Origin of the sequence: Corynebacterium sp. HMSC14H10 (genome assembly GCF_001807105.1) — a bacterium.
GTDB lineage: Bacteria > Actinomycetota > Actinomycetes > Mycobacteriales > Mycobacteriaceae > Corynebacterium > Corynebacterium jeikeium_D.
The window spans coordinates 1-57,671 of the sequence record NZ_KV787408.1; the positions used below are offsets into that span (position 1 = coordinate 1).

The following is a 57,671-nucleotide window of genomic DNA, read 5'->3' on the forward strand; positions in this document are numbered from 1 at the left end:
ATCAGACACACTTTTTGTCACTTAACCCGTCGTTGTGGTATTCACTCATCGATGCGCTGTAGCGTGGCCACAAGTGAATACCTCATCGACAGGTGGAGGGGCTGATCGAAAGCGTGCGCATAAGTGCCGGGGCACCATCGATAAGACACGGTAATTCGTCGATAAGACACGGTAAACCATCGATGAGTCAAGAAAAGTCATCGATAAGTGCCCCCCGCCCCGCAAACTCCTAGAACCCCGCGTAGGTGCAAGAACCCAGATGCAGTGAGAGATCTCCGATCCGTCCAATACGAGAACTTTCCGCGTTAGCTGGTAGAATGCGTGACGCAAACGAAGTTCATTCGATCTTTTACAGGCGACATCGATGATCGCCGCTATTTCTAGGAGTAAGAAACCTATGGCCAACAGCAAGGCTGTTGAATTTTTCTTTGATGAGGATTTCGGTATTACCGAGGCCGTTGCCACCATCGACAATGGTGATTTCGGCACCCGCACCATTCGCTTTGAAACGGGCCAGCTGGCTCGTCAGGCCGATGGTTCGGTGACCACCTACTTGGACGAGGAGACCATGCTCCTGTCCACCGTCACCGCTTCCAACCAGCCCCGCGAGGGCTTTGATTTCTTCCCGCTGACCGTCGACGTTGAAGAGCGTATGTACGCTGCGGGCAAGATTCCGGGTTCGTTCTTCCGCCGTGAGGGCCGCCCGTCTACCGATGCCATCCTGGCATGTCGTCTGATTGACCGTCCGCTGCGTCCGACCTTCGTCAAGGGCCTGCGCAACGAGGTACAGGTTGTTGTCACCGTCATGTCCTGGGATCCGAAGGACCGTTACGACGTTGTCGCAATCAACGGCGCGTCAGCTGCAACTCAGCTTTCCGGGCTGCCGGTCTCCGGCGCTGTCGGTGGCGTCCGCATCGCGCTTGTTGCTGATGACAAGCACCCAGAGGGTGCATGGGTCGCTTTCCCGACCGAGGAGCAGCACGAGCAGGCTCTGTTCGAGATGGTCGTCGCTGGCCGTATCGTCACCCGCAAGCGTCGCGGCAAGAACGTCGAAGATGTCGCCATCATGATGGTGGAGGCCGGAGCAGGGGAGACCGTCGTCAAGCGTATTGCTGACGGTGCACCGGCGCCGACCGAGGACATCGTCGCCGCTGGCCTCGAGGCAGCAAAGCCGCACATCAAGGTTCTGTGTGAGGCACAGAAGGGTCTGGCTGAGCGCGCAGCGAAGGAAACGCAGGAGTTCCCGCTGTTCCCGGCATACAGCGATGAGATTTTTAACGCAGTCGAGAAGAAGTCCGCTAAGAAGCTGGCCAAGCTGCTCACCATTCCGGGTAAGCAGGAACGAGATGACGCCACCAATGAGTACATGGAGGACGTCGAGGGGCAGCTGCTGGAGCGCTTCGTATCCGATGATGTCGACGAGCAAGCTGCATCTAAGCAGATTCGCGCTGCATACAACGCAGTGATGAAGCAGATTGTCCGTGAGAAGATTCTGGCTGAGGGCTTCCGCATCGATGGTCGCGGTGTCACCGACATTCGTGACCTGGGCGTTGAGGTCGGTCTGATTCCGCGTGCCCACGGCTCTTCGCTGTTTGAGCGCGGCGAGACCCAGATTCTGGGTGTCACCACTTTGGATATGCTGAAGATGGAGCAGCAGATTGACTCGCTGACTCCTGTTACCTCCAAGCGCTACATCCACCACTACAACTTCCCGCCGTACTCCACCGGCGAGACCGGTCGTGTTGGCTCTCCGAAGCGCCGCGAGATTGGTCACGGGGCACTGGCTGAGCGCGCTCTGCTGCCGGTCGTGCCGTCCCGCGAGGAATTCCCGTACACCATTCGCCAGGTCTCCGAGGCTCTTGGATCCAATGGTTCGACCTCCATGGGCTCGGTCTGTGCTTCGACTCTGTCGCTGTACAACGCCGGTGTGCCGCTGAAGGCTCCGGTTGCCGGTATCGCCATGGGCCTGGTTTCCGGCGAGGTTGACGGTGAGAACCGCTTCGTCGCACTGACCGATATTCTCGGTGCCGAAGACGCATTCGGTGACATGGACTTCAAGGTCGCTGGTACTGCGGACTTCATTACCGCACTGCAGCTGGACACCAAGCTCGACGGTATTCCGTCGAAGGTTCTGGCCGATGCTCTGTCCCAGGCTCGTGATGCACGTCTGGCCATCCTGTCCACCATGGCTGAGGTCATCGAGTCTCCGGACGAGATGAGTGGTCTCGCTCCGAAGATCACCACCGTTAAGGTTCCGGCTTCGAAGATCGGTGAGCTCATCGGTCCGAAGGGCAAGACCATCAACGGCATCACCGAGGAAACCGGTGCTGATATCTCTATCGAGGACGACGGCACCGTATTTGTCTCGGCAACTTCCGGTAAGGCCGCGGACGCTGCAATCGAGCAGATTAATGCCATTGCTAACCCGCAGCTGCCGAAGGTCGGCGAACGCTACCTGGGCACTGTCGTGAAGACTGTCGCTTTCGGTGCTTTTGTCTCCCTGACTCCGGGCCGTGACGGTCTGATCCACATCTCCAAGCTCGGTGGCGACAAGCGCATCGAGAAGGTCGAGGATGTCATCAATGTCGGCGACAAGATTCAGGTCGAAATCGCTGATATCGACAACCGCGGCAAGATCTCGCTGGTTCCGGTCGAAGACGATTAATGCTTGGCGACGGAGGATGTGCTTTAGGTAGCCTCCAACAACGCGTGTAGCGATGGCGCGGTTAGGTCACAAATTGACCTAACCGCGCTTTTGTTTTGGGTTAATCTCGGGTTTCGAAGGGATTAATTTTCGAACCCACGTGGAAGGTAATTTGCGCATGCAACTTGTCGCGCACGATCATGAATTCATCGACATTGCGGCCGGTGGCTATGTCGCAAGTATTTCCCAGTTCGGTGGTGGACCGAGATCACTGGAGTACTGTGGCCTGCCACTGCTGACTGACTATCCCAAAGGGTTCAATCCACCGTTGTCCGCAGGTACGCTCCTGGCTCCGTGGCCGAACAGGGTCGCTGACGGAGTATTCATCTTTGATGGGGAAGTCCATCGACTAGATATTTCGGAGCCGTCCCGGGCGAATGCTATTCACGGATTTGTTGCAGATCGCGTTTGGTCTGTGGTCGATTCTGATGACAGCAGCGTCACCTTGGGCGTGGAAGTTGAGCCGCAACCGGGCTGGCCTTGGGAACTCGGTATGACCGTGCGCTGGCAAGTCACGTCTGCAGATGGCCTATCGGCGGAGTTCACAGTGCATAATCGCAGCGATAGGGAGTGCCCGTTTGGTCTGGGCTGGCATCCCTATTTAAGCGCGTTGGGCGCTGACTTCGGCAGTTGCACACTACGGTTGCCCGTTGATAACAACCTGCCACTGGAGCCAATTCGAAACTTGCCCGCCGGCCCAGCGGTGCCAGCGGAGACAGTGGTTCCCAGCCTTCGAGAGGGGGTATCCCTGGATGGACTGTGGCTGGATCACTGCTTCTTTGCTGCCGCGGAGGCAGCGGGGAGTCACTCACCGTGCCGTCGTGAAGCACATTTGGTTGGACCAAATGGCAAGGGTGCTGTGCTCTGGGCCGATGATGAATTCCGCTTCTTCCAGGTCTATGTTGCCGACGCTGGACGACGAGAAGGATTTCCTGGGCACGGGAATGCGATTGCGGTGGAGCCAATGACATGTCCGCCGGATGCGCTACGCTCCGGTACCGGTTTGCTGCGAGTTCAGGCTGGAGAGACAACAACTCTTGCCATGGGACTGCGCGCGGAAACGGGCGGAAAATAGTTTTCCCAGCGCAGAAGAGTGCAGCCCCCTCAATCGGGTTAAAACCTTCTTAATTAATTCACCTGGAATTAAGAATGGAAAATACACTTGGGGACGAATGTAAAAGAATAGGTCTTCCTTTTGTTCCGGATAGTGGCTATCTGGCCCCACACTTCGGGGTAGGTCGAGCCACTTTCACGGCCTTGATGGGCGTGCACCAGCCAGGTGCCGAGAAAAAGAAATCCAAATTCGTGCATTTCCTGAATACGTTTTGACTCCCTAATTGTGAGGAGGCCGTCGTGATAGTGGCGCAATCAGCCCTACGGCTCGAGGCATCATGGGTGGATTACTCCATTGTTGCCCTATACTTCCTATTCGTCCTAGGCATTGGCTGGGCTGCACGAGCCAAAGTGTCCAGCTCCATTGACTTCTTCCTCTCTGGGCGCTCACTGCCGGCTTGGGTGACAGGGTTGGCGTTCGTCTCAGCCAACCTAGGCGCAGTGGAAATCGTCGGTATGTCCGCAAATGGTGTGGAATACGGTTTCCAGACCATGCACTACTTCTGGATTGGTGCGGTTCCCGCCATGGTGTTCCTGGGCATTGTCATGATGCCCTTTTACTATGGCTCCAAGGTTCGCTCAGTACCAGAATTCATGCTGCGTCGTTTTGGTCCCGGAGCGCACCTTGTCAACGCGATTTCATTCGCCGTCGCGCAGCTGCTCATCGCGGGTATCAACCTTTTGCTGCTGGCCAAAGTGGTCAATGCGCTACTCGGCTGGCCACTGTGGCTGACATTGGTCGTCGCTGCAGTCATTGTGCTGTCCTACATCACGTTGGGCGGACTGTCCGCAGCGATTTACAACGAGGTACTTCAGTTCTTCGTGATTGTCGCAGCTCTAATGCCACTGACTCTAATCGGTCTGCACAGCGTCGGCGGCTGGTCGGGGCTTAAGGAAAAAGTTGCCACTGAATCGCACTTCCACACCTGGCCGGGCACGGATATTTCTGGTTTTGACAACCCGGTAGTTTCAGTCATCGGATTGGTATTCGGTTTGGGATTCGTGCTGTCCTTTGGCTATTGGACAACGAACTTCGTGGAGGTTCAGCGATCCATGGCAGCCGATTCGCTGTCGGCCGCACGCAAGACTCCAATTATCGGCGCGTTTCCAAAGATGTTCATTCCGTTCATCGTGGTGCTGCCGGGCATGATCGCCGGCGCGACTGTCGCACCCATCATGGATCAGACTGCCAAGCCTAACGACGCAATTCTGTACCTAATGAGAGATTTGCTTCCCAACGGCCTGCTGGGCATCGCTATTGCAGGGCTACTAGCAGCCTTTATGGCAGGTATGGCGGCGAATATCTCCGCGTTCAACACAGTCTTTAGCTACGACATTTGGCAGACCTACGTCGTCAAAAATCGAGCAGATGATTACTACCTCAAGGTTGGTCGTATCGCTACCATTGGCGCGACCGGCATCGCAGTGTTCACCGCATTGATTGCCGATAATTTCGGCAACGTCATGGACTACCTGCAGACGCTATTCGGCTTCTTCAACGCACCGTTGTTCGCTACCTTCCTTATCGGTATGTTCTGGAAGCGCATGACGCCGACAGCAGGTTGGACGTCTCTGCTCGCAGGAACGGGTGCTGCGATTTTGTACTGGTACATCTCCGAGTTCACGTCGGCAAGCGCAACCATCTTTGAGCTGCCGGGGCAAGGCACTGCGTTCGCTGCCGCCTCCGTGGCATTCGTCGTCGATATTGTGGTGGCTGTGGTCGTTTCGCTCATGACAACGCCGAAACCCGATGAGGAGCTGGTGGGCTTCGTCAAGTCCGTCACGCCGAAGGCTCACTTCACAGACGCTGCTGAGGCAGAGCTGCCATTGTTACAGCGAACTGTTCCGCTGGGTATTTTGTGCCTGGTGATGGCCGTAGTTCTTAACATCGTTTTCGCATAGGAGCTAGTGAGAAATCATGTCACGGACACACAACAATTCAACTGTAGAAGCGACTATCAGCACCGGTAATAAGAAAGCAGGTGCCTTTGACATTCGCAATGTCATTGGGGCGCTGCTTGGTCTTTACGGCATCATTTTGCTGCTGTCGTGGCTGTTCCTCGATCCTGGAGTTAACCCGGAGACCAGTGTTGCCAAAGAGCCGATGTATAACCTGTACAGCGGCATAGCCCTGCTTCTCTTTGCAATCGTTTTCTATGCCTGGGCAAAACTGCGCCCAACGGTTGTCGAAGAATCATAAGGAGTAAAAATGACAACCGATGACCAGCCTTCTCACGCTTTTTCGGTAACGCGCACTACGCTTGCCGACGGTCGCGAGCTAATCTACTTCGACGATGAACCGGACTATGTCTCGGGCAAAAAGACTCGAAAGTTAACCGACGAACGTGATTTGCCACAGGCGATTACGGAGTCGGAGCTGCGCCAAGATCCGCTGACAGGTGATTGGTACTGCTACGCGGCGCACCGCATGAACCGCACCTTTATGCCTCCTGCTGGTGAGAACCCACTAGCTCCGACGCTGCCGGAACAACTTCCCACAGAGGTGCCTGCCAGTGACTACGACGTGGTGGTTTTTGAAAACCGCTTCCCTTCGCTTTCCATGCACATGGAAGTTCCGGATGACTTTGCCCAAACTGTCGACGGCGCCGAGATTTTCCCGCGGAAGCCGGCCTTGGCTCGGTGCGAGGTTGTCTGCTTTACCCCGAATGTTTCGGACTCCTTCCGGGATCTGACCTTTACTCGTGCTCGCACCGTTATTGAAGCGTGGGCGCACCGCACTGCGGAACTCAGCAAGCTCGAAGGTGTGAGGTTGGTGTTCCCCTTTGAAAACAGGGGCAAGGAAATTGGGGTAACGCTGCAGCATCCTCATGGGCAGATTTACTCGTACCCGTATCTGCCCCCACGTGCGGCAGCCATTGTTTCACGCGCGAAAGCCCACTTCGAAACCACCGGTCGTGACCTCTTTGAGGATGTCCTGGAGGCCGAAAAGGCTTCAGGTCGACGGATCATCGCAGAAGGGGAGTACTTCACCGCATTCGTCCCAGCTGCAGCTAAGTGGCCAGTCGAAGTCATGATTATGGCTAACCGCGCTGTCGGTAGTTTTCAGGAGCTGACCGATGCGGAGAAGGACGAACTGACAGCAATGTACCTTGACCTGCTGCGACGTATTGACCGATTCTTCCCCGGCATCGACAAAACGCCGTACATCGCAGCATGGAACCAAGCTCCGGTAGGCGAGGATCACCAGTTTGGCCGCCTCCACCTGCAGCTCTATTCCATGATGCGCTCTGCAGGACGCATGAAGTTCCTCGCGGGTTCAGAGTCCGGGCAAGGAGCCTGGATTTCGGACACGACCCCGGAGGCAATCGCTGACCGCTTCCGGGAAGTTGGCCAGACTCGCTGGCTTCCCACTCGCTCCCATAAACAGGCGGTATCTGACGTAACTGAGCAATTCCGCCGCAGTTTCGGTTCGGAACCACAGGGCGTCTTCCGCGCCCCAGGCAGAGTCAACCTGATTGGCGAGCATGTCGATTATGCCGGTGGTATCTGTCTGCCATTCGCGTTGGCACAGAGTACTTTCGCAGCGGTGGGTGCCCAGGCTGCTGGTGACTCGTGGACAGTGCGAGTTGTTTCGGACTTGATGGACAAGGACGACGCCGCAGACGGTGACAAGCCGGTTGCTATCGCAATGTCCGATGTCGGTCCGAACTCTCCTGCAAATTGGACGGGATACGCAGTTGGCACTATCTGGGCTATGCGTGAGGCAGGGCTGTTGCCCGCGGATTGTCCAAGCCTTGACATTGCGATTTCCTCCGATGTTCCGATCGGTTCCGGGCTCTCCAGCTCCGCCGCTCTGGAGTGTTCTGTCGGCGTTGCAGCCTTTGAGCTCGTCCACGGGCGCGCACCAAACGATGAAGAGCAGCAGGGAATTGTTGAGGCGGCTATCCGCGCAGAAAATGAGGTCATTGGTGCCTCTACCGGCGGTCTGGATCAGCGTATTTCCATCAAGGGCAAGGAAAACCACGCACTGGTCATTGATTTTGCGAAGAGTTCTGACCAGCTTGTAAAGGCTGCTTTCGCAGACGAGGACCTAGAGGTTTTGGTAATCAACACCAACGTTCGGCATAGTCTCTCGGATGGTCAGTATGCGACGCGTCGCGGAATCATCGATGCCGTGACAAATGGTCTTGGGGTATCTGATTTCCGCGGTCTGGATGATGCAGTTGGTGCTGCTATCAATTGGGCGAAGGAGAACGTCCCAGCTGAGGCAGATAGGGATCAATGGGTTGATACCGTGGCGCGCCGAGTACGTCACGTTGTTACCGAAATTGACCGGACGGCACAGGCGATTGAAAAGCTTTCCGAGGGGGACTTCGAGGCCTTTGGCACGTTGATGGTGGCAAGCCATCTTTCGCTGAGGAATGACTACGAAGTTTCCTGTCCAGAGCTGGATCTTGCTGTGGACGTAGCGCTTGAGCAGGGGGCGCTTGGTGCCCGAATGACTGGCGGTGGCTTTGGCGGCAGTGCCATTGCGCTGCTGCCACACGACCGTGTCAGTGCTGCAGCGAATGCAGTTGCGTCGGCCTTCCGTGACAGAGGAATGCCGGAACCGGAGTTTTTCGTTGGAAATCCCGGGCCGGGAGCAAGCCGCCTAGTTTAGGCGGTATTCCCCCCGGTCTTGGGGGGGGCTACTGTAATGCAATCTTCTTCCGCTGCGGCTTGAGCAGCGTGGTGAGGAAGATTAGCACCACGGCAAATCCCGCGGCGGTAAACATCGCAATGCTATAGCCACGAATCAAGTCGTCGGCGGCAGGAGCTGCTGCACCAGTGCCGGACAGGCCAGTGGCAATAACAGCTGACAGCGCCACAAACAGTGCGGTACCGACAGCGCCGGCAACCTGCTGTAGCGTGTTCATGATTGCTGAGCCATCCGGGTAGAGGCGCTTCGGAAGATCACCAAGACCGAATGTGAACAGCGGAGTAAACAGCAGCCCCAGGCCAATCTCAAGGACGATGTGGCAGGCGACAATCCACCATAGCGGAGTCGATGCTGAGATGAAGCCGAGCCCGAAAAGACCGAGGGCAAGGACAATGGAGCCGGGAATTGCCAGTGGGCGCGGACCATAGCTGTCAAAGAGCCGGCCGACAGCCGGTCCCATCAGACCCATAACCAGTGGACCAGGCATCACAATCAAACCAATAGTCTTGACATCGACACCTCGCAGATTGAGGTAGAGCGGCAAAATGATGATCACACCGAACATCAGCATGAAACCAATGGTCAGAATGATTGTGGACAGCCTAAAGCTCTTTGTGCGGAAGGTTCGAAGATCCAGCAGAGCTCGGTTGTGCGGTGCCAAACGGCGCTGGCGCATGATGAAGAACACCAACAGCACGATGCCGACTGCGCACAGGATTCCGTCGATAAGCGAAAACTCTGCGCCTACGCGGCTCAGCGCGTACACCAGCGGGCCGAATGCGCCGGCACTGAGGAACACCGAGAGGATATCGATGGGCTTCGCGGAGTTTTCCTCAATATTGGGAACGAGGATGACGCCCACTACCAGCACAATTAGGCCGAGCGGCAACATCGTGTCGAAAAGCGCATGCCAATTGTTATTGGCAATCTCCAGAATGAGACCGGAGATGGTCGGTCCGATAGCAGGCGCGACAGCGATGACCACGCTCATTCGTCCCATCATGCGCCCGCGCTCATGCTCCGGTACTACGTTGAGCACCGTGGTCATCAGCAGCGGCAGCAGCACTGCGGTACCGGACGCTTGGACAATGCGTGCGAGCAGAACGATCGCGAAGTTTGGCGCGAAAGCACCGATGAGAGTGCCCACGACGAATAGTCCTTGACTGACCGCGAAAAGAATGCGGAACGGCACTGCCGAAATGAGAAATCCAGTGACCGGAATGACAACTGCCATGGTCAGTAGGAACGATGTTGTCAGCCAGCCTGCGGTAGCTGCGCTGATTCCGAGGTCCGCCTTGACGACGGGAATTGCGACGCTCATGACCGTCTCGTTCAAGATAGCCATGAATGCCGCAGCTAGTAGCACGTAAATGGCCATATAAGCACTTTTGGGCGCATCGGCCTGTGGTGCCTCCGAACTTGGGCTGAGTTCGGAATCTTCAGATTCAGAAACCAATTGAAGTCTCTTTCTATATATCGGTACAGAAATAGGTAATTGTCGAAGATATGGAATCTTAGCGCAACAAAAACCCCGTCGTAAGTCGACAAAAAGGCAAAGCGGACGGGGGCATTGGCACACAAGTTGGCCAACACATTCTAAGGTAAGGGAGAAAGATAAACCCGTTGGGAAAGGACAATAGCTGTGAGCAATATCAAGGTCGGCGTACTTGGCGCCAAGGGCAAGGTAGGGTCCACCATCTGCGAGGCAGTCGAAGCCGCCGACGATTTGGAGCTGGCAGCGGGTCTCGACTCTGGCGATGACCTGAATGAACTTGTCACCGCTGGTGTGCAGACCATTGTTGACTTTACTCAGCCCGACGCTGTGATGGGCAATCTTGAGTTCTGCATTAAGAATGGCATCAACGCCGTCGTGGGTACTACGGGTTTTACCAAGGAGCGCCTCGATCAGGTGCAGCGCTGGCTTGACGACGCCGCCGGTGAGGCCAATGTTCTTATTGCACCGAACTTCGCAATCTCCGCGGTACTGACGATGAAGATGGCGGAGCTAGCCGCTCCGTACTTCGATTCCGCTGAAGTTATCGAAATGCACCACCCTTTTAAGAAGGATGCCCCCTCGGGCACCGCTATCCACACTGCTGAGGCTATTGCTCGTGCTCGCAAGGAAGCCGGCATGGGGGAGCAGCCGGACGCCACTGAGCAAACTCTCGATGGTGCTCGCGGTGCTGAGGTCGAGGGCATTCCGGTGCACGCAGTCCGTATGACCGGTTCGGTGGCTCACGAGACCGTTATCTTTGGTGCAGAAGGGCAGTCGCTCACCATCAAGCAGGACTCCTACTCGCGCACCAGCTTCGTACCAGGCGTTCTGCTGGGTGTGCGCAAGATTGAGGATTTTCCGGGCCTGACTGTGGGACTGGAGCCGTTCCTGGGACTTTAATGGCCGGGAGTTAACTGAAAATGTCTGAAAATGTCACTCTCAAGGCGCAGCTAACCGCCGCGACGAACTTCTTCCCGCCGGAGGACATCGACTTTGATACCGATGCCGATGGTGGGGAAGCATTGATTGAGTTCTCCGGCAGGGCTTGTTATGAAACGTGGGACAAGCCCAATCCACGAACGGCGACGAATAGGGGATATCTGCGACATGTGCTTGAGGTAGGCCACACCTCACTTTTTGAACACGCAAGTGCAAGCATCTATGTTCGTGGGCTGTCGCGCTCGTGTGCACATGAACTCACACGGCACCGCCACTTTTCCTTTTCGCAGTTGTCGCAGCGGTTTGTGCCGGCCAGTTCCAACAATGTTGTGGTTCCTCCCGCAATTGCGGAGGACCCGGATCTGTTGCGAGTTTTCGAAAGCGCGGTTGATCAGTCCCGTTTCGCCTATGGTGAGTTATTAGACGCACTGGAAGAGAAGTGGGCCGACGAGCCCAACGCTATCTTGCGGCGAAAGCAGGCACGCCAGGCAGCCCGGGCGGTTTTGCCCAATGCCACCGAAACTCGAATCGTGGTTACTGGTAATTTCCGGTCTTGGCGCCACTTCATTTCGATGCGTGCGACTGAGCATGCCGATGCTGAAATTCGGGAGTTGGCAGTGGCTTGCCTGCGGGAGCTGCAGCGCTGTGCTCCTGTTGCTTTTGGGGATTTTGAGATTAACACTCTGAAGGATGGGTCGGTCGTCGCGTCGAGTCCTTACGCCTTCGAGGGGTAATCGCACGTACAGTGTGAAGATATAGTCGATTGAGATTTTTAAGAAAAGGTAGTCAACAATGAGCACAGGAATTGCGTCAACTCGCGGTGCTGACATTTTCGGCACCGTCGCCGTAGCTATGGTGACCCCTTTTGATAAGGACGGAAACCTCGATGTCAAGGCGGGTGTGCAGCTCGCTGGTCATCTTGTAGACGGTGGCTGCGATGCACTCATTCTGGCCGGTACTACCGGCGAGTCGCCTACTACGACGGTTGAGGAAAAGCTTGAGCTTCTCCGAGCTGTCCGTGCAGAGATGGGTGACGAGGTTAAGCTCGTGGCCGGTGCCGGCACCAATGACACGGCCGGGTCCATCGAGCTGGCAAAGGCTTCTGTGGAGGCGGGCGCGGATGCGCTGCTCGTCGTCACGCCGTATTACTCCAAGCCGTCCCAGGAGGGGCTGTACCGTCACTTTACGGCAGTGGCTGACGCAACCGAGGCGCCGGTGTGTCTGTATGACATTCCACCGCGTTCGGTTATTCCGATTGAAGTTGATACCATTTACCGGTTGGCGGAGCACCCGAGAATCCAGGCTGTTAAGGACGCCAAGGGGGATTTGGGAGCTGCCGCCGGCATTATCGCTAATACTGATTTGGCGTGGTACTCCGGTGACGATGTGCTGAACCTTCCGTGGCTGTCTATTGGCGCCACCGGGTTTATTTCCGTTATTGGACATGCAGCCCCGCAGCTGCTGGCTGAGGTGCGCTCTTGCTTTGACAAGGGAGACCTTGCTGGTGCGCAGGCTGCCCACGCGAAGATGACTCCGCTGTTTGCCGCTCAGGCTGCACTTGGCGGTGTAAGTTTTGCTAAATCCGCTCTGCGTCTGCAGGGCATTGAGATAGGAGATCCACGCTTGCCGCAAATTGCAGCAAATGACCAGCAGCTTGAGGTGCTTGAAGAAGCTATGCGGAAGGCAGGTGTTCTGTAGTGGCTGAAGGACGCAATCGCGCCCGCAAGGTAACTCGTAAGGCTGGTCCGCCTTCCGAGTCCGACGTGGCTGCAGCAGAGCAGTCCAATAACTCTGCATCCAAGGGTTCCGACAAGGGTGGAGCTAAATCCAACGGCTCGAAGTCCTCGCAGCGTTCCGGTGAGCGTAAGAACTCCGGTAACGCTAAGAAGTCCCAAGGTTCCTCGAATTCTTCCAACCGCGGTTCCCGCGGTGGTCGCGGTGGCCGTGGAGGTAATCGCGGAAATAGTTCGAGGGGTGGCCGTGGCGGACGCGGTGGCAACCGTCGTAACGTAGTCCAGTCGATGCAGGGTGCGGACTTGACCCAGCGTCTTCCTGCACCGCCGAAGGCCCCCAAGGACGGCCTGCGCGTGGTTGCACTGGGCGGTATTTCCGAAATCGGTCGCAATATGACCGTGTTGGAGTACAAGAACCGCCTGATCATCGTCGACTGCGGCGTGCTGTTCCCGAGCTCGGATGAGCCGGGTGTTGACCTGATCCTGCCTGACTTCTCCTACATGGAAGACAAGTGGGATCGCGTGGAAGCTCTCGTGGTCACCCACGGTCACGAGGACCACATCGGTGCTATCCCTTGGTTGCTCAAGCAGCGCGCGGACATCCCGATTATTGCTTCTCGCTTTACCCTGGCACTGATTCAGGCCAAGACACAGGAACACCGTCAGCGCCCGAAGGTCATCGAGGTCAACGACACCAGCCACATTCAGCGTGGCCCGTTCGATCTGCGTTTCTTCAATGTCAACCACTCGATTCCGGAGTGCCTTGGCATCGTCATTAAGACCGGAGCCGGCATGGTCGTCCACACCGGTGACGTGAAGATGGATCAGACCCCGCCGGACGGAAAGCCGACTGACCTGCCGGCGCTGAGCCGCTACGGTGATGAGGGAATCGACCTCTTCTTGTGTGAGTCCACCAACGCTACGATTCCGGGCTTCTCGGGATCCGAGGCGGAGCTGGCTCCAACTCTGCGCCGTCTGATTATGGATGCCAAGCAGCGCGTTATCGTCGCGGCCTTCGCATCGAATGTTTACCGCGTGCAGGCGGTCATCGACGCAGCTGTTAAGGCTGGCCGCAAGGTTGCCTTCAACGGTCGCTCTATGATTCGCAACATGCGCATCGCGCAGGAATTGGGGCTGCTGACCGCTCCGGAAAATACCATTGTGGAAATGAACGAGGCCGCTCGCATGGCGCCCCACAAGGTCGTGCTGGTGACTACCGGTACGCAGGGTGAGCCAATGGCTGCGCTGTCTCGCATGGCCCGCCGTGAGCACCGTCAGATCACCGTCCGTGATGGCGACCTGATTATCCTCAGTTCTTCGCTGGTACCCGGTAACGAAGAGGCAGTCTTCGGCGTTATCAACATGCTGGCCCAAATTGGTGCCACGGTTATCACCGGTAAGGATGCGAAGGTTCACACCTCCGGTCACGGCTTTGCCGGCGAGCTGCTGTTCCTCTACAACGCAGCTCGTCCGTCGAACGTCATGCCGATTCACGGTGAGTGGCGCCACCTCCGTGCCAACAAGGAGCTGGCTGTGTCCACTGGCGTGAAGCCAGAGAACGTTGTCCTGGCTCAGAACGGTGTGGTAGTCGACCTCGTTGATGGCCGCGCTCGTGTAGTTGGCCAGGTTCCGGTCGGTAACCTCTACGTCGATGGCGTCACCATGGGTGACGTCGACGCTGACGTGCTGGCAGACCGTGCTGAAATGCGTGAAGGTGGTCTTATCACCGTCACAGCCGTCATTGATAACCGCACTGGCCGCCCGTTGGAGAAGCCACGGGCTCAGGCTCGCGGTTACTCGGACGACGCCAAGGAAGTGCTCGAAACCGTCGAGCAGGTCGTTGACGATACTCTCTTTGACCTGGCTGGCAGTGGCGAGAACAACCCGTACCGTATGGCTCAGGAAGTTCGTCGCCGCACCGAGCGTGTCATTAACCAGAAGTGGCGTCGCAGCCCGATGGTTGTTCCGACAATCGTGCCGATGTCCTCTGAGGCAGCCGAAGAGGTTACCGATGAGGAAATCCAGGAGTCGCGCGAAAGTATCTAAATTTCTAGAGCGTCTTTTAGCGTAAGAGCCCGCATCCACCTACAACCGTGTGGATGCGGGCTTCTCCGTGCCTGGTCTAGGCTGGAGCTATGACTTTTGCTGAACGGGAACGTGAAGACCTAGCTAATCTACTGCTCAGCGTCGGCCCCGACGCCCCGACCTTGTGCGAGGGGTGGACGACCCGGGATCTTGCCAACCACCTGTACATTCGTGAAAACCGTCTGGATGCCGCGGGCGGGATGTTCGTCAAGGCGCTTTCGGACCGCCTCGATGCTGTTACCGCTGAGGTCAATCGAATGCCCTACGTCGAAGTGGTGGGGAAGTGGGGTAGTGGTGCTCCGCGATGGAATCCAATGAACTGGGCAGACCGCTACGTCAACGCTGCGGAGAACTTCGTCCATCACGAGGATGTCCGTCGTGCCCAGGAAGGCTGGACCGTTCGTCAGCTGCCGCCCTCCGGAGTGTCGGACCTGTGGCGTCTGGTCACTACTGCCGGCCGTATGATGTTGCGCGGTTCGACCTCGACCGTGGTGCTAATGCGTGACGACGGAGTTGCGGTGACCCTAATCGACAACAGTGCTAAAGGTGCTCCAGTTGTGACTGTCCGCGGAAGCGTCGGGGAACTGGTGCTGTGGCTCTATGGCCGTGACGAGGTACGCGTCACCATCGACGGTGACGAATCGGGCATCAAGCGCAACAGTCTTTAAAATCACGTTCTCAGTTCTGGACGGTCGCGACAGCACGCCTGTTAAACAATGACACGCGTGTGACTAATGTGAAAACGATCCGGTGTTAGCTGTAAGGTAATGGTCATGTCTGCGACCAGCCGAACCAGAACTGACAATCGTCGTGGATCTTCCCGCTCTGCGGAGACAGATGCCACGCGGCGATACCCCGTGCACAGCGCCACGGAGGAATTCGAGCGCACTCCTAGCGCTATGTCGTTCGTGGCCAATAGCTTGGCCAGCGCCTGGACTGAAACTGCCCGCGGCGTGGCCGGTCTTGCCCGGCGGGTCAGCGGTCGCAAAAATAAGCGAAACGAAGAGGAGAATATGTCGCGGCGCGAAAGAGACGCCGATTTTTCGACGAAGCCCCGTAGGAAGCGTCGTAAAGCAGCTAGCGGCTATGACGATGTAATTGAACCGCCGGCACCGGCCTCCGTGCCAGCTGACGAGTTCGACGCAGACTTCGATGAGGGTGGCGAACCGGGATCGAAGGATGGCCTCGCACTACTCGTGCTGGCGTTGGCGATTGTGCTCGCTGGCTCGACATGGTTCCACCTGGCAGGGCCAGTGGGGGAGTTCATTGAAACGGCAGTGCGCACGCTCATTGGTATCGGCGCTTTTGTACTTCCGGTGCTGCTCGGTGTTGTTTCCGTATTAATGATGCTGGATGCTATGCCGCGCCGTGAACGTCTGACACCTACCATCACTGGAGCTTCGCTGATCGTGGTGGGGCTGCTCGCAATTGTGCATATCGGCTCGGGTCGTCCTGCGGACTGGCAGGGGCGACGTGCAGCTGGTGGCGCAATTGGTGGTTATATCGGTTCGCCGCTAGCAGCCGGGTTTACCTCGTGGGTCGCCGTGGTTTTGTTGCTGGGTATCGTTTTTTACGGCGCTCTGGTGCTCTCTGGCGCGACGGTGCGCCAGCTTATCGATGCCACTAAGGAATACTTCAACTTTTCCGAGTGGTCTTCGCGTCGTGCCGGCGACGAGCCGGAATCGGACGATCCCTACGGCAATGTCGATGACATGCTGGAACGTCGTGCGAGCTGGGATTCCGATACCGCATATGCCGATGAGGACTTTGACCAGCCGACGCAGCTAATTGAGCGTCGCCCAAGCCACAGCAGCCGCACGCAACATTCCTCGTCTCGTTCGACCGGTCGCCCTGCTTACCGAGCGCCCCGTCGTGGCGCGGATAGCCGTATATCCGCACCCGAACCCGCGCCTTACGACGAACCGGATACTGACGGTAACCTCTACGATCTTTTGGACGAAGAGCCGCAGAGGAACCGACAGGCTCCGCGACGTGCCCGTCAGGTTGAGGATGTCGACTACGATTCGGCAAAGACCACAGTGTTCGATGTCCGGAATGGGGCACCGCACTCCAATCGAGTTTCCCCAGTGGAGCCGGCGTTTCCGGCAGCTGAGTACGTGGAGGAAGCTCAGTCGGATGCAGTACATCGCGACACCGCTGAGACAGAATCGACTATTCCAGCTGTCGGGGGCACGAACTACCACGCTGTCGACGAGGATTATGACGAGTACTCCGAGTACCCGACGCAGGAGGCTGCTGCAGCTAATAACAGCGAACGGAATCGTGTTTCCGATTCCCGAGCTCCGAAACAGCCCGCTGTTCAACCTGAGGCCGTAGAGCCGGCGAGCGCGCCGCAGGGCGAGTCGTCTGTCGATGATTCGCGGGATGCAGTGTCTGAGGCTACCCGCCGCACAATGGATGCCATTGCCGCTCGTTCTGGTATCGATGCCTCTAAGATTCCGGCCACAACTCCGAAGTCTGAATTGGAAAAGGATGCCGAGGGTACTTCCGGTTCGTCGGCACGCACGCCGGAATCTGACTACCACCTGCCATCGACTAATTTGTTGATTCCAGGTGAGCGTCCCAAGACACGTACGGCGACGAACGACCGCATGATTGAGGCGATTACTGAAGTATTCGCAGAATTCAAGGTCGATGCTGCGGTGACTGGTTTCTCTCGCGGTCCGACGGTGACTCGCTACGAGGTCGAGCTTGGCCCGGGCGTGAAGGTCTCGAAGATCACGAACCTGCAGTCCAACATTGCCTACGCGGTAGCGACCGACAATGTCCGCTTACTGACTCCGATTCCGGGAAAGTCGGCCGTTGGTATCGAGGTGCCGAACAACGACCGTGAGATGGTTCGGCTTGCCGACGTACTCAACGCGCCCAAGACCGTTGCGAACGATGACCCGATGCTGATCGGTCTCGGTAAGGATATTGAGGGCGAGTTTATCTCGCACTCCATCCAGAAAATGCCGCACCTTCTCGTTGCCGGTTCGACCGGTTCGGGTAAGTCCGCGTTCGTAAATTCGATGTTGGTTTCGCTGCTGACTCGTGCGACCCCGGAGGATGTCCGCCTGATTCTGGTGGACCCGAAGATGGTCGAGCTGACTCCATATGAGGGGATTCCTCACCTGATTACGCCAATCATCACTCAGCCGAAGAAGGCCGCGGCGGCTCTGCAGTGGCTGGTTGAAGAGATGGAACAGCGCTACATGGACATGAAGGCCGCCCGCGTCCGTCACATCAAGGACTTCAACCGTAAGGTCAAGTCCGGTGAGATTACGACCCCACTTGGCTCGGAGCGCGAATACCGTCCGTACCCGTACATTGTCTGTGTCGTTGACGAGTTGGCAGACCTGATGATGACCGCACCCCGCGATATCGAAGATGCGATTGTGCGCATCACGCAAAAGGCCCGTGCCGCCGGTATCCACTTGGTGCTGGCTACGCAGCGTCCGTCTGTGGATGTGGTCACCGGCTTGATTAAGACGAACGTGCCATCGAGACTGGCATTCGCTACCTCGTCGCTCACGGACTCCCGCGTCATTCTTGACCAGGGCGGTGCTGAAAAGCTCATTGGTATGGGCGATGGCCTGTTCATCCCACAGGGTGCAGGCAAGCCGCGACGTCTTCAGGGGGCCTTCGTCACAGACGAAGAGATTCAGGCAGTAGTCGATGCAGCTAAGGCGCAGGCCGAGCCGGATTACACCGAGGGTGTCACGGAGGATAAGAGTGCTGAGGCTGAGCGCAACATTGACCCCGATATCGGAGATGACCTGGAAGATTTGCTTCAGGCAGTCGAGCTGGTGGTCACCGCACAGCACGGGTCGACCTCGATGTTGCAGCGCAAGATGCGAGTCGGTTTCGCCAAGGCCGGTCGACTGATGGATCTGATGGAAACTCGCGGAGTGGTTGGACCGTCAGAGGGATCTAAGGCACGTGAGGTGCTGGTCAAACCAGAGGAGCTCGAAACCATTAAGTGGATGATCAAGGGCGCAAACCCGGAGGATGCTCCTAAGGAAGAAGTAAACGTAGTCGACGCTGATCCGAATCAGTCTATGGCGTAGGACGACCCAACCTTACCGCCGTTTCTGATTGCGTGTATAGTCGGCACACGTGGAGGGGAGTATCCCCGGTAAAAGTGGATGTTTTCCGCTAGCCCGTGACGGTTATCGTCAGCACGGATTGGACGCACAGACTCGTCTTGCGCACATCGAATCCCGGTGCCGTCACTTTTGCCACTATGGCAGAAGCAGGAGAGACCTCCGGTTCATGTTCGCACGACCGGAGGTCTTTTTTTAATATGCATGTCCCCGCATTGGTATGGATTATCACCATTGTGGTCGTCATGGGTTTTATCGCCTTTGACTTCTATGCACACGTTCGCACGCCGCATAACCCAACTATGAAGGAAGCCGGCATCTGGACCGCTTTCTACGTAGTCTTGGCATTAATTTTCGGCGGAATGGTGTGGTTGTTATGGGATCCCCACCGAGGCATTGAGTTTCTATCGGGCTATATCACCGAAAAGGCGCTCAGCGTAGACAATCTATTTGTCTTTGCACTCATCATCGGCGCATTCAAGATTCCGCGCCAGTACCAACAAAAGGTTTTGCTGTTCGGTATTGCGATGGCGCTGGTATTCAGAGGCCTGTTCATTTGGGCTGGTGCGGCAGTTATTGCCAAGTGGTCTGACGTTTTCTACCTGTTTGCAATCTTCCTGATTTACACGGCTATCAAGACGGTGTACGACGAAGCCGTCGATAAGCCGGAACCCGATCCGTCGGATATGAAGCTGATTCAATGGCTGCGTCGAATCGTCCCAATTTCGGACCATTACAACAAGGACAAGCTGACCGTTAAGGAAAACGGCAAGCGTTACTTGACTCCACTTGCCATCGCGCTGGTGTCCATCGGTTTTATCGATGTGATGTTTGCGTTTGACTCTATCCCGGCTATCTACGGCCTGACGGATGAGGCATATATCGTCTTTACTGCAAATGCCCTTGCTCTCATGGGGTTGCGACAGATGTACTTCCTGCTCGACGGTCTGCTGGATCGCTTGGTGTACCTGGCTTATGGCCTGGGTGTCATCCTGGCCTTTATTGGTGTGAAGTTGCTGTTGCACGCACTGCATGAAAACAACCTGCCGTTTATCAACAGCGGTGAGAACGTGTCGGTGCCTGAAGTATCGACCTGGGCGTCGCTGGCGGTCATCGTCATCGTTCTGGTGGTGACTGTCCTGGCATCGTGGCTCAAGAGCAAGCGTGATGAAAACATGGGTGCGATTGCCCTTCCGCGTGTTCACCACGATGATGATGGAAGCCGCGATGGCCTCGGCTCTCACGCCTCCTCTACTTCTGTCAGTGAGGGGTCAACGTCGGCCGGAAGCGAAACTAACGGTTCACACACCGGTAAGAACGAGCCTGGGCGTTAATCGAACACGATTGTGAGATAAGGTAACAACTGTGACTGCTCCAAGTGCTGATACAAGCCGTGTTTCCAACTGGAACTTGCCCAATTTCCTGACCGTGCTTCGCATCCTCGGAGTACCGGTGTTCCTGTGGGTACTTCTTCAGGAGGGCGGCGAAGCCACCAATTGGCGCTGGTGGTCGTTTGTCGTATTCGCGCTTCTGATGGCGACTGACAAGTTGGACGGGCACCTCGCACGTAGCCGTAACCTCATTACCGACTTTGGCAAGATTGCCGATCCGATTGCCGATAAGGCTCTAATGCTGGCTGCGCTGATTGGTATGAACATCATCGACATTCTGCCGTGGTGGGTGACTGTCATCATCGTGATTCGCGAAGGTGGCATCACCATCTGGCGTATGTTCGCCCTGCGTCAGGGGCGTGTTGTTCCGGCTTCTCGGGGCGGCAAGATAAAGACGGTCCTGCAGTCTGTAGCAGTGGGGCTCTTCCTGATGCCAGTGGACTGGTTGTTCTGGCCGTCCTGGATTGTGATGGTTGCCGCCATTGTCGTCACCGTCGGTACTGGTATCCAGTACATTGTGGATGCGCGAAAGGTCTCGTAGAGAAATTAAGTGGAGGGTAAAGCTGTGAACACAGTCGAACGCCTCGCCCAGAGCGACGAAAACGCTGACGGTGTCGATGGCGTTTCGCTTCAACTCGTCCAAACGCTTACGGCTCGTGGCGAGACTTTTGCAGCCGCAGAATCACTTACCGCAGGTCTTCTCTGCGCTACAGTTGCCTCCGTACCGGGAGCCTCCGCCGTTCTCCGCGGTGGCGTGGTCACTTACGCCACTGACACGAAGGCGTTGCTTGCCGACGTGCCAAAGGATGCTTTGGCCGCATATGGCCCCGTGTCCGAGTTGACGGCCCGGTATATGGCACTTGGAGTGGCAAATAAAGCAGTGGCGGACTGGGGGATTTCGCTAACTGGCGTTGCTGGTCCAGCGATGCAGGATGGGCACCCAGTAGGTGAAGTCTGGTGTGGTCTGAAACCGCCGGGAGTTTCGTACCTTGATGGGGTAACTGCTGTTAGGTTGCCGGTGAATAAAGAGGGGTCGCGCGCGGAGATTCGTCGTCAAGCAGTGGTATTGGCGTTAGAACTGTTGTTGCAGAATCTCGACGGTGAGTAGAATTTTTGAAAATTGGGAACAGGTCGGCCTTCTAAAGCGTTAGAGAAAGTGATGACCAACAATACTGCACTTATGACCATTCGCTACCCAGAGGTAGATAGCGCTGCCGCTTTCGAAGCTTCCATGGATGCCACAGCACCGTCGGCGCGGGTGGCTGTAGGGGAGCAGCCTGGATCGGTTGCAAAGTTAACGGCACAGGATTTGGCGGAACGGGGAGAATCCCGTGAGCCACTCCTGCGAGAGGCACTGGGGGAGACGCTGCGTGATATCCGTTCGCGCAGTGGACAGACGCTGCGTGAGCTTTCTGAAAATGCGGCTATTAGCCCTGGTTATTTGTCTGAGCTTGAGCGTGGACGGAAAGAAGTCTCATCTGAGCTGCTGGCGTCGGTATGCGCGGCGCTTGGTGTGACGGTGTCGGATTTGATGATGGAAGCAGCCACAGCGATGGCCCTGCATTCGGCGAGCCCAGAATTGGCAGCGATGTAGAAATTGGTTGCGGCGGTGGAATTTCATTCCATTGCTCCGGTACTTAGCACCCGAAGACGCTCGGCTTTAGTTAAGATTGGGTGCGCGATAAGCACAGACCTGCTTTGAGGTAGTTGCAATAAGAAAGGTGTATGGGACGCTATGGCTAATCCATTTGTAAAGCTGTGGAATTACTTGATGGCCGCTTTTGATTCCAAGATTGAGGAAAACGCTGATCCGAAGGTGCAGATTCAGCAGGCTATCGAGGATGCCCAGCGGCAGCACCAGGAACTATCGCAGCAGGCAGCGGCGGTGATTGGTAATCAGCGCCAGCTGGAAATGCGCCTTAACCGTCAGCTCGCTGAGATTGAGAAGCTGCAGGGGAACACTCGTCAGGCATTGCAGCTCGCTGACAAGGCTCGTGCTGAGGGGGATACTGCCAAGGCTACGGAGTATGAGAACGCAGCTGAGGCTTTCGCAGCTCAGTTGGTTACTGCTGAGCAGTCGGTAGAAGATTTGAAGGCTCTGCACGATCAGTCGCTGCAGCAGGCGGCTCAGGCTAAGAAGGCCGTCGAGCGTAATTCCATGCAGCTGCAGCAGAAGGTCGCGGAGCGCGCAAAGCTCCTCAGCCAGCTGGAGCAAGCAAAGATGCAGGAGAAAGTCTCTGAGTCCCTGCAGTCGATGAATCAGATTTCTTCGGGGGCTACACCTAATCTGGATCAGGTTCGTGACAAGATTGAGCGTCGTTACGCTAACGCTCTTGGTCAGGCCGAGCTAGCTCAGAACTCGGTTCAGGGGCGTATGGCTGAGGTAGAGGCCGCAGGCGTTCAGCTTGCTGGGCACTCTCGCCTGGAGCAAATCCGCGCAGAAATGAACGGTGGCAACGAGCTCTCTGGTGGCGAGGCTCAGAAGTCCATCGAGGGAAGCGCTGCCTCCAACGTTGACCCTGCTGTTGCTGAGCGCATGCGCCAGCTGCGTGAGGGCAATTAATTCTCCTACTCACCTTCACCACGTGCGATTAGCGAATCACCCATTGCCTTCGAGCGATTAATGGTTCGGATGACCACAGGTACGCCGAAGGCAATGATTGAGCCGGCAGCCCCTCGTGCTTTTCGAGCCTCCAGTACCTCGGCAGCGGCCATAACCTGAAGCGGAATCATACGCAGCGTCAGCGATAGTGCGAGCGCGATGGTGTCGACTGGTAGGCCGAAACGGGCGAACGGCTGCATCGCAGTGGTCAAAGTATCCATGATGTCGCTGACGCGGGTCGTCAGCGTTAGCAATATTGCCGCTGCGATTGCGGCGAGAAGCGCGAGGAAGGTCGTCAGCGCTTGCTCACCCCCGGCGCGCCACCACAGGAGAAGCGAAAGCAGCGCCAAAATGACTACGGCTCCACGGAGCTGTCGGAAAGCAACCATTGGTGGCACCTTGGCCACCGCATAAGCGAGGGTGACAATTGCCAGGGCAATCGCCCCGCCTAGCCAGGTATCCACGAGAATCCCGGTGAGCAATAAAAATGCGATGACAATGATGAGTTTGGGGGCCGTCGGGAGCCTGTGCACAGGCGACTTATGGTTTAGGTAAAGCCCTAACGGGACATCGGCTGGATGAATCATGAGCGGCCTTCTTCCGCACGAGTCATATCGCTGACGTATCGGTCAATAACTTCCTTCGGCGCACCGTCGTCGACGATTTCTCCTGCGCTTACACGGATAACTCGGTCGAAGTCCATAAGAAAATCCAGATCATGAGTGACCACGATAATTTGCTGCTCAAGCTGGGCGAAAATACTCCGAATGTGGAGACGATTGCGCAAGTCGAGGAGCGTAGTGGGCTCATCGGCAATAATGGTCGTGGGATTAAGAATTAACACTGCCGCCAGCGCCAGTAGCTGTTTTTGTCCACCCGAGAGCAAGTGTGGCGAGGCGTCAGCATGATCGGCAAGCCCAAACCGCTCGAGGGCTTCCTGCACCAGCTGGTTGCGCTCATCCTTTGGTAGTTTTCGCTTGCGTAGTGAAAAGGCAATGTCCTCTGCGACTGTAGGCATCACAATTTGATTATCCGCATCAGAAAAGATGAAGCCGACATTCTTGCGAATTGCCTTTGCCTGCTTTGCGACATTCATGCCCTCATACGTGACCGTGCCACCAGTGACCGGGCCCAGGCCGTTAATGAGTCGCACCAGCGTGGACTTACCGCCACCGTTTTCGCCGATAATGCCAATGCGCTTCTCTGTGAGAGTTAGCGTGGTCGGCTTCAGTATCTGGCGTCCCGAATAGGTTGCGGAAGCGCGGTCAAAAGCGATGGTGGGCATAGTGCGACTCGAGACCCTTTCTAATTCTGTGGGGTTAATTGCCCGAGGTGGCTGCTTCCTTAACCAAACGACTTTGCTTACGGTTGGCAGCGTCGGGAAGCAAATCAGGGAAAGCCTGCAGTACTGCAGTAGCAATAAGCGCGGCTACGACAACCTTTGCCACGTCGCCTGGGATAAACGGGACGTTGGTAATCAGTGCGTCGGTGAAGCTAAGTCCCATACGCCAAGCCAATCCGACAGATCCGAAGAAGTACTGTAGTAGAACTCCAACGAGGCCCGCGCCGATGAAGACGCTGATTCGTGAAACTTTCGCCCGTGGTGCTTGCTGGGCAATCGCGCCGATTGCGAAACCTGCAATTAAGTAGCCGACAATGTAGCCCACGGTAGGGCCGGGAAGTGCGGCGAGAAGTGGTTTCCAGCCCGCCATGTTTGGGACGCCCACGAGACCAACAGCCAGGAACAGGGTAGTGGCGAGGCCACCGCGTTTGAATCCGAGAATCATCCCGGCCAGTGCGATGCCCATGTTCTGTAGCACGATTGGCACGCCGAGGCCGCCAACGGGAATGGCAATGCCGCCGAGCACGATGATCAGTGCTGCGAAAGCAGCGATAAGAGTGAGGTCATACACCTTGGAATTATTCACAGCTCTCATCTTAAACCCATGGGTTGAGCACTGTTCAGGCAGGGGAGCGGGGATTAGGTTATGAAAAGAGGGTGGCCAGGTAGGTATCAGTGACAGGTATCTTGTACGTTGGTCTCATGCGATTGGCCGATTTTCACAACTTCGTCAACCACGAATTTGGGCCTCAGCACGGCCCGTGGCTGTTGCATTCCCACGTACTGATGGAATATGGAAAAACTCCCGCGGAATTGCTCGAGGACGGGGTCGAACCTCGGGATATCTGGTGGGCGCTGTGTAGGGAACACGATATTCCCGAAGACCGCTGGTACGGTCCTGACGAATAGGTTCCGGCGTAGACGACGGTGAATGCTTGCCGACGGCTCTTGCGTGTCGTTGCCATTCGAACAGGGTTTCGCATATTATCGAAAGTGCTGATGAAGTCAATCCGTCTGATTCGGTATAACTTCCGGGTGTAACTGGCAGTAGAGGTGTCGCGGACCAATTTGGAACCGGAACGGCTAGTTTCGCGCCTAATTAAGTGTGAGCGAAGTTTCTGTTTTGGATGAAAATCGGGAGACACATTCTCTGAGTACGGCTCCAGAACCCGATACCGTACGCGACAATGACCGCGACAATGACAATGAGGAAGAACAACGAACTATGGCTCGTAAGAAGGCTACGGCTTCGAACCAGGGCAATGATCGCCTGAAGGCGCTCGATGTAGCTCTGGCGAATATTGAGAAGGACTTTGGTAAGGGTGCAGTTATGCGCCTGGGGGACGACAATCGTCCTCCAATTCAGGTTATTCCCTCCGGCAATATCGCTATCGACGTGGCCTTGGGCCTGGGCGGGTTCCCGCGTGGTCGTATCGTAGAAATCTATGGTCCAGAATCCTCGGGTAAGACCACAGTCGCACTGCATGCTATTGCAGAGGCGCAGCGGCAGGGCGGTATTGCCGCATTTATTGATGCGGAGCATGCGCTGGATCCGGTTTATGCGCGCAAGCTTGGAGTAGATACGGACAACCTTCTGGTATCCCAACCAGATACCGGTGAGCAGGCACTTGAGATCACAGATATGTTGGTGCGTTCCGGTGCTATTGACATCATTGTGGTTGACTCGGTGGCCGCGTTGACTCCGAAGGCTGAAATCGACGGTGAAATGGGCGATTCCCACGTTGGTCTGCAGGCGCGGTTGATGAGTCAGGCGCTGCGCAAGATGACGGGTGCGCTGTCCCACACCGGTACCACTGCCATCTTCATTAACCAGCTGCGTGAAAAGATTGGCGTCATGTTCGGCTCTCCTGAGACCACCACGGGTGGTAAAGCACTGAAGTTCTACGCTTCCGTTCGCTGTGACGTACGCCGAATTCAGACGTTGAAGGATGGCCAGGATGCGGTGGGTAACCGCACGCGCTTGAAGGTAGTCAAGAACAAGGTGTCGCCGCCGTTCAAGCAGGCAGAGTTTGACATCATCTACGGCGAGGGCATTTCGCGTGAGGGCTCGTTGATTGACATGGGCGTTGATAACGGCATTGTCAAGAAGTCCGGTTCGTGGTTTACCTACGAGGGCGATCAGTTGGGGCAGGGCAAGGAAAAGGCTCGTATGCACCTGCGCGAGAATCCAGAACTTGCCCAGGAAATCGAAGTCAAGATCAAGAAGAAGCTCGGCGTCGGGGAATTCGCGGAGGTCGAGGACGAGACCGATATCGATGCCCCTGTCGATGTCGTGCCGGACATCGACTTCGATGATTTGGAAGACTAGCTAGCTCGAGGCGTAGTGCCGCGACACACGAAAAGTGAGGACCGTGGAGGATCGTAACGGCCGCGATGTGCGGGAGACTATCGAAAAGCTTGCTCAGCAAATTGCGGAAGCTGACGGTAGTTCGCTCTACGATGCGGGTCGTGAGGAATCCAAGGCCCCGATTCGTGCTAAGGCACTGCGCTTGCTCGATCAGCGAATGCGTTCCCGCAAGGAACTCGTAGAAAGGCTCGAGGCAGTCGAGGAGTTTCCAACCTCGATGATTGAAGAAGTCGTTGATGACCTGACCCGAAGTGGATTGGTCAACGACGAGCTTTTCGCATCCGAATGGGTGCGGCAGCGCTTTGCCAGTCGCGGCAAGTCGAAGATGGTTTTGAACCGGGAGCTGCAGGAAAAGGGCATTGATGTTTCACTTCGTGCAGATGCGTTGGAGCAGATTACGCACAACGCGGAAGAAGAAGTCGCCCGGAAGCTAGCGGCGAAGAAAGCGGCCACTATTAAAACAGTGGCACCTGACTTCAACTCCAAGCAAAAGGATTTACGCAAAGTCGTCGGTGTGCTGGCGCGGCGTGGTTTCCCCTCTGAATTGTCCATGAGCATTGCTCGGGATCAGTTAGAAGAGCGATACCGGGAACTCGAAGAGGACACAGATTAGCGCCGGTGCCACCGCACGCCGGATTAGCACGCCGGCTGCGGACCCGTCAGGTTTAAAGGGGTCGCTGATTGGGGAAATGGGCCATAAACAGCTAACCTAAACTGCCGTGACTACCCCTTCTTTGAACTCTCAGCAGCAGTCTTCGCCTCGCACATATGAGGTACGTACGTTCGGTTGTCAGATGAACGTCCATGACTCGGAACGACTGTCTGGCTTGCTGGAAGAAAACGGTTATGTAGCGGCTGCAGAAGGCGATAATCCTGATCTGGTCGTTTTCAACACCTGTGCCGTTCGAGAGAATGCGGACAATCGCCTTTATGGCACGTTGGGACAGCTCAAACCAGTCAAGGATGCTCACCCAGGCATGCAGATTGCCGTCGGTGGCTGCTTGGCCCAGAAGGATAAGGACGTCGTCGTAAAGAAGGCCCCATGGGTGGACGTTGTCTTCGGTACGCATAACTTGGGTTCGTTGCCAGCACTGTTGGAACGCGCCGCTCATAATGACCGGGCTGAAGTCGAGATTAAGGACGCACTGGAAGAATTTCCCTCGGTGCTGCCGGCCAAGCGTGAATCCACTTACGCAGGTTGGGTGAGTATCTCCGTAGGCTGCAACAACACGTGCACCTTCTGCATCGTCCCCAGTTTGCGTGGTAAGGAACGCGATCGTCGTCCAGGCGAGATTCTCGCTGAGGTGCAGGCACTCGTGGAGCAGGGCGTTACTGACGTCACCCTCCTTGGACAGAATGTCAACGCCTATGGTGTTAACTTCGCCGACCCTGACATGGAACGCGACCGCTCGGCTTTTTCCAAGTTGCTGCGCGCCTGCGGCCAGATTGAGGGGTTGGAGCGCGTGCGCTTTACGTCTCCGCACCCAGCTGAGTTCACCGATGATGTCATCGACGCCATGGCGGAGACACCGAACGTGGTTCATCAGCTACACATGCCACTACAGTCCGGTTCCGACCGAGTGCTGAAAGACATGCGCCGTTCCTACCGCACCAAGAAATTCCTGGGAATTCTGGAGAAGGTTAGGGAAAAAATGCCGGATGCCGCCATTACCACTGACATTATTGTCGGTTTCCCAGGCGAGACTGAAGAGGACTTCCAGCAAACTCTCGACGTGGTGGAAAAGGCTCGTTTTAGCTCGGCGTTCACCTTCCAATACTCGCCCCGCCCGGGAACTCCGGCGGCAACCATGGCGGATCAGGTTCCACCACAGGTTGTGAAGGAACGCTATGGTCGGCTGCTAGCGCTTCAGGAGCGTATTTCCGAGGAAGAAAACGCTAAGCTAGTCGGCCGGGAAGTCGAGCTGCTGGTCAGCCAGTCCGATGGCCGTAAGAATGCGGAGACTCATCGCATGTCTGGTCGTAGTCGGGATGGCCGCCTGGTGCACTTCAGCCCGTCGGAAAGCGAACCAGGCATCGTCGACCGCAAGATTCGCCCAGGTGATTACGTGACAGTACGCGTGACCGACTCCGCACCGCACTTCCTCATTGCTGACTCCGGTGTGCTCACACACCGCCGCACTAAGGCGGGGGATAATGTAGAGGTCGGCCAGACTCCGACGACCGCGCCGATCGGAGTTGGTCTGGGCTTGCCAAAGATTGGGCGCCCGGAGAAAACGAGTGTAAGTGAGGGATGCGGCTGTGAGTAGTGACAAGGCTTCGCCGGAAAGTGATATGGAATCCACTAGCGAGCAGTCGGTGGAATCCGCGCAGGCGTTGCGGGTTCAGGAGCGCAAGGCCGCTGGCGAGCTGGATCTCGGCCGTGCGGTGATTCCGATGATGGTTGCCGTCATCGGCCTCATTACGAGTTTCTTCCTTCCGCACTCGGGCGTTGTTTTGGGCTTTGATGTGTTGCTGGATACGGATGTTGCGCATCAGTACTTCACGACTCGACCGGAGCGAATCTACTCCATTCTCGTGGTGGTAGGTGTCTTGCTAGCTATTGCCACGCTGATTACGCGGACGACGATTCTCGCATTCGTCACCTGGTTTTTTGCCTGTATTCAGATGGTCTACTCAGTCTTCGCTGGTTGGATGCGTCAGTCTCGTCCACAGGAACTGGCCGGCGAGGGTATTTCCTTCGGCCTGATGCTCGGTATTTTCTGCAGTTTTCTACTGGCCATCTCCGTGACTTTCATCGCTTTCCGACGTAGTAAGGAGCAGCTCGCAATCGCGACGAAACGTCGCAAGCACGCTGACACCGATCCGGTACTGCGCGCGCAGCAGGTTTACCTGCGGGCGGGCCTGACCCCGAATACGACTACGGATGTTGAGGTCGTCGACGACCGCCGTGAACGCGCTCGCCGACGCAATCGTGTCCAGCAGGGCAGTAGCGCGGATAATGTCTCTCAGCAGACCGGCGAAAAGGACGAACAGGTCAGCGACGAGTAGTGAGACTTTTTAACTAGCGCAGTAAGTATGGGGCTCTCTTCCATTCCGGAAGAGAGCCCCTTACTTTTAACCATCGACGCGTTGCCAGCGCGTAGCTGAGCCAGGATTCTGTTGCGGACGCCGGAGAGCGAGAACCTGCTTCCCCGACACACAACTAGCTTCTGTTAGAGCTCCTTGAGAGTCTCCGCGGCCTGCTCTGCCCACTGTCGCCACTGTTCGGCCTGCTCCCGAGCCTTGGCGGCCTGAGAAGCCTTGCCCTTCGCCTCGAGTTCGGCGGCCTTCTGCTCAAACTCCGCTGCGCGGTTGGCGAACTGCTGGACGCGAGCCTGTGCTTCGGGGTCGGTACGGCGCCACTGCGAATCGGCAGCATCGGAGACGCGCTTTTCCAGTGCGCCAATGCGGTTTTCATACTCACGCACACGCCCACGCGGCACAAAGCCGATGGCCTCCCATTTCTCCTGCAACTGACGCAGTTCGTTGCGAGCGTGATCGAGGCCCTTGGACGGATCAATGCGGTCTTCGTATTCAGCCAGCAGTGCGTCCTTGGCCGCAGCGTTTTCCTCGAACTCCTTGTCTCGAGCTTCGTTGACCGCGTTGCGAGCACCAAAGAACTCATCCTGGGCGGCCTTGAACTGCGCCCACAGCTTGTCATCGACCTCGCGTGGGGCTCGACCAGCGGCCTTCCACTCAGCCATCAGGTCACGGAAGGCAGCAGCGGTGCCACCCCAATCAGTGGAGGTCTTCAGGGCCTCAGCTCGCTCAATGATGTCCTCCTTAACGCGGCGAGCAGCCGCACGGTTGCGGTCCAGTTCCGCAAAATGGGCACCGCGGCGGCGGTTGAAAGAATCACGCGCGCGAGAGTAACGGCGCCAGAGTTGATCATCAGTTTTGCGGTCGATGCCGCGAATCTGCTTCCACTCCGTGAGAATCTCGCGGATACGGTCGCCGGCGACCTTCCACTCGGTGGAGTTCTCTGCGAGCTCCTCGGCCTCTGCGGCGAGCTCTTCCTTACGTGCGATGGCGTTCTTACGGCGCTCTGCCTTGTCGTGAGCGACTTTCTCCTCTGCGACGTGGGAGGTGGCAATGACCTCTGCAAGGCGCTTATCCAGCGCATCGATATCGCCGAGAACCGTGGCGGTGGCAAGGCTCTCACGCAGTTCAACTGCGTTGTGAGAAATGGTCTTTGCCTCCTGCGGGTGGGAGACTACACGAGATTCCAGTAGCTCGACCTCGGTGGCCAGATCCTCGTAGCGCTTGCCGTAGTGGGCATAACCCTCTTCTACGGTGCCAGCCTGCCAGGAGCCAATATTGCGTTCGCCGGCGCTGGTGACCAGCCAAACAGTGCCGTCTTCGTCAATGCGGCCAAACTTCTTTGGATCATTGTGGACGGCATGTGCCACAGCGGCCGACCCCGCAGGCGCTGGAGTAGCTCCAGGGGCCTTACGATGAGCCGGCATTGAGCCTGGTCGAGGTCCCGGACGTGGACCCGGGCGTGGACCTGGCTTAGGGGAATTGCTGGTACCGGTCATAGTGGGTAAACCTCTTCCAATCTTCATGCAGAACTGCCGCGCGACACGGCTGCCATCAAACACTTACGGTATGTGCTCGAGTATCCCAAAAATTTTGGCACAGCGCGCGTAACACCGCCGGATTAAGGCATCGACTAGCCCCTCACGGTAGCGTTGAGGACGTGAATTCGCGTTTGCCTCGGCTTGTTATCGTTCCGCGTGCGCTCCTCATCGTCGAGGAGCTGGGTGGTTTTGCACCTATCGCCACGGAATTGCGCCGTCATGCCCGTGAAACCGTCGCGACGCTGTGGACAGATGACGAACCCGGGGAGCCCGGCGCGGTCGCTATTATCACTGGCAGGATGCAGGCGAAGTCCCCGCACCAGACCAGCGCACCCGGCAGTTTTTCTCCGTATGGGGTTGATGTCACGGTGTCAGGCGGAACCGAATTACCTGAGCTGCTGGGACGCTGGCTTATCGAAGACTACGCGCGACGGAATTCTGAAGGACCCACTGGCCGCGTCATTCAGGCAACGTGCTTCGACTCTATCGCTGAGGCACTCGCTGCCGGTCACACGCGTCTGCTTGTGCTTGTCGACGGCGCATTCGGCCTTGCGGACGATTCCCCGGTCGGCGTAATTGAAGGTGCAGCGGAGGTTGATGCGCTGTGCAGTCTGATTGCTGGTCAGGACTGCTCAAGTATTAACGTGGAAAATATTGTGTTTCCAGCTCCCGGCGCGTACGCAGCCGAGTTATGGCAGCAGCTGAGTAAAGCTGCTGAAAGCTGGACGGGGTCTGGAATGACCGTCGTAAAGCGTTCTTACTATGACGGGGCGCCTTACGGCATCGGTTACCACGTGGCCAGCTGGCAGTGTGTTGCGAAGTAGGAGCTCGCGTTTTTAGTTTTTGTGCAGGAGTGTGAACTGGGTAGTGACGGCTTTCGAGAGTGAGAGCTTGCCGGTGCCGATTGCGGTGGTAGGGCCGACGGCGTCGGGAAAGTCGGATTTGGGGCTGGTGCTTGCGGAGCAGCTTGGCGGTGAGGTCGTCAATGTTGATTCGATGCAGCTTTATCGAGGAATGGATATCGGAACAGCGAAGCTGTCGGTGGACCAGCGGCGGGGGATTCCGCACCACCAACTCGATGTGCTGAACGTGACGCAGCCGGCGAGTGTAGCGACATATCAGCGTGAGGCGGTCGCGGATGTTGAGGCCATTCGCGCGCGGGGGAAAGTCCCCATCCTTGTCGGCGGGTCGATGATGTACGTACAGGCGTTGGTGGACGACTGGCAGTTCCCACCTACGGACCCTGAGGTACGTGCGAAGTGGGAGGCAGTGCAAGACGAGATTGGTCCGGCGGCGTTGCACGATCGGTTGGCAGAGATTGATCCGGATGCGGCGGCAATTATTGAGACCAACGACCCGCGGCGCACTGTCCGGGCTTTGGAGGTCATCGAGCTGACAGGTAAACCTTTTGCAGCGTCGAAGCCGTCGATTGATAAGCCACCGCGGTGGAACACTCGCATATTGGGGTTGCGCACGCAGGCGGAATGGCTAAATCCGCGGATAGAACAGCGTACGCGGGGCATGTTTGCCGCTGGCCTGGTGGAAGAAACTGAGAGTTTGATTGCGCAAGGGTTGCGCGAAGGTGTGACCGCTAGTCGCGCGATCGGCTATGCACAGGTGCTGGACTACTTCGATGGGGTTTACGACCTGGATACGGCTTGTGAACGCACGATTACTGGTACGCGCAGGTATGTGCGACGTCAGCGCTCCTGGTTCAACCGTGATCATCGAATCATGTGGCTAGACGCTGCCGGTGACGTGCCGGGACAGGCGTTTTCCGCACTTGGTCTGTAAGAGATTCGGACCTCCCGCTAGCATCAAGGGCATGGTTTCCTTTGCCAAAGGCCACGGTACGCAAAACGATTTCTTGATTTTTCCAGATGATTTGGTGTCCATCGAATTGACCGAATCACTGGTCGCAGCAGTGTGCGATAGACAGCGGGGTCTTGGCGCTGACGGCGTCCTGCGGGTTGCCCGAGCGGGGAAACTCGTCGATGCCGGTGTTTTGGCGGCATTGCCGGAGGGCGTTAAAGCCGACGATTGGTTTATGGACTACCGCAATAGTGACGGTTCTATTGCCGAGATGTGCGGGAATGGTGTCCGCGTCTTTGCACACTATATTGCCGCGATTCACAGCCCGGACAGTGTCGTCGACGGAGCTTTGCGGGTGGGCACTCGAGCAGGGCTGCGCGCTGTTTCGATTGATGAGCACAGCCGCAGGCACGCGGTCGTTGGGGTGGATATGGGCCAGCCGGAAGTCCTCGGCCTCGCTACTGCGTTCATTGGTTCGGGCAACAATGCCCAGAAATTCGCCGGGATTGGTGTCGACGTGGGAAATCCGCATTTGGCCTGCGTCATGCCTGGCCTAAATGCCGCCGCTCTGGCGGAGCTGGAATTGGAAGCGGCGGGTAGTGTCGCGAAGCCAGTGCGTGCCGACGAAGCCATGTTCCCGAACGGCCTCAATGTGGAAATCGTCACCCCGCTGGATGCCTGTGATTCGGTGTCCATGCGAGTAATTGAACGTGGAGTTGGTGAGACCCGCTCGTGTGGCACCGGTACGGTTGCGGCAGCTATTGCCGCGCTGGCCGATGCCGGCCGGACTGAGGGGGTTGTGACAGTCAAGGTGCCCGGCGGTGTGGTGACTGTGGATGTCCACAAGGCCAGCAATGCGGATGGGGACTTCTCGGCGACCTTGACCGGGCCGAGCGTGATTCACACGCTCGGCGATATTGAGCTGGAAGCCCTGTGACTGGTAGCTATTGCTGCAGGAGCACTAGCGGGGTAGTGGAAGCGGTGGGGAATCAGCGGACTAGTGTCCGCCGCAGCCACCGTCGCCACAACCACAGCCGCCATCGCCACAGCCGCCTCCGCAACCTTGAGGCGGAATGATCTCACCGGTCAGTGAGAAAGTACCGGAAACGACCATGCCTGGCTGGGGAGCTTCGTCGCCGCCGGGGACAAGTACGTCCATAGGAGTCGGCAGAGCAAGGTTGAGCACCCAGAACTTCTTGCCGGTTAGCTCATTGACATGCTTGCGGGAGTTATTGATAACACCAGCCAGTTTCACGGTTGCGCTAGGCGATGCCTTCCCGACCTGATCTCCGACAATTGCCTTAGCACCTTCGAAGTCCAATGTTGTCGGGGTTGCCCCGGTGCGCTTCTCGTACTCTTCGATGGATGCGTCGAGGGTGAAATCAGTTGCTAGAGCTGATAGCGCGACATGCTCAAAAGTCTGAGTTCCGGCATCAACAATCATTGGCCCCTGTGACAGCAGGCAGGTAGCGACCTCGATGACCTTGTCAAAGCTATCCGAGGAGGGATCATCCTCGACGATTTCCACGAGCGCCAAGACATCGTCCACGCTGGATACATGGGCAGTGACGGTCGGGCTGCCCGCGAAGCCGGCGTAGGTAGAAAATGGTTCAACACCCAGGATGTGCAGACGCGCACCAGAGGAATCTTCGAAACGGACCAGCTGGCCACCGCGGACCTCGCCGATGACCGACAGATTGTCACTGGCAATCGCGGCTTCCATCGCGTCTCGCCAGCTGGGGTAGTCCATGCCAATGCTTCGCAAGTCAGTAGTCATACTTTTCGATGATACTTCCCATATCTTCATCTGCGAACTAACGAATCGCACGTGAGCGCATTGTGCTCTGGGGTACCTAGAACCATTCCTTCACGCCGCGGCAACTATTCGGATGGGGCTAACAATTCTGCCACACTAAATAGGTAAAGGTTAAGTGTGGCATAAATAACTTTCCTTAGGTGTGCCGGGTTTATTCCATTTAGGCATGTCTAAGAGTAAGCTCATCTCCGTAAACACCATTTGCTTAGCTTAATTCTTATCTATATAAGCGAGGTTTCTCATGCTCGGATTGCGGTCTCGAAAACAGTCGGATGACATTCAGTCGCTTGCCGACGTCCCGGTGGGGGTAACCGTCACTCTGGGAACGTCGCATGTGGATGAGCGCCTGTGCCGCAGGCTTTCGCAACTGGGGCTTCGCCCTGGAATGAGTGTCACTGTGGGACGGAGTACCAGCGGCGGTGGGCGAATCGTCCATGCTGGCGCAACGCGCTACGCCATCGATGCCAGCACGCTGCACAAGATGTCCGTCGTGGGTTAGGTCCCCTACATCTCTTTTCTCACCTCCCTCCTGAAAGTAAACAATGACAACACCTACGGATTCCTCAACGCGAAAATTCGCATCCACGCCCAGCTGCCACGCATGCAGCGGCGGAGCACCAGCAAAGGATGGTGCACCTGTTGTCGCAGTAGTCGGCGCACCGAACTCCGGTAAGTCAACACTGTTCAATAGTTTGACTGGTGCGAAAGCGCAGATGGGCAATTGGCCTGGTACGACCGTGGAGGTCAGCCGTGGCGCGTGGAAGACCGATGCCGCTGAGTACGATGTCATCGATTTCCCGGGTGCCTACTCGCTGGATGCCATGAGTCCGGACGAAGAGCTCACTCGCGAGATGCTCATCGAGAAACCAGAAGAAGAACGCCCGGATCTCGTCGTTGTCGTTGTCGACGCCACGGCACTGGGCCGTGGCCTCTACATGGCCGCGGAATTGGCGGAACAGCCCCAGCGCATCGTTCTGGCTCTGACCAAACTAGATGTTGCCAAGGCCAAGGGCATCGATGTGAATCCGGACGCATTGCAGTCAGCTATGGGGATGCCGGTGGTGGCGCTGGATCCCCGTCGTAAAGCGGGAATGGCGCGGTTGGCCGACGCGGTAGCAGCGGCTCTGGACGGATGTAGTTCGGTGTCGTCACCGATTCGCCAGGCCGATGGTGAATCGATTGAACGCCTGGACGACGCACGCTTTGCCGCGATTGATGCGGCGGTTGCGGCATCTACGGGCGGGGTGGAAGATCGCCAGACTTTCTCCGACCGCATTGATAACGTGGTCCTCCATCCGGTGCTCGGACCGATTGTGTTCCTGGCAGTTATGTGGGCAGTCTTCCAAATCACGACGACGGTAGCAGCACCGTTGCAGGACGGTTTGGAAACCCTTATTACCGGTAATTTCGCAGATTTGGTTACCCGTGGATTAGAAGCGGTGGGATGGGATCATCCGATTGTCACCGGGCTGCTTGTAAACGGCATCATCGGTGGTGTCGGCATGGTGCTGACCTTCGTTCCGCTAATGGCACTCATGTTCCTGTGCCTCGCAGTACTCGAGGATTCAGGGTATATGGCGCGTGCAGCCGTGGTGGCGGACCGTGTCATGCGTGCAATTGGTCTTCCGGGTAAGGCATTTATTCCGCTCATCGTCGGCTTTGGCTGTAATGTGCCAGCAATCTCGGCAACACGTGTGCTGAGTAATCCGCGCCACCGCATTTTGACGGCTCTACTGGTTCCGTTTACCTCCTGCTCGGCGCGCCTGACCGTGTATGTCATGTTGGGTGCGGTGTTCTTTCCGGAACACGCGGGCACAGTCGTCTTCGCTATGTACGTGATCTCGATTCTGCTGATCGTTCTGACCGGCCTTGCACTGCGTAAGACCCTGTGGCGCACCATGCCGTCGGAACCGCTGGTCATTGACCTGCCAACCTACCAGCTTCCGACCGCACGGCTGGCACTATCTGTGATGTGGATGCGTCTGAAGGGATTCCTGCAGACCGCAAGTGGAATCATCGTCAGCACCGTCATCGTCGTATGGCTACTGATGTCTATTCCGGTTGTCTCCGGGCACTCCTTTGCCGATGAAAATCTAGCACCGCAGGACTCCGCATACGGTGCAGTCAGCGAAACTATTGCTCCTGTGTTTAACCCGGCAGGTTTCGGTACATGGTCTCTGACAGGTCCGTTGGTGACGGGCTTTGTGGCCAAGGAAGCCGTCATTTCTACCTGGGCACAGACCTATGCAGTGGAGGACGTCACCGACTCCGATTCGAGCGAACAGGCCTCCAGCCCGCTCGCGGAGAATATTCGACGTGACTTTGACAATGCATCCGATGGACACGGATTGGCAGCAGTCTGGGCCTATATGATCTTCCTGCTGGCTTACACACCGTGCGTGGCTACGCTCGCGGCACAACGTCGAGAGATCGGCTTGAAGTGGACGGGCTTCGGTTTGCTAGCGCAGCTGGTCGTTGCATGGGCACTGGCCGTGATTGTTTTCCAAGGGTTAAAGCTGTTCCTGTAAAGCCTCGTTGATTCCTAGTAGCTTCGGCAAAGCTACTAGGGCACACTTGCGAACTAGAAATCAGATCCAACAAGAATCGCGATACGGAAAGGAGCTATCGCCGTGGGACTCTTTAGAGCCAGGAAGAATACGACGGTTACTCGTCGGCCTTCAGAAGCCGTTCAGGATGCAATCGCGCAGGGCATTAGCTCCCGACGCAAAATTTGCGAAATCACCGGCCTGCAGCGAGCAACGGTAGACCTCATCCTTGACCGCATGGAACACACCGGCCAATTGCGACGGGAATCCCTCGGTGGCATGTGCCCAGGCGGAGGTTGTTCCAACTGTGGAATGTCCGACAGCGGTACGTGTGCTGGCGGTAGTTCTAATAGTGGTCCGGTCGCACTGGTTCTGACACGCAGGCCACCTTCTGCAGCCTAAGTCTTGAGCTTCGGCTCGGTATTCTCCGCACACAATGCGGAGAATTTGGCTTGTCATGTGACAATAGCAGCTAGTATGACGAATTTTTCCAACAACTTTGATGAGGTCAGCGACGAAACGTCGCAGCAAGCTCGCACCTCGCACGAGATGGACGATTTTTTCATCGACGCTAATGCCGCTGGCGAGAACGCCGATAGTGCCTCCGGGGATGCGTTCGCAACGAACGTCGGCACGCAAAGGGAACCTACCGTCGGTGATTTGGATTTGGAGGCGCGTTCCTCACTGCGTCGGCTGACCAGGTCAGTAGCACATACTGAATCCGAAGAGGTGATGGTCGAGTACCGTCAGCTCCGACTGGAGCGCGTTGTGTTGCTCGGTGTCTGGACATCCGGGACCCTTCAGGAAGCCGAAGTGGCGATGGAGGAGCTCGCCGCACTGGCAGAGACTGCAGGTTCGGAAGTTTTAGAGATGGTGCTGCAGCGTCGTGATAAGCCGGACCCTGGTACTTACGTGGGATCCGGCAAGCTCAACGAGCTTCGCGATATTGTCGCCTCTACCGGCGCAGATACAGTTATTTGCGACGGTGAGCTGTCTCCCGGCCAATTGGTGGCGCTGGAGGATCGCCTTGACGCCAAGGTTATTGACCGCACCATGCTGATTCTGGATATCTTTGCTCAGCACGCGAAGTCCAAGGAGGGCAAGGCGCAGGTCTCGCTGGCACAAATGCAGTACCTGTACACGCGTCTGCGCGGCTGGGGTGGCAACCTATCGCGTCAGGCTGGTGGTCGCGCGGGCTCCAACGGCGGCGTGGGTCTGCGTGGTCCGGGTGAAACTAAGATCGAAACCGATCGTCAGCGGCTACGCCAAGATATGGCGCGGATTCGCAAGGAATTGGCTGGCATGAAGACTGCGCGTGAGATCAAGCGCGCACGTCGTAAGGCTGGACACCTGCCGCGCGTGGCAATTGTCGGCTACACCAACGCGGGTAAGTCTTCGTTGCTCAACGCACTGACAGGTGCCGGTGTGCTGGTGGAAGATGCGCTGTTTGCCACGCTGGACCCGACGACTCGTCGCACCAAGCTTCGCGACGGTCGCACGGTGATTATGACCGATACGGTCGGATTTGTTCGCCACTTGCCGACGCAGCTCATTGAAGCTTTTCGCTCGACCTTGGAAGAGGTGCTCGAAGCCGACGTCATCATGCACGTCGTAGACTCCTCTGACCCATTCCCGCTGGAGCAGATTAAGGCTGTCAACAAAGTCATCAACGAAATCGCGGAGGAAGAAAAGGCCGAGATTCCGCCCGAGCTGTTGGTAGTCAACAAGGTGGACAAGGCCGATGGCATCACTCTGGCGCAACTGCGCCACCAGCTCGATGATGCGGTCTTTGTCTCTGCGCGAACGGGTGAGGGGATCGGTGAACTGGAGACCCGACTCGAGCTTGCACTCAATGAGCTGGAGTCTCACGTCCACATGTTGATCCCCTATGACAAGGGCAATATTGTCTCCATGCTCCACGAAGATGCGACCGTGCTGTCGGAGACATGGACAGAGCAAGGCACCCAGATGGATGTGCGTTTGCCCACTAGCCTCGCGGATGAACTGTCGGCATACCACATCGAACCTGCAGAGAATACTGACTTCTCGGCCGACGCGAATGAGGATAGTAGCAACGACGGCTAGTCGGAATAGGGCGAGCGGAGTTGGAATAGGGAGAGCGACAAAGAGCTCCGGCAGTCCTGGGTTTAATGCTGTATCCGTGGCGTGATCTGCGGTGGGCATCCACTAGCATTACAACCATGAATTCTACTTCTGACGCGGAGACCCAACAGGGAACCTCCGCAAATCCGCCTGCTGAAAACGCCGAACGTGGCCGTCTTTTCGGTTGGGATATTCACGGTGACGGTCGAAAGATTGCACCGGGAGCCGTGGTGGCTCCCAACGAACGCCTCGATTGGCCTCGTACAATTGGCATTGGCGCACAGCACGTCATTGCCATGTTTGGTGCAACTCTTCTGGTGCCGCTATTGACTGGTTTCCCAGTCAATACCACACTGCTGTTCTCGGGTATCGGCACGATTGTCTTCCTGCTAATCACCCGAAACCGCTTGCCCTCTTACCTGGGCTCGTCGTTTGCCTTCATCGCACCACTGACCGCGACACAGGCGCAGGGTATTGGTGTTCAGCTCGGTGTCGTGCTCTGCGCCGGCATCGCGCTCATGCTCGTTGGCTGCGTTGTAAAGTTCGCCGGCAAGCGTGTCCTCGATGCAGTGATGCCACCTGCAGTAACCGGTGCCATCGTCGCTCTCATCGGACTTAACCTGGCGCCTGCCGCCACGGAGGACTTCGCCACTCAGCCGTTGGTCGCATTTGTCACGATGGCATCCATTGTCTTCGCAACCGTCGCTGGCCGCGGTATGGTCAGCCGTCTGGGTGTCCTTATCGGCGTACTAATCGGCTGGGTCTTCGCCGCTGCCACTGGAAATCTCTCGCCCGAGGCTACAGAAACTGTCGGCAATGCCGCCTGGATCGGTCTGCCCGCATTCCACGCGCCGGAGTTCCACTTCAATGCGATGCTGATTGGTCTGCCCGTCATCGTAGTACTCATCGCAGAGAATGTCGGTCACGTCAAGGCTGTTGCTGCCATGACCGGCCGAAACCTCGATGACATCGCTGGCGATGCTCTTATTGCAGACGGTCTAGCCACCACCATCGCCGGTTCAGCTGGTGGTTCTGGTACCACTACCTACGCTGAAAATATCGGTGTTATGGCCGCTACCCGTGTCTATTCGACCGCAGCTTACTGGGTGGCAGCTTTCACCGCCATTGCACTGGCTTTCATTCCAAAGTTCGGCGCACTCATCTTGACCATTCCTACCGGCGTGCTCGGTGGGGCAACGATGGTGCTCTACGGCCTAATCGGTTTGCTCGGTGTGCGCATCTGGATGGACGAAAAGGTCGACTTCAACAACCCGGTTAATCTCACCGCTGCCGCTACCGCGCTGATCGCGGGTATCGGCAACCTCACCCTCGACATTGGTTCGCTGACGCTGGAGGGCATTGCTTGGGGGTCGGTCGGCATTATTATCGGCTATCCAATTTTGAACTGGCTCTACAATCGCATCGGCGAGAACCGCTCGTAGGCCACCCGTCCAGGGCAGAATCTCGCACGAATGCTTAACGACGGACCCCGTGACCGTTGCCACGATGTTTCGTCGTTAAGCTCTTTTGCTTTTTAATCGCTCAGGTCTTGGGCGATGAGTTCGGCGATTTTCTCTACCGCAACCGCGTTACTACTGGTCACAGTGACTTCATCGCCGAATTCGGCACCGAGTGCCATGAGCATCAACGAGGATGAAGCATCGGCCGGTTCGTTGTCGGGCTCGTCTGAGTCAAGGAGCTCGACCAGAATTTCTTCCTGAAAACGGGAGGCACGCTCAGCGATGACCGTTGCAGGGCGGGCATGAATACCCACCTTGGAGCCGACGTGGACATGTTGAGTAACCATGCGAGCGGCATCCTGCCTTTCTGCTTCTCGATTTCCTCGATGCCATTTCTGAGCTTAATAGGTTGCCCGGATGGGTTGGGGAATGTTTGCTGAAAATCGTAGAAATGCTCGTTGGGATAAACCAGCCGGTGCGGTAAAAACTACGCTTCCGCTGAAACGTCTGCTTCTAGGTTTTGATTATCGGTGCTGACTTGCCGCGGCCACAGGCTTTTAGCTGCCACAACGAGAATTGCTGCCACTATGCTGCCCAAGACGATTGCAGTAAGCCATGCGACAGGGTTGTCGATTGCAAACAGCACAAAAATACCTCCGTGCGGAACACGTGTGGCCGCACCCAAAGCCATTGAGGTGCCACCGGTGACGGCACCGCCAATCACAATCGACGGAATCACACGTAGCGGATCTGCGGCGGCGAAGGGAATTACTCCCTCTGAAATGAAGGCCGCACCGAGCACCCAGCCCGCTTTGCCGTTTTGACGCTCCGCCGAACTGAACAGCTTTGGTCGGAGCACAACTGCCAGAGATGTAGCCAATGGAGGTACCATGCCCGCCGCCATCACAGCGGCCATGACCTTCCATGATGCGGGATCTGCTGAGGCGATGTTTGCGACGGCAAAAAGATAAGCAGCCTTGTTGATCATTCCGCCCATATCCACGCACATCATTGCGCCGAGAAGACCACCGAACAGGAACGCCGCCGTCGTATCCAGTGATTGCAGCCACTGCTGCAGAGCCGTCATCAGCCACGCCAGCGGCATCCCGAGCAGCAGGTACATGGTGAGCCCAACGGACATAGCGCCGAGCATAGGAATCACGACAACCGGCATCAGCGGTCGCAGCCAGTCCGGGACTTTCATCCTCAACAGTAGGGCTACAACTAGTCCCGCCAGGATGCCTGTCACCAGGCCCCCAAGGAAGCCGGCGCCAACCGTGACCGCGATGGCACCGCCAATAAAGCCTGGTGCAATGCCGGCTCTGCCAGCCATGCCAAAGGCGATATAAGCACTCATTACAGCCACAATGACCTGCATGCCGTGGTTGCCAATGGCAAAAAGCGCCGAGCCGAGATACAGCCACAGCCCACTACGATCAATTAGCACGGTGCCGAGATCTTCTGTCGGCACAGCAATCGGGGCATCGAGTCCGATAATCTCCGGCAGCCGCAAATCCCTAGTCACGGCGTCAGCTACTACACCAACCTGATGACCGCCGACGAGGAATCCCAGCGCAATCAACAACCCCGATGCGGCCACGAACGGCACCATATAGCTGACACCGGTCATAATGGCATCACGAACCCAGTGTCCGAAGGCTTTGTCACCGCCTAACGATGATTTATGTGCCCCCACCTTCGTAGTTGCTTGTACCCTCTCAGATGAAGGGTCTGCGCCTGTAGTACCGGTTTGCGAACCGGCCTCCTTGTCGTGGTCATCCTTAGGTTGCGGCGCCTTTCGGTCGTAGGCGCGAACCCGTGATTGTTCTGCTTTTGCCTTCGCTTGTTTAATAACCGCAGTAGGTTCATTGACTGCCTTACGAATTGGCACTTTGACCTGTGGTTTATCGCTGAAGCGCTTAAGCCCCGTAACCCCAATATCGGCTGCGATTACTAGCACGTCGGCCCGGACAATTGCCTCTGCGGGGGCTTCCTGGGTTCCTGCCGAGCCCTGCGTCTCTACAGTTAGTGTGACATCAGACATGCTTTCTGCCGCGCCAGTAAGCGCTTCGGCTGCCAAATAAGTGTGTGCGATGCCCGTGGGGCAGGCCGTGATGGCGACGATATTGGTCTTCGCCGGAGGTTTTTTCGCTTTCCGACGAGGCGCTTTGGTGACGTGCTCGCTAATGATCCGGGCAGTCTCTTCATCGCTTTCAGCACCGCGAAGAGCTGCGCGAAACCCCTTATCGCGAAGTGCTTTTGCGAGTGCGGCCAGAATATCGACGTGGACATCGCTGTTACTAGATGGGACACCAATGAAAAAGAGCAGGTCCGCCGGCCCATCTGGTGTGGTGAATTCTGTAGCGCTGGTTAAGCGGGCAAACATCAGGGTCGGCTTCGACCAGTCCTCATGGCGGCAGTGGGGGATGGCTATCCCTCCCGACAGACCTGTCGGGGCCTTCTCTTCGCGTTCGAGGGCTGCTGCGACGATGCCGTTGCTGTCGGTGGCGCGGCCGGTCTCTACAGCTTTAGCGATGAGATAGTTAAGGATCTTCTCCTTTTGCGGACCGATATCTAGGTCAAGGAACACTGTCGACTCATCGGCTAGGTCTGATGCAATAGCGGAAAAATCTGCCGAAGAAGACATGGTTTTCTAATGCTCCTTATCTAGGCATCGAAAAGCTAAGTGTCGAGCTGCCATAACCGGCCGGCCTCGGGGTGAACCTGTTCTGGATAGGGGATGGTCGTACCGGGAAGACTGGTTGCCGCCGCCCCATAAGCTACGGCGGTGGTTAGTGCATCTTGGTAGCTATCACCGCGTTCGCGGGACATAACGTAGCCGGCCAAAGCACAGTCTCCAGCACCGACCGTCGACTGAGCGACTATCGAGGGGGAGGTAGCAGCGAAACAACCGCCTGACTTCACTGAAAGCACCGCCCCTGCTTCGCCGAGAGTGGCCAGGACTTCGGAAACGCCAAGCTCGTTCAGCGCACGAGCAGCCTGCGCTACGGGAAGATAGTTCCCTTCGGCTGCAGCGGCCTCAAGCTCTTCGCCGTCCTGATCAATGATTTGACCAAGTTCGTAGGCGTTCGGCTTCATCAAAAAAGGTCGCACCTTTGGAAATGCGCGAACGACCTCAGTCAGTGGGCCGTCGCTCGTATCCATAGCAACACGAATATTCGGGTTGACCGAATACACCGCCTCGGTGCATTGAACGTAAAAATCCCTGGGGACACCAGGGGGCAATGAACCTGCGAAAACTACCCACGTGGCGTGTTTAGCATGGTGGATAAGCTTCTCCAGGACACGCCTACGGTGCGCTTTCGTCAATGTCATGCCAGGGGAATTGAGCTTGGTGGTCGTCCCATCTGGCTCTGCGAGTGTGAGATTAACGCGGGCTTCGTTAGTCGTGTTGATGGCTTCATGGGGTATGCCAGAGACTTCCAACAGGCGCGTGAATTTTCCGGAGTCCGATGCCGGGTAGAGCGCGAGCGTCTTTTCTCCGGCGTAGTGCAACGCCTTGGACACATTAATTCCCTTGCCACCAGCCATGTCCTCAGCCATTGGTAGGCGGAACACGCCACCTCGCTTGAGCTCCGTATCGAGTCGAGCAAGTCGATCGATTGACGGATTTACAGTCAAGGTCAGGATCATGAAGCAACCACAACCTCGACACCTTGCTCCCTGAGATCGTTGACGAACTGTTCCGGGGCAGAGGAATCTGTAATCACGACGTCGATATCTTCCAATGCTGCAAAGCTGACGAGAAAGTCGCGGCCAAGTTTCGTCGAGTCCGCCATAACGATGACCTTGCGCGCATTCGTAATCATCGCGCGCTTTACCGCCGCTTCCTGCGGATCAGCAGTAGAAAGACCGTGGTCAATTGTCAAGGCATTAGAACCAATGAAAGCGACATCGGCACGCATAACCGCGAGAGTGCGGAGTGCCGTATCGCCAGCAACCGCCTGAGTAATGACGCGAACTTGGCCGCCAAGGAGTTGAAGCTCAATGCGGTTCGATCCTGCGAGTGTGATGGCGTTGGGAAGAGAGTTTGTGACAACCGACCAACGGCGGTTATCAGGGGAGTGGACCATCAGCTCTGCAAGAGCCTCGGTGGTAGTTCCAGCATCGAGAAAAATTCCACCACCAGAGTCAGGCAGAAAATCCGCAGCACAGCGGGCAATAGAGAGCTTCGCGTCCTTTTGCGCGTTCTTTCGAGCGGCAACTGAAAACTCAACAGTCTGAAAAGAACGAGTAGCCACAGCGCCACCGTGTACGCGGTGAACTGCGCCCTCTGCATCCAACTGAGCTAGGTCACGGCGAATCGTCTCTGCTGTGACATCGAAAGCTTCCGCAAGATCAGCGACCGTCACGCGCCCTTCGACTGCTGTCAAAGACGCAATCTTCCGGCGGCGTTCCTCTGCGTACATTCCCCGCTCCTTAGCTGTTAAGAAATTTCAGCTTTACTATCTGTTCCCAGTATGCCCGTTTATGTCTGTTTCGGGCAACGAAAATGTGGGAAATTAGAGGCTGCGTAGGACGCTGACAATCTTGCCGAGGATTTTGGCGTGCTCCGCGGGGAGTGGGTCAAAGGCGCGATTATGGGGCATGAGCCACTTGCCAGCAGCGTCTTCGTGCCATTCCTTGACTGTTGCTTCATCTTCAAACAGGGCTGCAACGAAATCTCCCTGTTCGACCACGTCTTGGGAACGGACTACCACCCAGTCTCCGTCGAGAATGCCCGCGTCAACCATGGAATCACCCACGACCTTGAGTAGGTATAGCTGACCAGAGCCCGTAATCTCCATCGGAAGTGCCATGTGACTTTCCACATGCTGCTCCGCCAAAATAGGGTTGCCAGCCGCAATCTGTCCAACGATAGGAACGAAGATTGGCTCTGGCATGTCCTCTGGCATCTCGGGAGTTTGGGTGGTGCCAGTAGCCTTTGGCCCAGGCTTTACCGGAGTGAAAGTGCCAGCGGAGGACTTCGAATCCCTTACGTTTACCGCGCGGGGTTTGTGTGGGTCGCGGCGGAGAAAGCCCTTCTTCTCCAACTCCTTGAGTTGGTATGCCACCGACGAGGTGGAATTCAAGCCCACAGCATCCCCAATTTCTCGAATGCTCGGTGGGTATCCGCGAAGTACGACGGCATCCGAAATGACGTCAAGAATCCGACGCTGCCGATCGGTGAGTGTTTTAGGGTTCGCTTTCTTCTTTTGAGCCATGGAACATCCCTTCTCAAACTCTTTCGAATGAATCATAACTCAAAACTGTTCGAATCGTCGAGCATCGAACACTGTGCGCCCTTGAATTCTTTAGAAAACGTGTACATTATCCGTGCGCGGAGGCGGTGATGATGTCGAAAATCGAAAATAAATCCGGATAGCAGTAGACAATATTCGAACATGGTGTTATAAATCGAACATGACAAGTTACTCGAACAGTCGTTTGATGAAAGGGTCTAGACGGATTCTCCGCATCCGCCCTTGGACATAGTCTCCACAGCGTCGGGAAACGGTCGTACAACTCTTATTCTCTCCAGGCCGGCAACGGTGGGAGAGTCAACGTTGGAAAGGGAGAAAACATGATGTCTACGGTTTCAACCGCACTTGGTGTTAGCAGCACATCTGATATTGACTTTTCTCAAGTTTCCGAGCTCCCTGCTCGGACGACACGGAAAGCCCCGTTGGTGTGGGGTGAACGTAGTGCGTCTTGCACACAGCACATCGTTCGGCCCGGTCAGCGTGCACGTATTGCACAGCGCAATCGAAATGGGGCTTCATCGGCGCGAATGCGGAGGGACAGGTCGCGGCCCAGTCATGTCTCGGTCAACTACGGGCGTCCGTCTCTATCCGTTAGCAGGGCGCAGCAGTCCAATCGTAGTGATGTATCCGCAGGCACTAACCTGACTCGCCTGATGGCGGTATGGGCTCTAGGGCTTGGTGCTTTCTTCGGAGTTTTCGGCAGCATGGTCTTTGAACAGGGACAAAGTGAGGCGGTCGAAAGCACCTTTACGTCTACGTACGCTTCCTACTCCGCGCAATAATCATTCCAGTTTCCGGTGTTGGGGTGGGACGTAGACTGGAGACCGTGTATTGCCAGTTTTGTCATCATGATCAGACACGAGTCTTGGACTCACGGTTGATAGATAACGGTATGGGGATTCGTCGCCGAAGGGAATGCCTGAATTGCGGCAAACGTTTTTCTACGATTGAACGCTCGCAGCTGATGGTCGTTAAACGGGATGGAATCCCTGAGGAATTCAACCGCGAAAAGGTTATCCAGGGTGTTCGACGTGCGTGCCAGGGGCGCGAAGTATCAGAGTCTCAGCTGAAGAAACTTGCACAAAAAGTGGAGGAGAGCCTCCGCGAGAAAGGCACGCCCCGGGTGGACTCAAACGATATCGGCCTTGCCATCCTTGAGCCGCTCAAAGAACTGGACGAAGTTGGCTATCTCCGCTTCGCTTCGGTGTACAAGTCCTTTTCCTCCGCGGACGATTTCGCGCAAGAGATTGCCAGCATGCGCAAGGGGAAAGGACCGCAGGCTAATGGCAACGAGGTTAAAAAGAACTAACGCAGTTTATCCACACGTTTCTTTATTCGAGTCAGGGATACGCTCTGGGCGGTACCCAGCCGTTGTGCGAAAAGGCTGACGCGCAGCTCTTGAATGAGCCACTGAATATCCCGTACCTCCGCGGAATTCGAACGTGCCTTAGGCAGCTGCTGAAGCTTTGCCGCCAAGTATTCGCGGGCCTCAGTCACCTCATCTTCACGTTCGGCATCACGGTCCGGGTCACGGTTCATTTCCTCAAGCCGAATCTCCATCGCTTGGAGATAACGTGGCAAATGTCGTAGGTGCTGCCAACCGTGCCTTGCCACAGCGCCCTTAGGGAACATGAACTCCAGCTGGCGACGCATATCGTCAATAGCATCGCCTTCCCACTTGTTTAGCTGATTCACCACCGAGACATAACGAGGCATTGCCTGGGCAACGCCGACGACCAATTGGCGCACCTCTGAGGCGACTCCAGAACGAACGTGTTCGAGTAGTTTGTCGAATTCCTTCGGATCGCGGACCGGGCCACCGGCAGCCATCATACGGTCGCGAATCACTGCGACACGGCAGTCCTCGACAAGCCCATCGGCGCCCCCATGTGGCCATGCGTCCACGCCAACACGTTGCTGGAGTGGAAGCCCCTTAGTCATTTGTGCACCATTTACTGGGCAATCCCGCAATAGCATTGTCAAGTTTGTGGTCGCCAACGTCGCCTCAGCCTGAGCCTTAGTTGGTTTAACCTCAATGGCCACGCCATCCTTGGTGGTCACCAGCGTCGGATACATCGTGACGGACTGACCGTCGACAGTACTTTTGACCGTTTCTGAGACGGCGCCCAAGTTCTCTGAAGTCCACTTTTTCACAGCTTCGCGTGCTGCAGACTTCGAACGTTTCGACACAGCAGTTGAGACCGTCGAGGCATGCTTGTCTCGAAGCGCAGCAAGATCCCGGCTCTGATCGACGATCTTTCCATGGCGGTCAACCACTGCGTAGTTAAAGCGCAAGTGTGCTGGCAGTTTCGAAGGGGCAAAGTCTGCACCATTGATGCCCGAGCCTCCGAGTCGTCGTAAAGCATCGGCAAAAACATCGACGAAGCGGCCTGAGTACGGAGTCATCGTCTCCAGCGCGCGGCGTGCGAAATCCGGGGCGGGGACAACGGACTTCCGCAGTGCCTTCGGCAGAGTGCGAATGTAGGCTTCCGCGAGCTCAGCGCGAAGACCTGGTACCTGCCAGTCGAAGCCATCTTCACGCAGACCTGCAAGAAGAGGCACGGGGACACGGAGAGTCACACCGTCATCAGGGGCGCCCGGTTCGAATTTATAGGACAGAGAGAAATCGACCGAGCCCTGCTGCCACATTTCGGGGAAGGCGTTGTCGTCGATGTCGCCGGCTTCGGGGTTGAGCAGCTTATTGGGATCAAAGTCCAGTAGATTTGGCTGCTTGGGCTTAGTTTTCTTCCACCAGCGGTCAAAATTGGTGGCCGTGGTGATAGAGGCGGGCAGCTTGGAGTCGTAGAACGCGTAGAGCACGTCGTCATCGACGACAATGCCGCGGGAACGCTGCTTTTCCTCGATCTTCTCGGCTTCGGCAAGTTTGTCTTGATTGTTCTTAAAGAACTCGTGATGTGTGTTCCATTCGCCGTCGACAAGCGCAGAGCGAATGAAGATCGAGCGGGCGGCGTCGGCATCGACTCGGTGATAAGGCACCAAACGGTCAACCACCACGGGCACGCCGTAGAGCGTCGACTTCTGGTAAGCCATCGCTGCACCGCGCTTAGTAGACCAGTGAGGCTCTGAGTACTGGTGCTTGAGCAGATGAGGGGCTACCTTCTCTACCCACTGCGGCTGAATCGTGCCGACGTTGCGCGCAAAAGTGCGCGAGGTCTCGACGATTTCCGCAGCCATCACCCAGCGAGGCGGCTTCTTTGCCAACGCGGACGAGGGGTGAATGAGGAACTTAGTGTTGCGTGTGCCGGTAAACTCCTTGCCCTCGCCCTCGCGCGTACCAATCATCGACAACAGACCCGGTAACAGCGACTTTGCCACCTCGTCGGGATTGTCGACACCACTGGTTGAGCTGCGGGCCGAAAGATGCCAGCCCAGCTCAGCCGTTGCCTGGTGGAGCTGACGCACCAAGTCCTGCCACTCGCGAACGCGCAGATAGTGGAGGTACTCGCGCTTGCACATCTTGCGGAATTGGTTACCGCTAAGCTCGCGGCGCTTTTCCTCCAGGTATTCCCAGAGCTTCAGCAGGGAGGTGAAGGCGCTGGTGGTGTCCTTAAAACGGGCATGTAGCTGATCTGCCTGAGCTTGGAACTCCAGTGGACGTTCGCGAACATCCTGCAGAGACAAAGCGGCGACAATGACGGTTACCGCCCCGAGAGTGGTGTTCTCGTACCCTTCGACCAGCATGCGGGCAAGACGCGGGTCGACTGGGAGACGGGCAAGTTGTCGGCCGATGTCCGTCAGCTCGGGGGCATCAGACCCCGACGTGGTGGTAATAGCCTGAAGCTCTGTGAGCAGGTTAATGCCATCGCGGATTGCTTTGTGCTCTGGTGGCTGGACAAAGGGGAAGTCCTCAATCGCGCCAAGCCGCAGTGAAATCATTTGCAGTACAACCGAAGCGAGATTGGTGCGCAGAATCTCCGGATCCGTAAACTCGGGACGCGAGAGAAAATCCTCTTCGCTGTAGAGACGAATCGCCACACCATCAGCTACACGACCACAGCGTCCAGAGCGCTGATTCGCAGATGCCTGGCTGATGTCCTCAACTGGCAGGCGCTGCACCTTCGTGCGGGTGGAGTAGCGGGAAATGCGTGCGGTACCAGTATCGACGACATACTCGATACCAGGGACCGTCAGCGACGTTTCCGCAATGTTGGTCGCCAGCACAATGCGACGCCCGGAATGCGGAGTGAAGATCCGATGCTGCTCTGCATTAGATAGCCGACCGAATAGTGGAACGGCTTCTACACCTTTCCAGTGTTTGCCCTCGATGGCTTCGGCAGCTTCTCGGATCTCTCGCTCACCCGAAAAGAACACCAGGATATCGCCGCCGCCAAGCCGCATCAGCTCTTCACACGCAGCGATAACACCATCGATCTGCTCGATGGCGACTTCCTTTTCCTGCCCATTCTTCGCAACAACGGTCCGCACCAGCGGGCGATAGCGGATTTCCACCGGGTAGGTGCGCCCTGACACCTCGATGATGGGCGCAGGGTGCTCGTCGTCAGGCGCGAAATGACGAGCGAACCGTTCCGGATCAATCGTCGCGGAAGTGATAATGATTTTCAGATCTGGACGCTGCGGCAGAATATGCTTTAAATATCCCAGCAGGAAGTCGATGTTGAGGCTGCGCTCGTGCGCCTCATCGATGATGATGGTGTCGTACTCGCGCAGCAGCCGGTCGCGGCCAATTTCGGCCAGCAGGATACCGTCGGTCATCAGTTTGATGCAGGTATCCTTGCCCACGCGATCGTCAAAACGCACTGCATAGCCGACGTGCTGTCCAATCTTTTCGCCCAGCTCATGAGCGATGCGCTCCGCGACGGAACGCGCCGCAATACGACGTGGCTGAGTGTGACCAATCTTGCCCCGCACGCCGCGTCCCAGTTCGAGGCATATCTTCGGGATCTGCGTAGTCTTACCAGAGCCAGTCTCACCAGCAATAATGACGACCTGGTTGTTTTCAATTGCCTCTGCAATGTCGTCGCGGCGCGCGGACACCGGCAACTGGGCAGGGTAGGTGATGCGAGGAATCGCTTTACGACGATCTTCTAACCGCTCCAGCGCAAAGTCGAGGTCTGCAGAGATTGCAGACAGCGCCTTCGGCGCGGATGCTCGCTTTAGCCGGCGTCGGAAGGACTGAGCCTCCCGAATCGGCAATTGATCAGCGAGCTGGTAGAGCTCCTTTTTACGCGTGTCCTTAGCAGGTTTGCCAGAGCGCTGTGGCCTGGCGGAATTGCGGTGGCCGGAGTGGTGGTTTCCCGACTGGGCACGTGGAGCTGGTTTATCAGAACGGCTAGGAGTACTCATGGTTGCCTACTAGATTAGCCGCGTCTGGGGAGACAACCCACATCTGTGCTGATTAAGAGGTGCTCGAGATAGTCCGATGGCAGCAGGGAGCGTCCTACTTTGCGGCTGCTAGCTCTTCGGCAACTTCCTTGCAGTCCTCGCGCCCACAGTGCTGTGTCTCGGTGTGCTCCCAGCAATCATCGCAAATAAGCACCTGACGACGGCAGGTATCTTCGTTGATGCAGTTCTGGAAGGTGTTTGTGGGCTTGCCGCAGTGGACGCAGTGCCCGAGCTGTACGTAGTCCTCGTCTTCGATGCCATCGCCAAACTCCATATGCATGCGCTTGTCGAAGACATATAGGGAGCCTTCCCACAGCCCCTTATTGCCAAACTTTTCGCCGTAGCGCACAATACCGCCGTCGATTTGGTAGACCTCTTCGAAACCGCGGTTCTTCATAAGTGCGGAGAGGATCTCGCAGCGGATGCCGCCGGTGCAGTAGGAGATAACCGGCTTGTCCTTCATCCAGTCGTACTTACCGGATTCCAGTTCGTCGATGAAGTCGTGCGTGGTCTTTACGTCCGGGACGACAGCGTTTTTAAACTTGCCAATCTCGGCTTCCATTGCGTTGCGGCCATCGAAGAAGATGACATCGTCGCCGCGTTCCTCGACCAGTTTATTGACCTCTTCCGGCTTCAAATGTGTGCCGCCGCCAATGACACCATCGACATCGACTTTCAGCTCACCCGGAGCACCGAAAGCGACGATTTCGTCGCGAACCCTGACGGAGAGTTTTGGAAAGTCATCAGCGCCGCCTTCGCTCCACTTGAACTGCATGGAGTGAAAAGCGGGGTACTGCTTGGTTTTCTTGATGTACTTCTTGCAGGCATCGAGATCACCGCCGACGGTGCCATTGATGCCGTGCTCGGACACCAGAATGCGGCCCTTGAGCCCTAACGACTCGCAAAGATCGCGCTGCCATAGCATGATGGCACGCGGATCGGACAGTGGGGCGAACTGGTAGTACAGAAGAATCTTGCTGATGCTCACGGGGACTATTCTAGTCTGCTCTCTCAGTTATCCTATTTTCGGCGTGAGCTGCTGGTATGGCTTAGTGCTTCTGATAGAGAGCCTTCTTCTGGTACTTAGGCTCCGAAGTCACTAGCACACCGAGGTTGCGGAAAATTGTTTCGTCCACGCTGCCCAGAATGGTGGTGGTGTGGACATCGCAGTTTCGAAGGTTCTTCAGCTCGGCGAGGGCTGCACGGGCATCGTCGCTGGTGGCCGCCGACACGGAAAGGGCGATAAGAACCTCGTCGGTATGTAAGCGGGGGTTGCGGCTGCCCAGGTGATGCGTCTTAAGCGTTTGAATTGGCTCAATGGCAGCTGGGGAGAGCAAGTGCAAGTCCGGGTCGATATTGGCGAGCTTCTTGAGAGCGTTGAGGAGCATTGCTGCTGAGCATCCGAGTAGTTCAGAAGTCTTGCCCGTGATGATTGTGCCGTCGTGCAATTCGATTGCGCTACCCGGTGCCCCGGTAGATTTCTCAACTTCAAGTGCTGGTGCGACGACTCGGCGGGCGGCTGTCGACACGTTGGCCTTGCTCATAATCATGGCAATGCGCTGTGAGACTTCGTCGTCTGCGCTGTTCTTGTGTTCGTCGACAAGAGCCTTGTAGTAACGGCGAACGATTTCCTGGTTGGATGCCTCTCGGCACACTTCGTCATCGTCGATACAGTAACCGGCCATATTGACGCCCATGTCGGTCGGTGACTTGTACGGCGACTCGCCCGCGAGCTTCTCCAACAGAGTGCGCAGCAGTGGGAAGACCTCGACATCACGGTTATAGCTGGTGACCTTGGTGTCATAGGCGGCCAAATGAAAAGGGTCGATGAGATTGATGTCATCGAGATCAGCTGTTGCCGCCTCGTAGGCCAGATTTACCGGGTGTTCGAGTGCCAGGTTCCAGATAGGGAAGGTCTCAAACTTTGCGTAACCGGAACGAATTCCGTGTTTGTGATCGTGATAAATCTGCGATAGACAGGTCGCCAGCTTTCCAGAGCCCGGGCCCGGCGCTGTAACAACGACCAAGTCCCGCGACGTTTGCGCCCATTCATTCAGCCCGAAGCCGGCTTCACTGACAATTTTCTCCGTGTTTGTCGGGTAGCCCTCGATATTGCGATGGCGGATTACGCTCAATCCGAGTCGCTGCAGGCGCTCAATGAAGTTCTTTGCCAGGGTGTTGTCGTCGGAAAGCTGCGTGACGACGACGCTGTCGACTAGAAACCCGCGTTCACGAAAGACATCGACGAGGCGCAGCACATCGTCTTCGTAAGTGATGTCGAGGTCAGCGCGGACCTTGTGGCGCTCCAAATCCTTGGCATTGATGCACACCATGATTTCCAGATCGTCTTTGAGGCGATCGAGCATAGCGATTTTATTGTCAGGCGTGAAGCCGGGGAGCACGCGCGAGGCATGCATGTCATCAAATAGCTTGCCGCCCATTTCGAGATAGAGCTTGCCGCCTTCACCTGCGATGTCTGCGCGCCGCTTCTTAATATGAGCGGATTGCATTTCGATGTACTTTTCGCGGTTAAAACCGACAGCCTGAGCCATGGTGCCCTTTCTGAAGTTGTGTCTGCGAGGAGCGCGCTAAAGCTTGCGAAATTCTACTGTGTCCATGGTAGTGATACTGCCTTGCGAATGTCGTATCGGTTACTGCTGTCGCGGGGGGAATTTTGGGAACTTTGGCTTATTAGGCCACGCGTAGGGGATTGTCTGATTAAAGTCCAACATATTGATATTCAAAAAGAAATATGAAGAGGATGTGACATGCTCGATCCCCAGATGGCATCATCGTCGAATTCGGCAGAACCAACCGCACGCGCCCCGTACCAAGTGGGCAGGCGAGGCTTCCTCGTCGGAGCAACTGCCGTGTCAGCTGCGAGTATGATGCCTGCCGTAAATGGTGCATCAAAGGCAAACGCCGCTCCTGCAAACGGGGCTTCTGCCGCCGCGGGGAATTCGACCACCACTTTGAATGTCGGTCGAGGAATGGCTGACATGACAGGCGAGCCACTCGGCGCTGGCATGAACGGGTATGCGGTCATGGACCAGACCACCTCGGGTCTGCGTCTTCGCCAGATGGCGAGTGCATTCATCTTCGGTGATGACAACGACAACCGTGTCGTCCACGTCACCGCAGATATGGGGCTCATGTTCCAGTCCATCCAGATGGAAGTTCTGCGGCGACTGCGAGCTCTCTTCGGAGACCTCTACCACGAGGGCAACGTGCTTATCTGCGCATCTCATACGCATGTCGCGCCGGGTGGTACATCGGGCCATCTTATGGTCGACCTGACTACTCTCGGTTTCCGTCCCGTCACTTTCGAAGCTGTGGTCGTCGGTGTGGTCAAGGCTATTGAACGTGCACACGCTGATTACCAGCCGTCGACTATCCACCTGACCAAGGGGATTGCCAAGGATGCGGGTGTTAACCGCTCCCTGGAGGCATTCAGGCGTAACCCCGAGGAAGAACAGCGTCTTTTCCCCGACGGAGTCAACCCGGAAAGCCATACACTGCACGTGAGTCGCGGTGGTCGCGAAGTCGGATTCATTAACTGGTATGGAATTCATCCGACCACCTTCGGCCCCGAGCACACCATCATCGACGGCGACAACAAGGGCTATGCAGCATGGAAGGTTGAGGTCGACCGCGGGGTTACCCACCGTGAGCCGGCCGATGCCCCCTTTGTCGCCGCATTTACCATGTCGTGCCCGGGTGACATCAGCCCGAACATGGGGCTCGTGCCAAATTCGGGTCCCGGCAACGGAGACGAAGCAGAGTCCGCCCGCATTCTCGGTCAGCGTCAGATTGACGCTACCCAGGGTCAGACCATTGCACTGCCAGGAGGCGGAATCTCTACCGTCCACAAGTGGGTCAACCTCGGCGATGTCGACATTGACGGCCAATTCACGCCCGACGGCCAGCCGCACCGCACTGGACCTGCAATCCTCGGTGCGGCCTTCGCAGCCAGTAGCCAGGAGGACGGCGGCGGCGAACCAGCCCTAGGTTTCAACGAGGGCCAGCGTGGAGGCACACCGTGGGTACGTCAGCTCAATAACGTCGTACTCCCGAAAAATATCGGGGAGATTCAGGGCGAGAAAGAATGCCTGCTGCCAGTGGGCTACATCGATGGTCTTCTCCAGCAGACCCACATGTTCTCCATCACCCGCATCGGTGGCTTCACCTTGATTACCAACGGCCTTGAACCCACCACGATGTCGGGTTACCGCATGCGTCAGCACGTCGCCGATGTCCTCGGCGTTCCAATCGACACTGTCATCTGCCAGGGCTACACCAACAGCTATGGACACTACGTCGTTACCCCAGAGGAATACGATCAGCAGGACTACGAGGGCGGCGCAACGGCTTTCGGCAAGTACACGCTCAGTGCGATGATCTCCATCTATCACGATCTCGCCCACGCGCTTGCCGACGGCATGGCTGTCGACCCGGGCAGTGCTGCAGGTGATCTCACTGGCATCATCCCGCCGTCGCCAGCAGGAGGAAAGACTATCGATTCCGTACCAATGGACAAGAATTTTGGTGACGTGCTCGAATCGACTGCAAGCGTCACGGTAGGGCAGCAGGCCGTTGCCCAATTCGTCGCGGCAAACCCGAATAACGACTTGCGACTGGAAGACGGCTACCTACTCATCAAGAATGACCGCGGTGAGATCGTTTCTGACGACTGGGACCAGGCAACTGTCATTGAATTTGCCAAGGACGGTAATTACACCACCGCCAAGGTCACTTGGGAGACCGGAGGAGTCGCGCCGGGCAAGTATGACATCATCGTGCGTGGTAGCGCGTTGGGTGCCGGTGATTCGCTGAACGAGTTCGAGGGAGTCGCCGCGGTGGAGCTCGTGTAAGAACGTCCAATTAAATACGTCCATGCGCACAATGTGACTTATACTTCGGCCTTTAAAAACTCATCAAGGGCTTGTCTCACGTATAGTCCGTTGTGCGCGTTATTTGTATGTATCCGTCAATTTGGCAGGAGCAATTTGCTTCATGAATACCTCAAACGATCCATATAGCAACAACGATTCTTACGGTGACGGCAGCCGGGACAATGAGTCCAATAACTATGACTCCCAGAGTCACGGTTTTCCCAACAATGGTTCGCAGGACTACAACCCTTACGGGTTCGATTCGGACGCACAACATGGCCCGCGTGGACCAGAGGATTCGCCACAGTGGAATCAGACTTACGGCCGTGAACAGGCTTATGGCGAAATTCCTTCTTATGGAACTGGCGAGTCGCGCGATAGTTACGGCGGGCAACCCTATGGTGCGGACTCGAGCTACTGGCAGCACCAGTCCAGCGGGGCTTCTGCAGCCGGTGCACTTGCTCCCGGAGTCAACATGCCAGGTGGCGATGAGCCGCCGGTGAAGCCTGTGGCACAGGGGCCGACGAAGGTCGACATTGGAAGTGCCTTTTCCGCGGCGTTTCGTAGTCTAAACAGCAATTTTGCTTCCTGGCTTGGCATCATGCTGACGTTCTTCGCCGTACTAGTCGCACTGATTGTTGGCGCAGCGGCAATTCTCTTTGCGACTGGTGACTTCGATCCGGACTTTGAGCCGAACTATCCAGGCGATGTTCCGTTTGAGGATCTAGGGTCAATGTTCGCGACTCTCGGCGCGATGGCACTCCTATTTGCCGTGGGCATGTTCGCGATGCAGGCATTTATGCTGCGCGGTGCATTCGAAGCTGTCGACGGCCGAGTGCCGAGCTACGGTGCTTTCTTCCGTGTAAACCGGTGGGGATCTCTTATCGGTGCCTACATTGTCACGTTCCTGGTGGGGCTGCTCGCCATGCTTCCGGGGATGGTGCTCTTCATCGCTGGAGTATCCCTGTCTGCCAACGGCAGTGAAGCTGCAGCTGCGATGATTCCCATCGGCTACCTGTTGGTACTTGTGCTGTCCATCTTCATCATGCCAATCACAGCGACTATGCCGCTTCTTGTTTTTGATGGTCGAGCAACAGCACTTGAGGCTCCGGTCGTCGCATGGCGCTTGGTGAAGCCTCAGTATTGGACGATGCTCGTTGCATTCATTCTGACGTCAATTGTTTCTTCCGCAGGTGCAATGCTCTTCTATATCGGTATGTTGTACACAGTCCCGCTTGCTCTCCTCGTGCAAGTACATATCTACCGTCAGCTCATCGGTGGCCGTCGAGTAGTTAA

44 protein-coding genes and 2 pseudogenes (1 of these 46 running past the window's edge) are annotated in these 57,671 nt (G+C 56.6%); 32 read left to right on the forward strand and 14 right to left on the reverse strand.

The window, feature by feature from the left end; translation table 11 throughout:
* Window positions 1-367: 367 nt before the first annotated feature.
* From HMPREF3135_RS00575 to galK, 6 genes and pseudogenes are all read left to right on the forward strand, one after another.
* Window positions 368-2,665, forward strand: coding sequence for a polyribonucleotide nucleotidyltransferase (locus tag HMPREF3135_RS00575; protein WP_172954647.1), 2,298 nt, complete (start codon window positions 368-370; stop codon window positions 2,663-2,665).
* Window positions 2,666-2,822: 157 nt separating this feature from the next.
* Window positions 2,823-3,779 (forward strand): aldose 1-epimerase family protein, encoded by a 957-nt coding sequence (locus HMPREF3135_RS00580; RefSeq protein ID WP_049170826.1) that lies wholly within the window; start codon window positions 2,823-2,825, stop codon window positions 3,777-3,779.
* Window positions 3,780-4,057: 278 nt separating this feature from the next.
* Entirely contained in the window at window positions 4,058-5,719 is a 1,662-nt protein-coding gene (locus HMPREF3135_RS00585) for a sodium:solute symporter family protein (RefSeq protein ID WP_172954607.1), read from the forward strand.
* A 16-nt stretch (window positions 5,720-5,735) separates the two neighbouring features.
* Complete coding sequence (locus HMPREF3135_RS00590) at window positions 5,736-6,017, forward strand: hypothetical protein (RefSeq protein WP_049170832.1); 282 nt, start codon at window positions 5,736-5,738, stop codon at window positions 6,015-6,017.
* A gap of 9 nt (window positions 6,018-6,026) precedes the next feature.
* A pseudogene (gene galT, locus HMPREF3135_RS11500) lies at window positions 6,027-7,172 on the forward strand (galactose-1-phosphate uridylyltransferase); the annotation flags it as partial.
* A gap of 54 nt (window positions 7,173-7,226) precedes the next feature.
* A pseudogene (gene galK / locus HMPREF3135_RS11505) lies at window positions 7,227-8,438 on the forward strand (galactokinase); the annotation flags it as partial.
* Window positions 8,439-8,466: 28 nt separating this feature from the next.
* On the opposite strand, the gene HMPREF3135_RS00600 reads toward galK, so the two are convergent.
* A complete protein-coding gene (locus tag HMPREF3135_RS00600; RefSeq protein ID WP_224433133.1) occupies window positions 8,467-9,855 on the reverse strand; it encodes an MDR family MFS transporter in 1,389 nt (462 codons plus the stop codon).
* Between the two features lie 264 nt (window positions 9,856-10,119).
* On the opposite strand from HMPREF3135_RS00600, the gene dapB reads away from it, so the two are divergent.
* The 11 genes from dapB (at window position 10,120) to HMPREF3135_RS00655 (ending at window position 22,789) form a co-directional block, all read left to right on the forward strand.
* Entirely contained in the window at window positions 10,120-10,872 is a 753-nt protein-coding gene (dapB, locus tag HMPREF3135_RS00605; protein WP_049170836.1) for a 4-hydroxy-tetrahydrodipicolinate reductase, read from the forward strand.
* Between the two features lie 20 nt (window positions 10,873-10,892).
* Complete coding sequence (gene thyX, locus HMPREF3135_RS00610) at window positions 10,893-11,645, forward strand: FAD-dependent thymidylate synthase (RefSeq protein WP_070437339.1); 753 nt, start codon at window positions 10,893-10,895, stop codon at window positions 11,643-11,645.
* Between the two features lie 58 nt (window positions 11,646-11,703).
* Window positions 11,704-12,609 carry a 4-hydroxy-tetrahydrodipicolinate synthase gene (dapA, locus tag HMPREF3135_RS00615; RefSeq protein WP_049170841.1) on the forward strand — a complete coding sequence of 302 codons (906 nt, stop codon included), beginning with the start codon at window positions 11,704-11,706 and terminating at the stop codon, window positions 12,607-12,609.
* Window positions 12,609-14,690, forward strand: coding sequence for a ribonuclease J (locus HMPREF3135_RS00620; RefSeq protein ID WP_049170842.1), 2,082 nt, complete (start codon window positions 12,609-12,611; stop codon window positions 14,688-14,690). Before dapA ends, HMPREF3135_RS00620 begins: the two co-directional genes overlap by 1 nt.
* 89 nt (window positions 14,691-14,779) lie before the next feature.
* Complete coding sequence (locus HMPREF3135_RS00625) at window positions 14,780-15,397, forward strand: TIGR03085 family metal-binding protein (protein WP_049170848.1); 618 nt, start codon at window positions 14,780-14,782, stop codon at window positions 15,395-15,397.
* Between the two features lie 105 nt (window positions 15,398-15,502).
* Window positions 15,503-18,799 (forward strand): DNA translocase FtsK, encoded by a 3,297-nt coding sequence (locus HMPREF3135_RS00630; RefSeq protein ID WP_070437355.1) that lies wholly within the window; start codon window positions 15,503-15,505, stop codon window positions 18,797-18,799.
* Window positions 18,800-19,035: 236 nt separating this feature from the next.
* Window positions 19,036-20,169, forward strand: coding sequence for a TerC family protein (locus HMPREF3135_RS00635; RefSeq protein WP_070437341.1), 1,134 nt, complete (start codon window positions 19,036-19,038; stop codon window positions 20,167-20,169).
* Window positions 20,170-20,200: 31 nt separating this feature from the next.
* Window positions 20,201-20,767 (forward strand): CDP-diacylglycerol--glycerol-3-phosphate 3-phosphatidyltransferase, encoded by a 567-nt coding sequence (gene pgsA, locus HMPREF3135_RS00640; protein WP_016422605.1) that lies wholly within the window; start codon window positions 20,201-20,203, stop codon window positions 20,765-20,767.
* Window positions 20,768-20,791: 24 nt separating this feature from the next.
* On the forward strand, window positions 20,792-21,334 hold the full coding sequence (locus tag HMPREF3135_RS00645) for a CinA family protein (RefSeq protein WP_016422606.1): 543 nt from the start codon (window positions 20,792-20,794) through the stop codon (window positions 21,332-21,334).
* Window positions 21,335-21,385: 51 nt separating this feature from the next.
* The gene (locus HMPREF3135_RS00650) at window positions 21,386-21,820 is read left to right on the forward strand and encodes a helix-turn-helix domain-containing protein (RefSeq protein ID WP_016422607.1); all 435 of its coding nucleotides are present in this window, start codon (window positions 21,386-21,388) and stop codon (window positions 21,818-21,820) included.
* A gap of 141 nt (window positions 21,821-21,961) precedes the next feature.
* Window positions 21,962-22,789: a PspA/IM30 family protein gene (locus HMPREF3135_RS00655; RefSeq protein WP_005509356.1), complete on the forward strand. Its 828-nt coding sequence runs from the start codon at window positions 21,962-21,964 to the stop codon at window positions 22,787-22,789.
* Between the two features lie 5 nt (window positions 22,790-22,794).
* Here the strand turns inward: HMPREF3135_RS00655 and HMPREF3135_RS00660 are convergent, their stop codons facing one another.
* From HMPREF3135_RS00660 to HMPREF3135_RS00670, 3 genes are read right to left on the reverse strand one after another with little or no spacing between them, the layout of a single operon-like run.
* Entirely contained in the window at window positions 22,795-23,415 is a 621-nt protein-coding gene (locus HMPREF3135_RS00660) for an energy-coupling factor transporter transmembrane component T family protein (RefSeq protein WP_049170855.1), read from the reverse strand.
* Window positions 23,412-24,113 (reverse strand): energy-coupling factor ABC transporter ATP-binding protein, encoded by a 702-nt coding sequence (locus tag HMPREF3135_RS00665; protein ID WP_049170859.1) that lies wholly within the window; start codon window positions 24,111-24,113, stop codon window positions 23,412-23,414. Before HMPREF3135_RS00665 ends, HMPREF3135_RS00660 begins: the two co-directional genes overlap by 4 nt.
* A gap of 34 nt (window positions 24,114-24,147) precedes the next feature.
* Window positions 24,148-24,765 (reverse strand): biotin transporter BioY, encoded by a 618-nt coding sequence (locus HMPREF3135_RS00670; protein WP_049170862.1) that lies wholly within the window; start codon window positions 24,763-24,765, stop codon window positions 24,148-24,150.
* Window positions 24,766-24,872: 107 nt separating this feature from the next.
* On the opposite strand from HMPREF3135_RS00670, the gene HMPREF3135_RS00675 reads away from it, so the two are divergent.
* The 5 genes from HMPREF3135_RS00675 (at window position 24,873) to HMPREF3135_RS00695 (ending at window position 29,547) form a co-directional block, all read left to right on the forward strand.
* Entirely contained in the window at window positions 24,873-25,079 is a 207-nt protein-coding gene (locus tag HMPREF3135_RS00675) for a DUF3046 domain-containing protein (protein ID WP_042389280.1), read from the forward strand.
* 316 nt (window positions 25,080-25,395) lie between these two features.
* Entirely contained in the window at window positions 25,396-26,499 is a 1,104-nt protein-coding gene (gene recA, locus HMPREF3135_RS00680; protein WP_070437343.1) for a recombinase RecA, read from the forward strand.
* A gap of 43 nt (window positions 26,500-26,542) precedes the next feature.
* Window positions 26,543-27,151 (forward strand): regulatory protein RecX, encoded by a 609-nt coding sequence (locus tag HMPREF3135_RS00685; RefSeq protein ID WP_049193012.1) that lies wholly within the window; start codon window positions 26,543-26,545, stop codon window positions 27,149-27,151.
* Window positions 27,152-27,257: 106 nt separating this feature from the next.
* Window positions 27,258-28,805 carry a tRNA (N6-isopentenyl adenosine(37)-C2)-methylthiotransferase MiaB gene (miaB, locus tag HMPREF3135_RS00690; RefSeq protein ID WP_049170866.1) on the forward strand — a complete coding sequence of 516 codons (1,548 nt, stop codon included), beginning with the start codon at window positions 27,258-27,260 and terminating at the stop codon, window positions 28,803-28,805.
* A complete protein-coding gene (locus HMPREF3135_RS00695) occupies window positions 28,798-29,547 on the forward strand; it encodes an Rv2732c family membrane protein (RefSeq protein WP_016422614.1) in 750 nt (249 codons plus the stop codon). Before miaB ends, HMPREF3135_RS00695 begins: the two co-directional genes overlap by 8 nt.
* A 164-nt stretch (window positions 29,548-29,711) precedes the next feature.
* Here the strand turns inward: HMPREF3135_RS00695 and HMPREF3135_RS00700 are convergent, their stop codons facing one another.
* Window positions 29,712-31,076, reverse strand: a complete 1,365-nt coding sequence (locus HMPREF3135_RS00700; RefSeq protein ID WP_070437345.1) for a DUF349 domain-containing protein — start codon at window positions 31,074-31,076, stop codon at window positions 29,712-29,714.
* A 161-nt stretch (window positions 31,077-31,237) separates the two neighbouring features.
* Between HMPREF3135_RS00700 and HMPREF3135_RS00705 the strand changes: the two genes are divergently transcribed.
* From HMPREF3135_RS00705 to dapF, 3 genes are all read left to right on the forward strand, one after another.
* Window positions 31,238-31,942 (forward strand): class III extradiol ring-cleavage dioxygenase family protein, encoded by a 705-nt coding sequence (locus tag HMPREF3135_RS00705; protein ID WP_070437347.1) that lies wholly within the window; start codon window positions 31,238-31,240, stop codon window positions 31,940-31,942.
* Between the two features lie 67 nt (window positions 31,943-32,009).
* The gene (gene miaA, locus HMPREF3135_RS00710; protein WP_049189646.1) at window positions 32,010-32,912 is read left to right on the forward strand and encodes a tRNA (adenosine(37)-N6)-dimethylallyltransferase MiaA; all 903 of its coding nucleotides are present in this window, start codon (window positions 32,010-32,012) and stop codon (window positions 32,910-32,912) included.
* 31 nt (window positions 32,913-32,943) lie between these two features.
* On the forward strand, window positions 32,944-33,867 hold the full coding sequence (gene dapF, locus HMPREF3135_RS00715) for a diaminopimelate epimerase (RefSeq protein WP_049189637.1): 924 nt from the start codon (window positions 32,944-32,946) through the stop codon (window positions 33,865-33,867).
* A gap of 60 nt (window positions 33,868-33,927) precedes the next feature.
* Here dapF and HMPREF3135_RS00720 read toward each other — a convergent pair whose 3' ends face one another.
* The gene (locus HMPREF3135_RS00720) at window positions 33,928-34,707 is read right to left on the reverse strand and encodes a hypothetical protein (RefSeq protein WP_070437349.1); all 780 of its coding nucleotides are present in this window, start codon (window positions 34,705-34,707) and stop codon (window positions 33,928-33,930) included.
* A gap of 280 nt (window positions 34,708-34,987) precedes the next feature.
* On the opposite strand from HMPREF3135_RS00720, the gene HMPREF3135_RS11055 reads away from it, so the two are divergent.
* The 4 genes from HMPREF3135_RS11055 to HMPREF3135_RS00735 all read left to right on the forward strand — a co-directional run bounded on the left by HMPREF3135_RS11055 (window position 34,988) and on the right by HMPREF3135_RS00735 (window position 40,837).
* On the forward strand, window positions 34,988-35,245 hold the full coding sequence (locus tag HMPREF3135_RS11055; protein ID WP_080969561.1) for a FeoA family protein: 258 nt from the start codon (window positions 34,988-34,990) through the stop codon (window positions 35,243-35,245).
* A 43-nt stretch (window positions 35,246-35,288) separates the two neighbouring features.
* The gene (gene feoB, locus HMPREF3135_RS00725; protein WP_049189639.1) at window positions 35,289-37,274 is read left to right on the forward strand and encodes a ferrous iron transport protein B; all 1,986 of its coding nucleotides are present in this window, start codon (window positions 35,289-35,291) and stop codon (window positions 37,272-37,274) included.
* 495 nt (window positions 37,275-37,769) lie between these two features.
* Window positions 37,770-39,377 carry a GTPase HflX gene (gene hflX / locus HMPREF3135_RS00730; RefSeq protein ID WP_141739557.1) on the forward strand — a complete coding sequence of 536 codons (1,608 nt, stop codon included), beginning with the start codon at window positions 37,770-37,772 and terminating at the stop codon, window positions 39,375-39,377.
* A 116-nt stretch (window positions 39,378-39,493) separates the two neighbouring features.
* Window positions 39,494-40,837 carry a uracil-xanthine permease family protein gene (locus HMPREF3135_RS00735; RefSeq protein ID WP_224784059.1) on the forward strand — a complete coding sequence of 448 codons (1,344 nt, stop codon included), beginning with the start codon at window positions 39,494-39,496 and terminating at the stop codon, window positions 40,835-40,837.
* Window positions 40,838-40,929: 92 nt separating this feature from the next.
* On the opposite strand, the gene HMPREF3135_RS00740 is transcribed toward HMPREF3135_RS00735, so the two are convergent.
* From HMPREF3135_RS00740 to lexA, 5 genes are all read right to left on the reverse strand, one after another.
* On the reverse strand, window positions 40,930-41,202 hold the full coding sequence (locus HMPREF3135_RS00740; RefSeq protein WP_016422625.1) for an HPr family phosphocarrier protein: 273 nt from the start codon (window positions 41,200-41,202) through the stop codon (window positions 40,930-40,932).
* Between the two features lie 140 nt (window positions 41,203-41,342).
* Window positions 41,343-43,502, reverse strand: coding sequence for a PTS fructose transporter subunit IIABC (locus tag HMPREF3135_RS00745; protein WP_049189641.1), 2,160 nt, complete (start codon window positions 43,500-43,502; stop codon window positions 41,343-41,345).
* A 35-nt stretch (window positions 43,503-43,537) separates the two neighbouring features.
* A complete protein-coding gene (locus tag HMPREF3135_RS00750; RefSeq protein WP_016422627.1) occupies window positions 43,538-44,509 on the reverse strand; it encodes a 1-phosphofructokinase family hexose kinase in 972 nt (323 codons plus the stop codon).
* The gene (locus HMPREF3135_RS00755; protein WP_016422628.1) at window positions 44,506-45,285 is read right to left on the reverse strand and encodes a DeoR/GlpR family DNA-binding transcription regulator; all 780 of its coding nucleotides are present in this window, start codon (window positions 45,283-45,285) and stop codon (window positions 44,506-44,508) included. The genes HMPREF3135_RS00750 and HMPREF3135_RS00755 overlap by 4 nt, the downstream gene beginning before the upstream one ends.
* Window positions 45,286-45,378: 93 nt before the next feature.
* The gene (gene lexA, locus HMPREF3135_RS00760; RefSeq protein WP_016422629.1) at window positions 45,379-46,080 is read right to left on the reverse strand and encodes a transcriptional repressor LexA; all 702 of its coding nucleotides are present in this window, start codon (window positions 46,078-46,080) and stop codon (window positions 45,379-45,381) included.
* Window positions 46,081-46,945: 865 nt separating this feature from the next.
* Here lexA and nrdR point away from each other — a divergent pair.
* Window positions 46,946-47,428, forward strand: coding sequence for a transcriptional regulator NrdR (nrdR, locus tag HMPREF3135_RS00765; protein WP_042388651.1), 483 nt, complete (start codon window positions 46,946-46,948; stop codon window positions 47,426-47,428).
* Here the strand turns inward: nrdR and hrpA are convergent.
* The 3 genes from hrpA to HMPREF3135_RS00780 form a co-directional block, all read right to left on the reverse strand.
* Window positions 47,425-51,444 carry an ATP-dependent RNA helicase HrpA gene (hrpA, locus tag HMPREF3135_RS00770; RefSeq protein WP_083280583.1) on the reverse strand — a complete coding sequence of 1,340 codons (4,020 nt, stop codon included), beginning with the start codon at window positions 51,442-51,444 and terminating at the stop codon, window positions 47,425-47,427. The two genes, nrdR and hrpA, sit on opposite strands and share 4 nt — an antisense overlap.
* Window positions 51,445-51,538: 94 nt before the next feature.
* Window positions 51,539-52,471 carry an oxygen-dependent tRNA uridine(34) hydroxylase TrhO gene (locus tag HMPREF3135_RS00775; protein WP_016422632.1) on the reverse strand — a complete coding sequence of 311 codons (933 nt, stop codon included), beginning with the start codon at window positions 52,469-52,471 and terminating at the stop codon, window positions 51,539-51,541.
* Window positions 52,472-52,532: 61 nt separating this feature from the next.
* The gene (locus HMPREF3135_RS00780; protein WP_016422633.1) at window positions 52,533-54,035 is read right to left on the reverse strand and encodes a DUF1846 domain-containing protein; all 1,503 of its coding nucleotides are present in this window, start codon (window positions 54,033-54,035) and stop codon (window positions 52,533-52,535) included.
* Between the two features lie 231 nt (window positions 54,036-54,266).
* On the opposite strand from HMPREF3135_RS00780, the gene HMPREF3135_RS00785 reads away from it, so the two are divergent.
* The gene (locus HMPREF3135_RS00785) at window positions 54,267-56,354 is read left to right on the forward strand and encodes a neutral/alkaline non-lysosomal ceramidase N-terminal domain-containing protein (protein WP_256364747.1); all 2,088 of its coding nucleotides are present in this window, start codon (window positions 54,267-54,269) and stop codon (window positions 56,352-56,354) included.
* Window positions 56,355-56,496: 142 nt separating this feature from the next.
* Window positions 56,497-57,671: the 5' portion of a hypothetical protein gene (locus tag HMPREF3135_RS00790; protein WP_070437353.1), read on the forward strand. It continues 43 nt past the right edge of the window; 1,175 of the gene's 1,218 nt are visible here — the first part of the coding sequence; the start codon lies at window positions 56,497-56,499; the stop codon falls past the right edge of the window.

Bases quoted from the DNA above. Each gene is read 5' to 3' on its own strand.
- HMPREF3135_RS00785 (WP_256364747.1), top strand. From the start codon at position 54,267: ATGGCATCATCGTCGAATTCGGCAGAACCAACCGCACGCGCCCCGTAC.
- thyX (WP_070437339.1), top strand. From the start codon at position 10,893: ATGTCTGAAAATGTCACTCTCAAGGCGCAGCTAACCGCCGCGACGAAC.
- HMPREF3135_RS00750 (WP_016422627.1), bottom strand. From the start codon at position 44,509: ATGATCCTGACCTTGACTGTAAATCCGTCAATCGATCGACTTGCTCGA.
- HMPREF3135_RS00625 (WP_049170848.1), top strand. From the start codon at position 14,780: ATGACTTTTGCTGAACGGGAACGTGAAGACCTAGCTAATCTACTGCTC.
- dapF (WP_049189637.1), top strand. From the start codon at position 32,944: ATGGTTTCCTTTGCCAAAGGCCACGGTACGCAAAACGATTTCTTGATT.
- dapA (WP_049170841.1), top strand. From the start codon at position 11,704: ATGAGCACAGGAATTGCGTCAACTCGCGGTGCTGACATTTTCGGCACC.
- HMPREF3135_RS00755 (WP_016422628.1), bottom strand. From the start codon at position 45,285: ATGTACGCAGAGGAACGCCGCCGGAAGATTGCGTCTTTGACAGCAGTC.
- feoB (WP_049189639.1), top strand. From the start codon at position 35,289: ATGACAACACCTACGGATTCCTCAACGCGAAAATTCGCATCCACGCCC.
- HMPREF3135_RS00590 (WP_049170832.1), top strand. From the start codon at position 5,736: ATGTCACGGACACACAACAATTCAACTGTAGAAGCGACTATCAGCACC.
- HMPREF3135_RS00600 (WP_224433133.1), bottom strand. From the start codon at position 9,855: ATGGCCATTTACGTGCTACTAGCTGCGGCATTCATGGCTATCTTGAAC.
- HMPREF3135_RS00675 (WP_042389280.1), top strand. From the start codon at position 24,873: ATGCGATTGGCCGATTTTCACAACTTCGTCAACCACGAATTTGGGCCT.
- HMPREF3135_RS00700 (WP_070437345.1), bottom strand. From the start codon at position 31,076: ATGACCGGTACCAGCAATTCCCCTAAGCCAGGTCCACGCCCGGGTCCA.
- HMPREF3135_RS00720 (WP_070437349.1), bottom strand. From the start codon at position 34,707: ATGACTACTGACTTGCGAAGCATTGGCATGGACTACCCCAGCTGGCGA.
- recA (WP_070437343.1), top strand. From the start codon at position 25,396: ATGGCTCGTAAGAAGGCTACGGCTTCGAACCAGGGCAATGATCGCCTG.
- HMPREF3135_RS00660 (WP_049170855.1), bottom strand. From the start codon at position 23,415: ATGATTCATCCAGCCGATGTCCCGTTAGGGCTTTACCTAAACCATAAG.
- HMPREF3135_RS00635 (WP_070437341.1), top strand. From the start codon at position 19,036: ATGCATGTCCCCGCATTGGTATGGATTATCACCATTGTGGTCGTCATG.
- hrpA (WP_083280583.1), bottom strand. From the start codon at position 51,444: ATGAGTACTCCTAGCCGTTCTGATAAACCAGCTCCACGTGCCCAGTCG.
- HMPREF3135_RS00665 (WP_049170859.1), bottom strand. From the start codon at position 24,113: ATGCCCACCATCGCTTTTGACCGCGCTTCCGCAACCTATTCGGGACGC.
- HMPREF3135_RS00630 (WP_070437355.1), top strand. From the start codon at position 15,503: ATGTCTGCGACCAGCCGAACCAGAACTGACAATCGTCGTGGATCTTCC.
- HMPREF3135_RS11055 (WP_080969561.1), top strand. From the start codon at position 34,988: ATGCTCGGATTGCGGTCTCGAAAACAGTCGGATGACATTCAGTCGCTT.
- HMPREF3135_RS00735 (WP_224784059.1), top strand. From the start codon at position 39,494: ATGAATTCTACTTCTGACGCGGAGACCCAACAGGGAACCTCCGCAAAT.
- HMPREF3135_RS00655 (WP_005509356.1), top strand. From the start codon at position 21,962: ATGGCTAATCCATTTGTAAAGCTGTGGAATTACTTGATGGCCGCTTTT.
- HMPREF3135_RS00740 (WP_016422625.1), bottom strand. From the start codon at position 41,202: ATGGTTACTCAACATGTCCACGTCGGCTCCAAGGTGGGTATTCATGCC.
- hflX (WP_141739557.1), top strand. From the start codon at position 37,770: ATGACGAATTTTTCCAACAACTTTGATGAGGTCAGCGACGAAACGTCG.
- HMPREF3135_RS00650 (WP_016422607.1), top strand. From the start codon at position 21,386: ATGACCAACAATACTGCACTTATGACCATTCGCTACCCAGAGGTAGAT.
- HMPREF3135_RS00745 (WP_049189641.1), bottom strand. From the start codon at position 43,502: ATGTCTTCTTCGGCAGATTTTTCCGCTATTGCATCAGACCTAGCCGAT.
- lexA (WP_016422629.1), bottom strand. From the start codon at position 46,080: ATGGCTCAAAAGAAGAAAGCGAACCCTAAAACACTCACCGATCGGCAG.
- HMPREF3135_RS00580 (WP_049170826.1), top strand. From the start codon at position 2,823: ATGCAACTTGTCGCGCACGATCATGAATTCATCGACATTGCGGCCGGT.
- HMPREF3135_RS00670 (WP_049170862.1), bottom strand. From the start codon at position 24,765: ATGAGAGCTGTGAATAATTCCAAGGTGTATGACCTCACTCTTATCGCT.
- HMPREF3135_RS00780 (WP_016422633.1), bottom strand. From the start codon at position 54,035: ATGGCTCAGGCTGTCGGTTTTAACCGCGAAAAGTACATCGAAATGCAA.